Annotated in this window: 57 protein-coding genes and 1 riboswitch (2 of these 58 cut by a window edge); of the genes, 19 read left to right on the forward strand and 38 right to left on the reverse strand. The window is 33.9% G+C overall.

What is annotated here, in order from left to right; all coding sequences use genetic code 11:
* Positions 1–1043, reverse strand: partial view of a translational GTPase TypA gene (gene typA, locus JMUB898_RS09135; protein WP_037541334.1) — the 5' portion only. The gene continues 805 nt to the left of window position 1, outside the view; only the first 1043 of its 1848 coding nucleotides appear in the window; the start codon lies at positions 1041–1043; its stop codon lies beyond the left edge, outside the window.
* A 99-nt stretch (positions 1044–1142) separates the two neighbouring features.
* On the opposite strand from typA, the gene JMUB898_RS09140 reads away from it, so the two are divergent.
* Entirely contained in the window at positions 1143–1334 is a 192-nt protein-coding gene (locus tag JMUB898_RS09140; protein WP_002442175.1) for a DUF5325 family protein, read from the forward strand.
* A 174-nt stretch (positions 1335–1508) separates the two neighbouring features.
* Here the strand turns inward: JMUB898_RS09140 and JMUB898_RS09145 are convergent, their stop codons facing one another.
* Entirely contained in the window at positions 1509–2330 is an 822-nt protein-coding gene (locus JMUB898_RS09145; protein ID WP_002442173.1) for an inositol monophosphatase family protein, read from the reverse strand.
* A 176-nt stretch (positions 2331–2506) separates the two neighbouring features.
* Between JMUB898_RS09145 and JMUB898_RS09150 the strand changes: the two genes are divergently transcribed.
* Together JMUB898_RS09150 and JMUB898_RS09155 are read left to right on the forward strand one after the other, a co-directional pair.
* On the forward strand, positions 2507–3118 hold the full coding sequence (locus JMUB898_RS09150) for a YktB family protein (RefSeq protein ID WP_037541332.1): 612 nt from the start codon (positions 2507–2509) through the stop codon (positions 3116–3118).
* Between the two features lie 100 nt (positions 3119–3218).
* Positions 3219–4604: an Nramp family divalent metal transporter gene (locus tag JMUB898_RS09155; RefSeq protein ID WP_126502034.1), complete on the forward strand. Its 1386-nt coding sequence runs from the start codon at positions 3219–3221 to the stop codon at positions 4602–4604.
* A 40-nt stretch (positions 4605–4644) separates the two neighbouring features.
* Here JMUB898_RS09155 and JMUB898_RS09160 read toward each other — a convergent pair whose 3' ends face one another.
* From JMUB898_RS09160 to JMUB898_RS09220, 13 genes are all read right to left on the reverse strand, one after another.
* On the reverse strand, positions 4645–5190 hold the full coding sequence (locus JMUB898_RS09160) for a DUF4064 domain-containing protein (RefSeq protein ID WP_037541327.1): 546 nt from the start codon (positions 5188–5190) through the stop codon (positions 4645–4647).
* Between the two features lie 127 nt (positions 5191–5317).
* A complete protein-coding gene (gene auxB / locus JMUB898_RS09165) occupies positions 5318–6553 on the reverse strand; it encodes a lipoteichoic acid stability factor AuxB (RefSeq protein ID WP_002442163.1) in 1236 nt (411 codons plus the stop codon).
* Between the two features lie 75 nt (positions 6554–6628).
* Positions 6629–7702 (reverse strand): ABC transporter substrate-binding protein, encoded by a 1074-nt coding sequence (locus JMUB898_RS09170; protein WP_126501984.1) that lies wholly within the window; start codon positions 7700–7702, stop codon positions 6629–6631.
* Positions 7699–8511 (reverse strand): ABC transporter permease, encoded by an 813-nt coding sequence (locus tag JMUB898_RS09175; protein WP_044466307.1) that lies wholly within the window; start codon positions 8509–8511, stop codon positions 7699–7701. The genes JMUB898_RS09170 and JMUB898_RS09175 overlap by 4 nt, the downstream gene beginning before the upstream one ends.
* Before the next feature lie 5 nt (positions 8512–8516).
* Positions 8517–9320, reverse strand: coding sequence for an ABC transporter permease (locus tag JMUB898_RS09180; protein WP_044466308.1), 804 nt, complete (start codon positions 9318–9320; stop codon positions 8517–8519).
* Positions 9313–10407, reverse strand: a complete 1095-nt coding sequence (locus JMUB898_RS09185) for an ABC transporter ATP-binding protein (RefSeq protein ID WP_002442155.1) — start codon at positions 10405–10407, stop codon at positions 9313–9315. Before JMUB898_RS09185 ends, JMUB898_RS09180 begins: the two co-directional genes overlap by 8 nt.
* Before the next feature lie 12 nt (positions 10408–10419).
* Positions 10420–10959, reverse strand: coding sequence for a helix-turn-helix domain-containing protein (locus tag JMUB898_RS09190; RefSeq protein ID WP_002442153.1), 540 nt, complete (start codon positions 10957–10959; stop codon positions 10420–10422).
* Between the two features lie 173 nt (positions 10960–11132).
* Entirely contained in the window at positions 11133–11402 is a 270-nt protein-coding gene (locus JMUB898_RS09195) for a UPF0223 family protein (protein WP_002442151.1), read from the reverse strand.
* Positions 11403–11564: 162 nt separating this feature from the next.
* The gene (gene lpdA, locus JMUB898_RS09200) at positions 11565–12971 is read right to left on the reverse strand and encodes a dihydrolipoyl dehydrogenase (RefSeq protein WP_002442150.1); all 1407 of its coding nucleotides are present in this window, start codon (positions 12969–12971) and stop codon (positions 11565–11567) included.
* 4 nt (positions 12972–12975) lie between these two features.
* On the reverse strand, positions 12976–14307 hold the full coding sequence (locus JMUB898_RS09205) for a dihydrolipoamide acetyltransferase family protein (RefSeq protein WP_002442149.1): 1332 nt from the start codon (positions 14305–14307) through the stop codon (positions 12976–12978).
* 153 nt (positions 14308–14460) lie between these two features.
* Positions 14461–15438 (reverse strand): alpha-ketoacid dehydrogenase subunit beta, encoded by a 978-nt coding sequence (locus JMUB898_RS09210; protein ID WP_126501985.1) that lies wholly within the window; start codon positions 15436–15438, stop codon positions 14461–14463.
* Between the two features lie 3 nt (positions 15439–15441).
* A complete protein-coding gene (gene pdhA / locus JMUB898_RS09215; RefSeq protein ID WP_002442145.1) occupies positions 15442–16554 on the reverse strand; it encodes a pyruvate dehydrogenase (acetyl-transferring) E1 component subunit alpha in 1113 nt (370 codons plus the stop codon).
* A gap of 171 nt (positions 16555–16725) precedes the next feature.
* The gene (locus JMUB898_RS09220; RefSeq protein ID WP_002442144.1) at positions 16726–17352 is read right to left on the reverse strand and encodes a YkyA family protein; all 627 of its coding nucleotides are present in this window, start codon (positions 17350–17352) and stop codon (positions 16726–16728) included.
* A gap of 221 nt (positions 17353–17573) precedes the next feature.
* Between JMUB898_RS09220 and def the strand changes: the two genes are divergently transcribed.
* The 3 genes from def (at position 17574) to rnjA (ending at position 20581) form a co-directional block, all read left to right on the forward strand.
* Positions 17574–18125 carry a peptide deformylase gene (gene def, locus JMUB898_RS09225; RefSeq protein ID WP_002442143.1) on the forward strand — a complete coding sequence of 184 codons (552 nt, stop codon included), beginning with the start codon at positions 17574–17576 and terminating at the stop codon, positions 18123–18125.
* A 504-nt stretch (positions 18126–18629) separates the two neighbouring features.
* Entirely contained in the window at positions 18630–18848 is a 219-nt protein-coding gene (locus tag JMUB898_RS09230; RefSeq protein ID WP_002442142.1) for a DNA-dependent RNA polymerase subunit epsilon, read from the forward strand.
* Complete coding sequence (rnjA, locus tag JMUB898_RS09235; protein WP_002442141.1) at positions 18848–20581, forward strand: ribonuclease J1; 1734 nt, start codon at positions 18848–18850, stop codon at positions 20579–20581. The genes JMUB898_RS09230 and rnjA overlap by 1 nt, the downstream gene beginning before the upstream one ends.
* A 141-nt stretch (positions 20582–20722) precedes the next feature.
* Here rnjA and JMUB898_RS09240 read toward each other — a convergent pair whose 3' ends face one another.
* From JMUB898_RS09240 to JMUB898_RS09255, 4 genes are all read right to left on the reverse strand, one after another.
* A complete protein-coding gene (locus JMUB898_RS09240; RefSeq protein WP_037541322.1) occupies positions 20723–21334 on the reverse strand; it encodes a thioredoxin domain-containing protein in 612 nt (203 codons plus the stop codon).
* Positions 21335–21640: 306 nt separating this feature from the next.
* Positions 21641–22300, reverse strand: coding sequence for a potassium channel family protein (locus JMUB898_RS09245; protein ID WP_002442139.1), 660 nt, complete (start codon positions 22298–22300; stop codon positions 21641–21643).
* An 85-nt stretch (positions 22301–22385) separates the two neighbouring features.
* On the reverse strand, positions 22386–23402 hold the full coding sequence (locus JMUB898_RS09250; RefSeq protein WP_002442138.1) for a cytochrome d ubiquinol oxidase subunit II: 1017 nt from the start codon (positions 23400–23402) through the stop codon (positions 22386–22388).
* Positions 23399–24754, reverse strand: coding sequence for a cytochrome ubiquinol oxidase subunit I (locus JMUB898_RS09255; protein WP_037541318.1), 1356 nt, complete (start codon positions 24752–24754; stop codon positions 23399–23401). Before JMUB898_RS09255 ends, JMUB898_RS09250 begins: the two co-directional genes overlap by 4 nt.
* Positions 24755–24955: 201 nt before the next feature.
* Here JMUB898_RS09255 and JMUB898_RS09260 point away from each other — a divergent pair, with 201 nt between their 5' ends.
* Positions 24956–25192 (forward strand): glutaredoxin family protein, encoded by a 237-nt coding sequence (locus JMUB898_RS09260; protein WP_002442136.1) that lies wholly within the window; start codon positions 24956–24958, stop codon positions 25190–25192.
* Between the two features lie 227 nt (positions 25193–25419).
* Here the strand turns inward: JMUB898_RS09260 and ptsP are convergent, their stop codons facing one another.
* The 5 genes from ptsP to auxA form a co-directional block, all read right to left on the reverse strand.
* Positions 25420–27138: a phosphoenolpyruvate--protein phosphotransferase gene (gene ptsP, locus JMUB898_RS09265; RefSeq protein WP_002442135.1), complete on the reverse strand. Its 1719-nt coding sequence runs from the start codon at positions 27136–27138 to the stop codon at positions 25420–25422.
* Between the two features lie 2 nt (positions 27139–27140).
* Positions 27141–27407: a phosphocarrier protein HPr gene (locus tag JMUB898_RS09270; protein WP_002435387.1), complete on the reverse strand. Its 267-nt coding sequence runs from the start codon at positions 27405–27407 to the stop codon at positions 27141–27143.
* Between the two features lie 157 nt (positions 27408–27564).
* Complete coding sequence (locus JMUB898_RS09275; RefSeq protein ID WP_037541314.1) at positions 27565–28104, reverse strand: hypothetical protein; 540 nt, start codon at positions 28102–28104, stop codon at positions 27565–27567.
* A 58-nt stretch (positions 28105–28162) separates the two neighbouring features.
* The gene (locus JMUB898_RS09280) at positions 28163–29335 is read right to left on the reverse strand and encodes a class I SAM-dependent rRNA methyltransferase (protein ID WP_037541545.1); all 1173 of its coding nucleotides are present in this window, start codon (positions 29333–29335) and stop codon (positions 28163–28165) included.
* Positions 29336–29501: 166 nt separating this feature from the next.
* The gene (gene auxA, locus JMUB898_RS09285) at positions 29502–30797 is read right to left on the reverse strand and encodes a lipoteichoic acid stability factor AuxA (RefSeq protein WP_037541312.1); all 1296 of its coding nucleotides are present in this window, start codon (positions 30795–30797) and stop codon (positions 29502–29504) included.
* 155 nt (positions 30798–30952) lie between these two features.
* Between auxA and graF the strand changes: the two genes are divergently transcribed.
* The 4 genes from graF (at position 30953) to JMUB898_RS09305 (ending at position 34419) form a co-directional block, all read left to right on the forward strand.
* Positions 30953–31087, forward strand: coding sequence for a glycopeptide resistance-associated protein GraF (gene graF / locus JMUB898_RS12725; protein ID WP_095323392.1), 135 nt, complete (start codon positions 30953–30955; stop codon positions 31085–31087).
* Between the two features lie 346 nt (positions 31088–31433).
* Positions 31434–31540, forward strand: a riboswitch (TPP riboswitch).
* Positions 31541–31627: 87 nt separating this feature from the next.
* Complete coding sequence (locus tag JMUB898_RS09295; RefSeq protein WP_002442127.1) at positions 31628–32203, forward strand: ECF transporter S component; 576 nt, start codon at positions 31628–31630, stop codon at positions 32201–32203.
* Between the two features lie 13 nt (positions 32204–32216).
* A complete protein-coding gene (locus JMUB898_RS09300) occupies positions 32217–33620 on the forward strand; it encodes an ABC transporter ATP-binding protein (RefSeq protein ID WP_002442125.1) in 1404 nt (467 codons plus the stop codon).
* Complete coding sequence (locus JMUB898_RS09305; RefSeq protein WP_002442123.1) at positions 33613–34419, forward strand: energy-coupling factor transporter transmembrane component T family protein; 807 nt, start codon at positions 33613–33615, stop codon at positions 34417–34419. The genes JMUB898_RS09300 and JMUB898_RS09305 overlap by 8 nt, the downstream gene beginning before the upstream one ends.
* Before the next feature lie 177 nt (positions 34420–34596).
* Here the strand turns inward: JMUB898_RS09305 and purD are convergent, their stop codons facing one another.
* The 11 genes from purD to purE are packed head-to-tail and all read right to left on the reverse strand — an operon-like array spanning position 34597 to position 45827.
* Entirely contained in the window at positions 34597–35835 is a 1239-nt protein-coding gene (gene purD / locus JMUB898_RS09310; protein ID WP_002442122.1) for a phosphoribosylamine--glycine ligase, read from the reverse strand.
* A gap of 27 nt (positions 35836–35862) precedes the next feature.
* The gene (gene purH, locus JMUB898_RS09315; protein WP_002442120.1) at positions 35863–37341 is read right to left on the reverse strand and encodes a bifunctional phosphoribosylaminoimidazolecarboxamide formyltransferase/IMP cyclohydrolase; all 1479 of its coding nucleotides are present in this window, start codon (positions 37339–37341) and stop codon (positions 35863–35865) included.
* 16 nt (positions 37342–37357) lie between these two features.
* Positions 37358–37924 carry a phosphoribosylglycinamide formyltransferase gene (purN, locus tag JMUB898_RS09320; protein ID WP_002442118.1) on the reverse strand — a complete coding sequence of 189 codons (567 nt, stop codon included), beginning with the start codon at positions 37922–37924 and terminating at the stop codon, positions 37358–37360.
* Positions 37921–38955, reverse strand: coding sequence for a phosphoribosylformylglycinamidine cyclo-ligase (gene purM / locus JMUB898_RS09325; protein WP_002442115.1), 1035 nt, complete (start codon positions 38953–38955; stop codon positions 37921–37923). Before purM ends, purN begins: the two co-directional genes overlap by 4 nt.
* Positions 38948–40432 carry an amidophosphoribosyltransferase gene (gene purF, locus JMUB898_RS09330; RefSeq protein ID WP_002442113.1) on the reverse strand — a complete coding sequence of 495 codons (1485 nt, stop codon included), beginning with the start codon at positions 40430–40432 and terminating at the stop codon, positions 38948–38950. Before purF ends, purM begins: the two co-directional genes overlap by 8 nt.
* A complete protein-coding gene (purL, locus tag JMUB898_RS09335) occupies positions 40411–42600 on the reverse strand; it encodes a phosphoribosylformylglycinamidine synthase subunit PurL (protein ID WP_002442111.1) in 2190 nt (729 codons plus the stop codon). Before purL ends, purF begins: the two co-directional genes overlap by 22 nt.
* Complete coding sequence (purQ, locus tag JMUB898_RS09340) at positions 42593–43264, reverse strand: phosphoribosylformylglycinamidine synthase subunit PurQ (protein ID WP_037541307.1); 672 nt, start codon at positions 43262–43264, stop codon at positions 42593–42595. The genes purL and purQ overlap by 8 nt, the downstream gene beginning before the upstream one ends.
* A 1-nt stretch (position 43265) precedes the next feature.
* Complete coding sequence (gene purS, locus JMUB898_RS09345) at positions 43266–43526, reverse strand: phosphoribosylformylglycinamidine synthase subunit PurS (protein ID WP_002442107.1); 261 nt, start codon at positions 43524–43526, stop codon at positions 43266–43268.
* Complete coding sequence (gene purC, locus JMUB898_RS09350) at positions 43523–44230, reverse strand: phosphoribosylaminoimidazolesuccinocarboxamide synthase (protein ID WP_002442106.1); 708 nt, start codon at positions 44228–44230, stop codon at positions 43523–43525. Before purC ends, purS begins: the two co-directional genes overlap by 4 nt.
* Entirely contained in the window at positions 44231–45358 is a 1128-nt protein-coding gene (gene purK / locus JMUB898_RS09355; RefSeq protein WP_002442104.1) for a 5-(carboxyamino)imidazole ribonucleotide synthase, read from the reverse strand.
* A complete protein-coding gene (gene purE / locus JMUB898_RS09360; RefSeq protein WP_037541305.1) occupies positions 45345–45827 on the reverse strand; it encodes a 5-(carboxyamino)imidazole ribonucleotide mutase in 483 nt (160 codons plus the stop codon). The genes purK and purE overlap by 14 nt, the downstream gene beginning before the upstream one ends.
* 202 nt (positions 45828–46029) lie before the next feature.
* Between purE and folD the strand changes: the two genes are divergently transcribed.
* Positions 46030–46887, forward strand: a complete 858-nt coding sequence (folD, locus tag JMUB898_RS09365) for a bifunctional methylenetetrahydrofolate dehydrogenase/methenyltetrahydrofolate cyclohydrolase FolD (RefSeq protein ID WP_126501986.1) — start codon at positions 46030–46032, stop codon at positions 46885–46887.
* 212 nt (positions 46888–47099) lie between these two features.
* Here folD and JMUB898_RS09370 read toward each other — a convergent pair whose 3' ends face one another.
* Positions 47100–48245 carry a globin domain-containing protein gene (locus JMUB898_RS09370; protein ID WP_037541302.1) on the reverse strand — a complete coding sequence of 382 codons (1146 nt, stop codon included), beginning with the start codon at positions 48243–48245 and terminating at the stop codon, positions 47100–47102.
* A gap of 264 nt (positions 48246–48509) precedes the next feature.
* On the opposite strand from JMUB898_RS09370, the gene JMUB898_RS09375 reads away from it, so the two are divergent.
* The 6 genes from JMUB898_RS09375 (at position 48510) to rihC (ending at position 54181) form a co-directional block, all read left to right on the forward strand.
* Positions 48510–48827, forward strand: coding sequence for a DUF5011 domain-containing protein (locus tag JMUB898_RS09375; RefSeq protein WP_002442094.1), 318 nt, complete (start codon positions 48510–48512; stop codon positions 48825–48827).
* A gap of 302 nt (positions 48828–49129) precedes the next feature.
* Complete coding sequence (gene qoxA / locus JMUB898_RS09380; protein WP_002442093.1) at positions 49130–50254, forward strand: cytochrome aa3 quinol oxidase subunit II; 1125 nt, start codon at positions 49130–49132, stop codon at positions 50252–50254.
* The gene (gene qoxB / locus JMUB898_RS09385; RefSeq protein WP_002442091.1) at positions 50254–52242 is read left to right on the forward strand and encodes a cytochrome aa3 quinol oxidase subunit I; all 1989 of its coding nucleotides are present in this window, start codon (positions 50254–50256) and stop codon (positions 52240–52242) included. Before qoxA ends, qoxB begins: the two co-directional genes overlap by 1 nt.
* The gene (qoxC, locus tag JMUB898_RS09390) at positions 52232–52837 is read left to right on the forward strand and encodes a cytochrome aa3 quinol oxidase subunit III (protein ID WP_002442089.1); all 606 of its coding nucleotides are present in this window, start codon (positions 52232–52234) and stop codon (positions 52835–52837) included. The genes qoxB and qoxC overlap by 11 nt, the downstream gene beginning before the upstream one ends.
* Complete coding sequence (gene qoxD / locus JMUB898_RS09395; protein WP_002442087.1) at positions 52834–53124, forward strand: cytochrome aa3 quinol oxidase subunit IV; 291 nt, start codon at positions 52834–52836, stop codon at positions 53122–53124. Before qoxC ends, qoxD begins: the two co-directional genes overlap by 4 nt.
* Positions 53125–53272: 148 nt before the next feature.
* On the forward strand, positions 53273–54181 hold the full coding sequence (rihC, locus tag JMUB898_RS09400; RefSeq protein WP_037541544.1) for a ribonucleoside hydrolase RihC: 909 nt from the start codon (positions 53273–53275) through the stop codon (positions 54179–54181).
* 97 nt (positions 54182–54278) lie between these two features.
* Here rihC and JMUB898_RS09405 read toward each other — a convergent pair whose 3' ends face one another.
* Both JMUB898_RS09405 and JMUB898_RS09410 read right to left on the reverse strand, forming a co-directional pair.
* Complete coding sequence (locus JMUB898_RS09405) at positions 54279–55481, reverse strand: serine hydrolase domain-containing protein (protein WP_002442083.1); 1203 nt, start codon at positions 55479–55481, stop codon at positions 54279–54281.
* Positions 55482–55512: 31 nt separating this feature from the next.
* Positions 55513–57165: a phospho-sugar mutase gene (locus JMUB898_RS09410; RefSeq protein ID WP_002442081.1), complete on the reverse strand. Its 1653-nt coding sequence runs from the start codon at positions 57163–57165 to the stop codon at positions 55513–55515.
* Positions 57166–57612: 447 nt separating this feature from the next.
* Here JMUB898_RS09410 and JMUB898_RS09415 point away from each other — a divergent pair, with 447 nt between their 5' ends.
* A protein-coding gene (locus JMUB898_RS09415; protein ID WP_002442080.1) for an LCP family protein crosses the window boundary here: on the forward strand, positions 57613–57671 show its beginning. It continues 1150 nt past the right edge of the window; 59 of the gene's 1209 nt are visible here — the first part of the coding sequence; its start codon is at positions 57613–57615; the stop codon falls past the right edge of the window.

Raw genomic sequence — 57671 nt, forward strand, 5'->3', positions numbered from 1 at the left:
AATGAAACGTCTGTTTCAAGTTGTTGTTCTAATCTTTCTTGAATTTGGCGTGCAGTTACGTAGTCACCTTCACGACCAGCGAATGGTGAATTATTAACACGGAAAGTCATCTCAAGTGTTGGTTCATCAATACGTAATACAGGTAACGCTTCTTGATGATCATGTGGAGTAACTGTTTCACCAACGTTAATGTCTTCCATTCCTGATACAGCAATCAAGTCGCCTGCTTGTGCTTCTTCAATTTCTTCACGTTTTAATCCGAAATAACCAAAGATTTTAGTTACACGGAAGTTCTTAATAGACCCATCTAATTTAATTAATGAGACATTATCACCAACACGCATCTTACCTCTGAATACACGTCCAATACCAATACGGCCAACGTAGTCATTATAGTCTAATAATGCAACTTGGAATTGTAATGGCTCATCATGATTGTCAACAGGTGCAGGTACGTAATCAATAATTGTTTCATAAAGAGATTGCATATTTTCATCTTGTTTATCTGACTCAAGACTTGCTGTACCATTTACTGCTGATGCATAAACAACTGGGAAGTCTAATTGTTCATCATTTGCTTCTAATTCGATAAATAAGTCTAATACTTCATCTACTACACCTTCTGGTCGTGCAGCAGGTTTATCGATTTTATTTACAACTACTACAGGTTTTAAGTTTTGCTCTAATGCTTTTTTAAGCACAAAGCGTGTTTGAGGCATTGTACCTTCATAAGCATCGACAACAAGCACAACACCGTCTACCATTTTCATGATACGTTCAACTTCCCCACCGAAATCGGCGTGTCCAGGTGTATCTAATATATTAATACGTGTGCCCTTATAATCAATCGCCGTATTTTTAGCAAGAATCGTAATACCACGTTCTCTTTCTAAATCGTTTGAATCCATTGCACGTTCGTCGACATGTTCATTCTCTCTGAAAATACCAGACTGTTTAAGCAACTCATCTACTAAAGTTGTTTTACCATGGTCAACGTGCGCAATAATCGCTATATTACGAACATCTTCTCTTAAATTAGTCATTTTATAAATTTCCTTTCTTGAGTAAACTCCCACTTTTAATTACAACTGTTTTATTATATCATATATTAGTGAAAAGATAAGTAAAAGGTGGGGTATGGGATGCAACAAAAAAAATCAAAAGGCATCTTCTGGGTGTTCTCTATTTTAGCAGTCGTTTTCTTAACTTTATTTAGCTTTGCAGTAGGCGCTGCAAATGTTCCAATGATGATTTTAACATTTATACTACTCATTGCAACATTTGGCGTTGGCTTCACAGTTAAAAAGAAATACCGTGAAAATAATTGGCTATAAAGAAATCATCTGATTAATTTATTTTGAATCATGTTACAAACTGGCTAGACCATTAATATAAACATAATAGCTCCTAAAATGAAGGATATTCACTTTCATTTTAGGAGCTCATTTTATTTCAAGATTTCATTTATCATTTTCAGAACAAAACATTGTGTCTTGTCGGCTTTCCCATTATTTTCTACCAAATCGCTTTTCATGATGCGACGCGATGGTCTCTTTAAACTCACTTAAATATTGATTTAATATTTGGTCATGTAATTGTTTATTTGCCATTACTATAGAATTAGGTCGATTCATTTCCAATGGATCACCTAATAAGTTTGTACCTATTCCTCCAACTTCATTCAAAATCATCAAACCACCGGCATAGTCCCAAGGTTGCAATCTTGGAGTGAGATATGCAGCGAGTTGTCCTTTAGCCACACTTATAATTTCGAGTGCAGCACTTCCATAAGCACGTGCACTTCTTGCATCATTTACAATTGGCATAAATATCTTGCCCATAATCGGTTTGGTTAACCAATTAGGATTGATTCCAATGATACTTGTTTTAAGTTCAGTATCTTCTAGAGGCTTAAGTAGATGAGTATTTTCATAGGCACCTTCTCCAACCTTTGTATGATATAGAACATCCTTCATGACATCGTAAACAAAACCAGCATAAGGTTCCCCATTATAATAAATCCCAATTGAAATAGCGAAATTTTCTTGTTGATGTACAAAGTTAAGCGTTCCATCAATTGGATCAATGACCCAAATGACACCATTCGTATCCGTTAATTCATGTCCATGCCCTTCTTCCCCTATCACACGGTGGTCTGGATAATTATGGTGTATTGTTTCATAAAGGAAATTTTCAGTAGCTTTATCTACATTTGTAACTAAATCATTAGGATTAGACTTCGTTTCAATATCCAAGTCTTCTTTCATCCAATGTCTTACTTTATTCCCAGCCTCTAATATTATACCTTTAGCAAAATCGTATAGTGCCATCGTATCATCTCCTATTACTTAACATTATACATGATGTTTTCTCGAAAATTATATTAATACATATTGATATACCTTAATTGTAAAATTTGAAACCCTCATAAGTAAGGTTCTAACTTTAGATAATAGATAAATACTTGTGCTACAATAACGGTAATCAATACATGAGGAGGCATAAAATGACTAAATATACATTTGCGCCAAAAGATTTTAAAGCATTTGATGTTGATGGTTTAGAGAATAGAATGGAAGCACTGAATGAGCATGTTAGACCACAGTTAAATCAATTAGGAGACTATTTCGCTGATTATTTCAGTTCACAAACAGGTGAAGAATTCTATCCTCACGTAGCGAAACATGCACGTCGAAGCGTGAACCCACCTGTAGATACTTGGGTTGCATTCGCACCTAATAAACGTGGTTATAAGATGTTACCTCATTTCCAAATTGGATTATTTAGAGATCAACTATTTATTATGTTCGGTGTCATGCATGAGGCTAAAAATAAAGCCGAACAAATGAAAATCTTTAAAAAGCATTTTGATAAAATCAAAGCATTACCTAACGACTATAGCTTATGTTTAGATCACATGAAACCTGAAAAAACACTTATTAAAGATATGAGTGAAGATGATCTTAAAAAAGCAATTGATCGCGCAATTAACGTGAAAAAAGGTGAGTTTTTCGTAGCACGAGCAATTGAACCTTCTGATAAAAGATTGAAAAGCGACAAAGCTTTCTTACAATTCGTAGAAGAAACATTTGATCAGTTCTTAAAATTTTATCAATAAAATAATTTTGATTTATAAAGTTTGAGTAGTATTTAATACAATGCTATTCAAGCTTTTTTAATGTGATGCAATATTTTTAGGTTGACCTAACTTTTTGTTTATGTTAATATATTTTCATAAGATTTTAGAGGTGAGTTTATTGAGTATAAAAGACAACAATTATGAACAACATCAAAGCTTAGATGAAATCAATAATACTATTCATTTTGATCATAAAGGTAGTGCAAGTCAGAAATTTCTAGCATTTCTCGGGCCTGGATTATTAGTAGCTGTGGGTTACATGGATCCAGGAAACTGGATTACATCTATGCAAGGTGGCGCGCAATACGGTTATACCTTGCTATTCGTGATTTTAATCTCAAGTTTGGCAGCGATGTTATTACAAAGTATGACGGTAAGATTAGGAATAGCAACTGGTAAAGATCTTGCACAAATGACACGTCATTTTTTAAGTAAACCCATTGCGATAGTTTTCTGGATTATTGCAGAGTTAGCAATCATTGCCACTGATATCGCCGAAGTGATTGGGAGTGCGATTGCTTTAGATTTAATTTTCGGCATTCCACTAATCGTTGGTGCATTAATCACAGTATTCGATGTATTCCTATTACTATTTATTATGCGTTTCGGTTTCAGAAAGATTGAAGCCATTGTAGGTACTTTAATATTTACAGTTCTAGCAATATTCGTGTTTGAAGTGTTTATTTCTTCACCACAATTAACTGATATTCTAAATGGGTTTGTTCCACATAAAGAAATTGTGACAAACCAAGGCATACTATATATCGCTTTAGGTATTATTGGGGCTACAATCATGCCACATAATTTATATCTACATTCATCTATCGTGCAATCACGTAAGTATAACCGTCATGATAATCAAGAAAAAGCACAAGCTATTAAATACGCAACGATTGATTCAAATCTTCAATTATCTATTGCATTTGTAGTCAATTGTTTATTACTAACACTAGGTGCTGCCCTCTTTTTCGGAACTAAAACTAACGATTTAGGTGGTTTCTATGATTTATATCATGCGTTGAAAACTGAACCGGCATTAGGTGCAGCAATGGGCGGTGTGATGAGTACACTATTTGCAGTTGCCCTATTAGCATCAGGACAGAACTCAACGATTACTGGAACGTTAGCAGGACAAATCGTTATGGAAGGATTCTTAAGATTATCCATTCCTAACTGGATGCGTCGTCTAATCACACGTTCGCTTGCAGTCATACCAGTTATTATTTGTTTAATCATTTTCAGAGGTAATGCTGAAAAAATAGAACAATTACTAGTATTTTCACAAGTATTCTTAAGTATAGCGTTACCTTTTTCATTAATACCGCTTCAATTGGCTACAAGTAATAAGAAATTAATGGGACCATTTATTAATAAAATGTGGGTTAACATCATTTCATGGACGCTGATTGTAATACTAAGTGGATTAAATATTTATTTAATTATTCAAACGTTTCAAGAGTTATAAAAAAAGATGGCATACGCCATCTTTTTTTATGTCCAATCAACTAATATATATAAGGGTCATCTTTTTTACGATCCTTAAGTTCTTTTTCTGGGTCCCACTCATCTTGGCGAGTATGATTCTGGTTTAAATTATCATTGTTTGCTAGATTACGACGCTCATTTGAATTCTGCGTACCATTCGTATTATTAAAGTAACTTTGATGACGACTATCTTTTTTAGAAAATAGCAATACAGCTACAATAATCCATAAAATCATAGCAATAAGATTCATAGTAACAATTCCTGTAATCGCTGCTGCTATAAATAAACAACCTGCTAAATTTTTACGTCCTTTGATAATTAACGCCCCTACAACACCAAGCAAAGTAGAAAAGGCTAAAAAGCCAATTGAAATAATCATAGATGCAAATAAAATATCAGGAGTAACATTTTGTTCGCTTCCATAGAATTGTTTGAGTATATCGTTATATTGTTGTTGATTCTCACTACTTTTCATAACAATGAGTGACATCCCTGTTAATAGTAAGTACATGATACTTAGCCCATTCGCTATCCATGCTAAAATGATTTCTGTTTTTCTGTTCATAATTCTATGCACCACCTCAAATAATCTTCTTATCTTAATCATACTAAAATTTAAGTTGTATCGCGAATGCATACAAAAAAGGCTGGGGTAATAAATTGATTATGCCCCAGCCTATCAATGATTAGTATTATTTATTTTCACTATTGTCTTCTTGTTCAGTTGTGTTCTCTTTTGTACCTTCATCATCATCATGATTACCGTGGAACATTTGACGTCGCTCTTCATAATTCATTCGACGTTGATTAACAGCACTTGGTTGATTTTTTCTTTTTTCTTTCATGCGTTTATTATAAGCTTTTTTCTTTTCTTTTTTCTTCGCACGAATTTCAGCTTTTTCTCTCTTCCGCTGTGCCTTAAGTTCTTTAGGATCAACTTGAGGTTCTATTGGTTCCTGATAATTATTGTAACCATCGTCATAACCATAACTATAATCATCATTATCCTGATAGTCATTCTCTTGCATTTGATCTTCGCGATTCGCTTTTTTAGATTTCTTGTTATATTTAGCCTGTCTAGACATCACTTCAGGTTCTTCCTCAGTATTCTGACTAGAAGCATATTCACTTTCTACAGCACGTTTAGGAAATTGTGAATATTTATCATCTGTTTCCTCATACTGTTCTCTATTAGCGTAGTCATGATCAAAATGATTATCATATGGCTGTTCATATTGTTGCGCTTCAAATGCTTCTTTTTGTCGACGTTCTTTTCTAAGTTGTCTTCTTGTATTTCTATTTTCCTTTTCGTCTCGTGGTTGTTCATATTCATCGTAATAACCTTGATGATAGTCCTCTTCATAATAATCATCTCGAGGTCTAGAATGAGGTTCGTGATGATCATAATATTCACGTTCATCATAGTATGGTTGACCATAATCATCGTTATAATATGCGGGCACTGTCTCAACTTTATTCCTTCTAGCAAACATCATAATTGCGATGATAAAGAATAAAATTGGAATAATTAAAGTGACCACTAAAAATACTAAAGGAATCGTAACTACTGCTGCCAATAGAAATAAGAAACCTGAAAGAATTCTAATATTCATTGATATTAATGCTAAAAAAGAAATTAATAGACAAACGATAAAGTAAACAATAATCGCCCATACGCCATTTTGTAACCAAATGACAAATTGAGTTGTACTTAAATCATTGTTTCCTAAAATTTGTTGTATCAGTTCATTGTTATTTAATGAACTTTCTAAATTAGCTATTGACGTATCATTACTAAATGATACAAGTGCAATAAACATAGTTATAATCGTCAATATGAGTAAGAATACCCAACTAAACCAACCTAAAACTTTTTCAGTTAGCCGACTGACTGGACGCTTAATTTGTGTGTATTGCTCTCCTGACATCCGCTACAACTCCTTACTTTACTATCAAATCATTATATAGGATAAACGAATAAATAACTACCATTTATCTCTACATTATTTCAGAGACATTTTGAAATTTAAAAAACTTTCATTATAATCTCCAAGCGTTTTTTGTCCTAAATCTTTATATACCTCTAAGCGATTCTGTTCTTTCTTTGTAGGATAAAATCTATCATCATCTCTAACATCTTTAGGCAATTGATTTCTTGCTGCTTTGTTAGGTGTTGCATAGCCTACCCATTCCGTATTCTGTTTATTATTTTTCGCATCTAATAAGAAGTTCATAAATTTATATGCACCTTCTTTATTTTGTGCTGTTTTAGGAATAACCATGTTATCAAACCAAAGATTAGAACCTTCTTTAGGTATCACGTAATCAAATTTGTCATTATCTTGTACTAAAGGTGCGGCTACGCCACTCCAAACAACAGCAATATTACCTTCGTTTTGTTGAAGCATCATCGTAATTTCATCACCTACGACACCTCGCACTTGTGGCGCTAATTTTTTTAAATCTTTTTCCGCTTCTTTAATATGGGAAGGGTTTTTATCATTTAAACTATATCCGAGTTTATTCAGACCCATGCCCATGATTTCCCTAGCACCGTCCACTAATAAAATATCATTTTTATATTTAGATTGATATAAATCACTCCAACTATTAAAGTTTGCGTGAGGATATTTTTCCTTATTATATAGGATACCCACTGTACCAAAGAAATATGATAAAGAATATTTATTATGTGGATCATATGACATATTCGTATAATCTGAATCAAGATTTTTCATATTAGGAATTTTTTTATGATCCAAGGGTACTAACAAATTTGAACGTTTTAATTTTTGGACCGTATACTCACTTGGGAATGCTACGTCATAATGAGTACCACCATTACGAATCTTAGCCTCCATTGCTTCATTGGAATCAAATGTTTCATAAACCACTTGTATACCAGTCTCTTTTTCAAACTTTTTAATTAAACTAGGATCGATATATTCACCCCAATTATAAACATAAATCTTTTCATGTGTTGGGGTGTTCTCCTTTGATTTAAACCAATGACTTACAACTAAACATAATACGCCAATGACTATTGCAGAAATGATGAGTTGTAAAAATCGTTTCATTCATTCACACCTCGCTTCACCATCTTTTGTCGTTTAACGAAGTGTTGAATAGCATAATATCCTATTATGCCTATTAATATAGCTACAAATAAAATTGTAGAAATAGCGTTTATCTCCATACTTATACCTTTTCTAGCCATCGCGTAAACTTCTACAGATAAAACACTAAAGCCATTTCCTGTTACGAAAAAGCTTACTGTAAAGTCATCTAATGAATAAGTCAATGCCATGAAAAATCCACCAATAATGGAAGGCATAATATTAGGGATAATAACACTACTTAACAATTGCGATTCATTAGCACCTAAATCTCTAGCAGCATTCAGCATATTATCGTTCATCTCATATAGTTGCGGTAGCACGATAATCACCACGATCGGGATACAAAATGCTATATGTGAAGCTAAAACTGTAGAAAATCCTAAACCTAAGCCTGTAAAATGTCCAATTGCTGTAAACATAATTAAAAATGAAGCACCAATAACAACATCTGATGACACCATCAGTACATTATTCAAAGTCAGTAAAGTAACTTTAAATTTCTTGTTACGTAAATAGTATAAAGCAATCGCACCAAAGGTACCGATGACTGTTGAGATTGAGGCAGCTAACAATGCAATGGCAATCGTATTAAATATCACAGACATTAATCGATCATCTTGGAAAAGCGTTTGATAATGTTCTAACGTGAAATGCTCAAAATGAATCATATTTCCAGCTGAATTAAAAGAATATACCATTAAAAATAGAATAGGTATATATAAGATTGCGATAAGTATTCCTATGTACAACTTTCCATACCACTTCACGTCATTCACCCCTTCCCATTCGATGATTTAGATTTCGTTACAATTAATATGAACGCCATAAATATAATTAAGAACAACGCAATGGTTGAACCCATGCCATAATTTTGAATCGTTAAGAATTGTTCTTCAATTGAAGTTCCTATATTAATGACTTTATTACCAGCAATCAGTCGAGTAATCATAAACAGCGACAATGCAGGGATAAATGTAACTTGAATACCTGTCATGACACCTTCTTTTGTTAAAGGCATAATGACCTTTCTAAAGGTTGTCATTGGGCTAGCACCTAAATCACTCGACGCTTGCAATAAATGATTAGGGATTGCTTTCATACTATTAAAAATAGGTAGTATCATAAATGGAATATAAATATAACTTGCAACAAGTAGAAACGCACCACTTGTAAACAGCATGTTGAATACTGGCAAGTGAAAGATGTGAAGTGTTTGATTTATAATACCATCATGACTTAATAATCCTATAAATGCATAGGTCTTCAGCAGTAAATTAATCCATGTCGGAATAATCATTATCATCAATAAAATATTTTGATACTTAGAATGCGTGATAAAATATGCCGCTGGATAACTAATGACTAAAGTAATCAATGTAATGAGAATCGCATACCATATTGAATCTATGAACATTTTAAAATATCGCATCGTGAAAATTTGTTCATAGTTGGTAAAGCTAAAATGGCCATGCACATCCATAAATGAAAAATATACAAGTAAAATGACTGGAATGATGATAAATATTACCATCCACAATAAATAAGGAATAATTAATAATTTATTGATATTACGCATTATCTACATCCTCATAACTCTCAATTCGTTTATCAAACTCTTCCTCAGTCTCACCTGGCACCATAATGTGAATCGCTTCAGGTTCAAAGAATAGGCCTACTTCACTGCCAACTTCAGCTTTCTTAGTCGATTGAATCACCCACTCGTAACCTTTTCTATCGATACAACAAATTTCGTAATGGACACCTCTAAATAACATAGAATCCACTCTTGCTTTGAAAAGCCCTTGCTCCTTATCAATGAGTGAAATGTCTTCAGGACGTATAACCACTTCGACTTTTTTATTTTCTGGGATACCCATATCTACACATTCAAAATCTTGACCATAAATATTTACAACGAAGTCTTCAACCATGCGCCCTTCAACAATATTAGATTCACCAATAAAATCAGCAACAAAACGATTGACTGGCTCATCATAAATATCAATAGGTGTCCCGAATTGTTGAATTTTACCGTCTTTCATCACAAATATATAATCACTTAGTGCTAATGCTTCTTCTTGATCGTGTGTAACAAATATAAAGGTAATACCTAAACGAGATTGAAGTTCTCTCAATTCATATTGCATTTCTGTACGTAATTTCAAATCCAATGCAGATAAAGATTCGTCAAGTAACAAAATTTCAGGTTCATTGACAATGGCACGCGCAATCGCTACACGTTGTTTTTGACCACCACTCATACCCTCTATTTGCCTTTGTTCATAACCAGATAACTTAACTAATTTTAGTGCTTCAGTCACCTTTTTATCTATTTCCGATTTGCTTTGTTTTTTTAATTTTAAACCATAAGCAATGTTGTCATAAACGTTAAGATGTGGAAATAGCGCATAATCCTGGAACACTGTATTCACTTTACGTTTGTTCGGCGGTAATTTCCCTATAGGTTTATTCTGATAAATAACTTCACCACTATCAGGATATTCGAATCCAGCAATCAACTTTAATATCGTTGTCTTACCACAGCCTGAAGGCCCTAATAATGTATAAAAATGCCCTGACTCAATATCTATATCTATTTCGTCTAAAATTTGTACACCGTCATAACCTTTACTCACAGATTTAAATGAAAGTAATGGATTCATGAACATTCCTCCCTATAAATATGAAGCTGTGGCAACTATTAAAATCTTCACTTCTTCATTTGTGTCATTAAATAAGCGATGTTTATCTTTAGCTTTAAAATAAAGAACATCCCGAGTGGTAGCTTGATATGTTTGATTACCTAATAATAAAGACACTTCACCTTCTAAACAATAAATAAATGTGTCTGAATCAGATGGTTTGAAATTCTTATAGGATGCACCTGGTCGTAAAGTAAGAATGAGTGGCTCCATTTCAAATTCATTAGAATCCGTAACAAGCCAGTTCAGTATGTATCCGCGATCATATTCATCATATGTGACTTGATCTGCTTTTTTATATAAAACTTTCTCGTTAGTACTTTCTTTAAAAAAGTCACTTGCCGAAGTACCTAATACTTCCAATATACTTAAAAAGGTTTCCATACTTGGAGACGCATGTTGACTTTCAATCTGTGAAATATACCCTTTCGATAAATCGGTACGTTCTGCAAGTTCTTCCTGAGTTAAGTTTTTAATACGTCTTAAGTTGCGCAATTTACTTCCTATATCCATTATTTAACCACCTAAAAAAAGCTATATTAAGTTTACTAATATCAAACATTTTGTTTAATGTTTTATAAAAGTAACAGAATATAGCTTTGTAAGCAATAGTTTTATGAGATAGTTTCAAATAAATGAATATGTTATTATTTTATGTTTTAAATCAATAAGGACGTATTTCAAACTTATTTACCAAATATTTGCTGTTCAGGATGTTTATTAACCTCTTGAACAACTTTATAACTATTGTATCCACTTTTATTTTCAAATTCTTTAAAGATTTGTTTTTCTTCAGCTTTACCTGGCACAATTTCTTTAAATTGTTTATAAGCATGCTTAACCTCTTCACCTTTGACAGAGGATTCATAATAATTTTCAATTTTATTAAAAAAATGAATGACTTTCATCATTTCTTCATTTGTCCAATCTAAATCTAGAGGATATTGATATTCCATTTAATTCTAGCCTCCTAATGTTAATGCTGTATTTTTAGTGTATCGGAGCTTTTTTCATAAAACAACTAGTTTGAATAGGTGCATAAAAAAACTGAGACCCGTGAATAACGAGTCTCAGCTATATATAATGATTAATCCTTAACTATTTTAATTAAGGTTTAATTACATAGTATGGATTGGATATCCAATTGCTTTTTCAGCAGCTTCCATTGACATTTCACCTAAAGTTGGGTGAGCATGAACAGTTAATGCGATATCTTCAGCATTCATACCTGATTCAATTGCTAAACCTAATTCAGAGATAATATCAGAAGCACCAGTACCAACAACTTGCGCACCGATAATTGTATCGTCTTCTTTAAGTGTGATGAGTTTAACGAAACCGTTAGTATCATCTAATGATAACGCACGTCCGTTAGCTGCGTATGGGAATTTAGAAGCTTTGATTGATAAACCTTCTTCTTTAGCTTGTGCTTCAGTGTATCCTACTTGAGCTAATTCTGGCTCAGTGAAGCATACTGCAGGCATACCGATATAATCAACTTCAGCTGCTTGACCATCAATGGCTTCTGCAGCAACTTTAGCTTCATAACTTGCTTTATGTGCAAGTGGTAAACCAGGTACGATATCACCAATTGCAAAGATATTTTCAATAGAAGTACGGCTTTGTTTATCTACTTCTAATAAGCCACGATCAGCGAATTTAAGACCTAATTCTTCTAAACCTAATTCATCAGTGTTTGGACGACGTCCAACTGTTACTAATACGTAATCAGCTTCGATTGTTTGTTCTTCGCCCTTAGCTTCATAAGTAACTTTAACACCGTTTTCAGTTTCTTCAGCAGATTTAGCCATCGCTTCAGTGACAATTTCGATACCTTTTTCTTTCATGCCTTTTTTAACTGGTTGTGTCATTTGTTTTTCAAATCCGCCTAAGATGTCTTTCGCACCTTCAAGGATTGTTACTTCTGAACCGAAGTTTGCAAATGCTGTACCCAATTCAGAACCGATATATCCGCCACCGACAACAACAAGTTTACCAGGAACTTCTTGCAAGTTTAATGCGCCAGTTGAGTCAATAACGCGTTCACCGAATTCAAAGTTAGGAATTTCAATTGGTCTAGAACCAGTTGCAATAATTGCATGTTTGAAATTGTAAGTTTGAGCACTCTTTTCGTCCATTACACGAAGACTATTATTGTCTACAAAGTAAGCTTCACCTTTAACGATTTCAACTTTGTTACCTTTTAATAATCCTTCAACACCGCCAGTTAATTTATTAACTACTGATGATTTGAATTCTTGGACTTTTTCATAGTTTAAAGAAACGCTTTCAGCAATAACCCCTAAGTTTTCTGAATGTTGCGCTTCAACAAAACGATGAGAAGCATGTAGTAATGCTTTAGAAGGAATACAACCAACGTTTAAGCACACGCCACCTAAATTACCTTTCTCAACGATTGTTACTTTTTGTCCTAATTGTGCTGCGCGGATTGCTGCAACATATCCACCAGGACCTGCTCCGATTACAATAGTATCTGTTTCAATTGGGAAATCTCCAACTACCATGTTTTTACCCCTCCATTAATAATAGTTCTGGATTATTTAATAAACGTTTAATGTGATTCATAGCATTTTGTCCAGTCGCACCATCAATTTGTCTATGGTCAAAGCTTAATGATAATGCAAGTACTGGAGCTGCTATAATTTCTCCATCCTTAACAATAGGTTTTTGAGCAATTCGGCCGATTCCTAAGATGGCTACTTCTGGGTGATTGATAACTGGAGTGAACCATTGTCCACCAGCTGAACCGATATTACTAATTGTACAAGTTGCACCTTTCATTTCTTCTGAAGTCAATTTACCATCACGTGCTTTAACAGCAAGTTCATTGATTTCATCTGAAATTTCAAAGATTGATTTACGGTCAGCATGTTTCACTACAGGTACTAGTAAGCCTCTGTCAGTGTCAGCTGCGATACCGATATTCCAATAATGTTTGTGTACAACTTCACCAGCTTCTTCATTAAATGAAGTGTTAAGTGCTGGATATTTTTTAAGTGCTGAAACTAATGCTTTTACAACATATGGTAAGAACGTTAGTTTCGTACCTTGTTCAGCTGCAATTTCTTTAAATTTCTTACGGTGATCCCATAACGCTTGCACATCAATTTCATCCATTAAAGTAACATGAGGTGCTGTATGTTTAGAGTTAACCATTGCTTTAGCGATTGCTTTACGCATAGCAGGAATCTTCTCAGTAGTTTCTGGGAAGTCACCTTCAGGTAATGATTGACTAGTTGAAGCACTCGTTTCTTCGCTACCTGTTGATGCAGCTGATGAAGCAGCACTTTCGTTAGAAGCTGAATCTGCGCTTCCTCCGTTTAAGTATGCATCTACGTCTTCTTTAGTAATACGTCCGTTTTTACCTGAGCCCGTAACAGCTTTGATATTTACACCGTTTTCACGTGCGTATTTACGTACAGAAGGCATAGCTTTAACAGTTTTGTTCTCATCAACTTCTGCTTCTTGACTTGAAGATGTTGAAGTTTCTTGAGATTGTGATGAAGTTGTTTCTTCTTTAGCAGGTGCTTCTTCTTGTTGTTCTTCTTGTTTAGAAGAAGAATCATCACTATGACTACCTTTAAATTGCATTTCTTCAGCATCAGGAGCATCAATTTTTACAATAACGTCACCAACTACTGCAACAGTTCCTTCATCTACTAAAACTTCTTCTACAGTTCCGCTAACTGGTGAAGGTATTTCTACTACGGATTTATCGTTTTGTACTTCTGCTAAGACATCATCTTCTTCGATGGTATCTCCAGCTTTAACAAACCATTTAACAATTTCACCTTCGTGGATACCTTCCCCAATATCGGGTAATCTAAATTCAAATGCCACGTTCTTGTCCTCCTAAGATTTTTACTTGATCAAAATCATTTCAAAAATTTATATACTAAAGTTGCAAGTTAAGGAAGCCCTTACAACTTAGTTTACACTTATTCATTACTCAATGCTATAGATAGCTAAATAATTCGTAGAAACTAAATCGAATTAGAATTCTAATGTCGCTTTAGCTTGCTCAACAATGTCATTTTTATTAGGTAACCATACATTTTCAGCTTGAGTAAATGGATACACTGTATCAGCTGCAGCAACACGAGCAATAGGTGCTTCTAATGAAAGGATTGCACGTTCTGCTAATTCAGCAGCTACTTGAGCACCAACACCAGCTTGACGTTGTGCTTCTTGAACGACAACCGCACGACCTGTTTTCTCTACTGAAGCTACTAAAGTCTCAATATCAATAGGTTGAACTGTGCGTAAGTCAATCACTTCAACAGAATGTCCGTCTTTTTCAAGTTCTTCTGCTGCTTTTAATGATTCTTGTACCATAGCGCCATATGCGATAAGTGAGATATCGTTACCTTCTTTTTTGACATTAGCTTTACCAATATCAATTGTATATTCTTCTTCAGGTACTTCTTCACGGAATGAACGATATAATTTCATGTGTTCTAAGTATACGACAGGGTCATTACTTTGAATCGCTGAAATTAATAAGCCTTTCGCATCATATGGACCTGATGGAATAACAACTTTTAACCCAGGAGATTGAGCTAAAATACCTTCTAAGTTATCTGCGTGTAATTCTGGAGTATGTACTCCCCCACCAAATGGTGCGCGAACAGTTACAGGTGCAGGTTTAGAACCACCTGAACGGAAACGTGTACGAGCGATTTGACCAGCAACTTCGTCAAATACTTCAAATACGAATCCTAAGAATTGGATTTCCATAACTGGTCGATATCCTGTTACAGCTAAACCTAAAGCTAAACCACCAATACCTGATTCAGCTAAAGGCGTATCGAATACTCGATCTTCACCAAATTCTTTTTGTAATCCTTCAGTAACACGGAATACACCGCCGTTAACACCAACGTCTTCACCAAAGACTAATACGTCTTCGTCTCTTTTAAGTTCACTTTTAAGCGCGTCGTTAATCGCTTGAACCATTGTTATTTGTGCCATGGCTTACTTCGACTCCTTCTCTTTGTAAATTTCATATTGTTCTGATAAATTTTGAGGCATATCTTCATACATAATATCCATTAGAGAAGTAACAGTTTGTTTATCTGTATTGTCGGCCTCTTTAATAGCTGCTTTAATTTCAGATTTAGCACGCTCAATGACTTCATTTTCTTTATCTTCGTTCCATAAACCTTTAGCTTCTAAATATTTTCTGAAACGAACTAATGGGTCTTTTTTCTCCCATTCTGCATCTTCATCTGAAGTTCTATAACGAGTAGGATCGTCACCAGCCATTGTATGTGGTCCATAACGATAAGTTAAAGTTTCAATGACAGTAGGTCCTTCACCTGCGACAGCACGTTCACGCGCTTCTAAAGTCGCTTGATATACTGCTAAAGCATCCATACCATCTACTTGAATACCAGGTATACCTACTGAAACTGCTTTTTGAGCTAATGTAGTAGCAGCAGTTTGTTTACTACGAGGTGTAGAAATAGCATAATTATTATTTTGTATTACAAAAATTGCAGGTGCTTTATATGCTGAAGCGAAGTTGATTCCTTCATAGAAGTCACCTTGTGATGAACCACCATCACCTGTGTAAGTAATAGCTACAGCGTTTTTACCGCGTTTCTTAAGACCAAATGCTACACCAGCAGTTTGTACGTATTGAGCACCGATAATAATTTGCGGGCTTAACGCATTAACGCCTTCAGGGAATTGGTTACCTTTGAAGTGTCCTCTTGAGAATAAGAAAGCTTCTGTAAGTGGTAAACCATGCCAGATAATTTGTGGAACATCACGGTAACCAGGTAGGATGAAATCTTCTTTTTCTAACGCATACTGTGAAGCAAGTTGAGATGCTTCTTGACCAGCTGTAGGCGCGTAGAAACCTAAACGTCCTTGTCTATTTAATGAGATTGAACGTTGATCAAGGATACGTGTCCATACCATTCTTTCCATTAATTCTACTAATTGTTCATCTGTTAAATCAGGTACTAAGTCTTCATTTACGACATTACCATCCTCATCCAAAATTTGAACCATTTCAAATTTCGATTGAGTTTCATTTAATACTTTAACTGCATCGAATTGGGCTTGTAACTTAGGAGCCATTCAATTCACCATACCTTTCCCATGTAAATAGAAATTCATTTTATCCTCCCTAATTGTATCACAAATGAATTTACCTGTTAAACGATTTCATAAAGTTCTGTTTCAATACAAAAAGATACAGTTACACGGTCTGTTATAGTACTTTCCGCATAACTGTATCAATATTTTTCATTACTTCAATTGATCAACATCTTGTTTCTCTTGAGTTACCTTTCTCATCGCTTTTGAGTAGGCATTGAACTTTTTATTCATATCTTTATAAGCACGGGATAAATCTTTAGATTTACTATCTACTTCAGATTGTGTTGCACCATCTTGATTTAAGTAAGTAAACAGTTCTTTTTCTTTATTAAGTGCCTTTTTGTAAGCCTTTGCATATGCATCATGTGCTTTGTATTTTTCTTTAATAGCATCATTAAGTTGTGTAACTTCTTTTTTCTTAGTTGAATTATCAATATGATTCATATATTGATTCGCTTTTTTAAATTCTTTTTCTGATTTGCTTAAAGCTTCCTCTTCATTTTTAAATTCATTCTGACGTTTCTTAACATTGTCTACAATATCTTCAGCTGCTTGCTTTCTTGTATTTTGATCTTTGTCATTAACTTTTTTGAATAATTTTTGTTTATCTTCTTCTAATTTATTAATTTTCTTACTAGTAGAATTGACTGTTTTTTCTTGGTCAAAAGCTTTTTGAACCTGATCATCATATTTTTTTATTTCTTTTTTGTCAGTTGTACATCCAGCTAATAACACTGTTGACGTTAGGACAATTGCGACAGTTTTACCAAACTTCATTAACTGTTACCTCCTCATAGTTGTTCGCTTGTAATATTAAATAATAATTGATTATAAATCAATACAGAGGAATAAAGCTATTGATTAGTGTCTGTGATGTCTTGTATGAGTTTGATTTATTTTTCACTAATAAAATTAAATCAATACGTCATATTGAGTATCTAATAATGTACTTATAACTGTAGTATCTGATATATTATTTAATAAGGAAGGTGTATGACATGTTAACAATGAAAGATATTATAAAAGATGGTCATCCAACACTTCGTGAAAAGGCTAAAGAATTAAGTTTCCCAATTTCAGAAGAAGATAAAGAAACATTACGCTCAATGCGAGAGTTTCTAATTAATAGCCAAGATGAGGAAATCGCTAAACGTTATGGTTTACGTTCAGGTGTAGGCTTAGCTGCACCACAAATAAATGTTGCTAAACGTATGATTGCAGTTTATTTACCGGATGATGGTAATGGTAAATCATATGATTATATGCTCGTAAACCCTAAAGTAATGAGCCATAGTGTTCAGGAAGCTTACCTACCTACTGGCGAAGGTTGTCTAAGTGTTGATGAAAACATTCCAGGTTTAGTACACCGTCACAATAGAGTAACAATCAAAGCTCAAGATATTGACGGAAATGAAGTTAAACTAAGACTTAAAGGGTACCCTGCGATTGTATTCCAACATGAAATTGACCATTTAAATGGCGTCATGTTTTATGACCATATTGACGCTAACAATCCACTTAAACCTCACGAAGATGCAGTAGAGGTTTAATCCAATTTTTTAAAATAACGGCACTTCACTATGTAATGATTTAATTACATTTGGCGAAGTGTCTTTTTATGTATTTTTAAAATTCAATACATGAGACAATATACACCATTTATCACGAACGAATATTAACGATGTCTAAATTAGATTGTTTGAAAATTAAAAGATTATCCTTGAAAAGTTTGTCGACTGGATAAGATAAAACTGCTTTATTTATTCAAATACATCATGTAAAATATAACTTAACTGAAATCTTAGTAATTCAATACTAATTTCAAATAATGAACGACACTATTACCCTAGAAAGCATACTGGGCAGTGAAATTAAACGAGCGTTGAAGAAACCAAAGTTTAGATTGAGCTGGTATGTTTCTAAATTAAAAATTAGAACACTAAATTATTGAAGAAACAAATTTTAATATGGATCAAACTCTTTAATAACCCGAGTATTTCACACTAGGGTCGTAAATAAATTGTAGAATTTTAATCTAGGAGGAAATATATAAAATGGCAGTATTTAAAGTATTTTATCAACATAATAAAGACGAAGTTATCGTCCGTGAGAACACACAAACAATTTATGTTGAAGGACAAACAGAAGAACAAGTGAGACGTTATTTAAAAGACCGTAATTTCAATATTGAGTTTATTACAAAATTAGAGGGCGCACATTTAGACTATGAAAAAGAACATTCAACTCATTTTAATGTGGAGAATGCTGAATAATGAAGCAATTACATTCTAATGAAGTAGGTGTATACGCACTTGGTGGTCTAGGTGAAGTCGGAAAGAATACCTATGCAATCGAGTACAAGAATGAAATCGTTATCATCGATGCAGGTATTAAATTCCCTGACGATAACCTTTTAGGTATAGACTATGTTATTCCAGATTACACTTACTTAGAACAGAATCAAGATAAAATTGTTGGCCTGTTTATTACACATGGCCACGAAGACCATATAGGCGGTGTGCCCTTCCTATTAAAGCAAATTAATGTACCTATTTACGGTGGTCCATTAGCGTTAGGTCTCATACGTAACAAGTTAGAAGAACATCATTTACTTAGAACTACCGAACTTCATGAAATAGATGAAAATAGTGTGATTAAATCTAAACACTTTGAAATTTCATTCTATCTCACTACACACAGTATTCCAGAGGCATATGGTGTCATCGTTGATACCCCTGAAGGTAAAATCGTCCACACTGGTGACTTTAAATTCGATTTTACTCCTGTGGGTGAACCTGCGAATATCGCTAAAATGGCAAAAATTGGTGAAGAAGGCGTTCTATGTTTACTTTCTGATTCTACAAATGCACTTGTACCTGACTTTACACTTAGTGAACGTGAAGTTGGACAAAACGTCGATAAGATTTTCAGAAATTGTAAAGGACGTATCATCTTTGCAACATTTGCTTCTAATATTTACCGTGTACAACAAGCTGTAGAAGCTGCGATTAAATATAATCGTAAAATTGTTACCTTTGGTCGTTCAATGGAAAATAATATCAAAATTGGTATGGAACTCGGTTATATTAAAGCACCACCTGAAACATTTATAGAACCAAATAAGATTAATAACATCCCTAAACATGAATTATTAATTCTTTGTACAGGTTCTCAAGGTGAACCGATGGCAGCTTTATCAAGAATTGCCAACGGTACGCATAAACAAATTAAAATTATTCCTGAAGATACAGTCGTATTTAGTTCATCTCCTATTCCAGGTAATACGAAAAGTATTAACCGCACTATCAATGCTTTATATAAAGCAGGTGCTGATGTCATTCATAGTAAAATTTCTAACATTCATACATCAGGTCACGGTTCTCAAGGTGATCAACAGTTGATGTTACGTTTAATTCAACCTAAATACTTCTTACCTATCCATGGTGAGTATCGTATGTTGAAAGCGCATGGTGAAACGGGTGTTGAATGTGGTGTTGATGAAGATAATGTATTTATTTTCGATATCGGAGATGTATTAGCATTAACACATGATTCTGCACGAAAAGCTGGAAGAATCCCTTCAGGAAATGTTCTTGTAGATGGTAGCGGCATTGGCGACATAGGTAATGTTGTTATTCGAGATCGTAAATTACTTTCTGAAGAAGGCTTAGTAATTGTTGTCGTAAGTATTGACTTCAATACCAATAAATTATTGTCTGGTCCAGATATCATTTCACGCGGATTTGTCTACATGCGTGAGTCAGGGCAATTAATTTATGATGCGCAACGAAAAATTAAAACAGATGTTATTTCTAAGCTGAATGGTAATAAAGATATTCAATGGCACCAAATTAAGTCGTCTATTATTGAAACACTTCAACCTTATCTATTTGAAAAGACTGCTCGTAGACCAATGATTTTACCAGTCATTATGAAAGTTAATGAAGATAAAGGTAATCATAAGCAATCAAATAGTAAAAATAATAATAAACAAGAAACTAAGTAATTGTAGAAGTTAATAAATCGGGATATATACCCAAAATAATAAGCTCTAAGTCGCTTTCTTTGATGAAAGTGTCTTAGAGCTTTTTTATATCAATTGTGGTTCCAATCTCGTCTTTTCTTTAATTTACCCTAGTTGGAACGCTTATGTTTGCTTGTTATCTAATAGTTTTTTGTACTCTTTATACTTATAGGGGTTTTTAACTTTTTCTCCATTTATATATACTAAAGGTACTTTTTTAACATCTTTCTTTTTAGCAGCTTTTTTATCATCGTTAGCCATTTTCCATGCTTTACTATCTTTATCTTTGTACATCTTCTTAATTTTATTTTTTTCATACTTATTTAAATCAAGTTTATCTATTTGTTTATCCACTGTACGTTTAGTAATCCACGTTTGATGGCTATTCTTCGGCTGCGCTTTGAAAATAAGTCGATTTAATTTTAAATATTCATCATCAGATATGAGTTTAACTGCATGTGTAGCCCTTCCAGCATTCATTGAATCCTTTCCTAGAAATCCAAGATTGACGAACTTCACTTCAGCCTTACCCTTGTTGATGTAATCTTTTTTGAGCTTAGGAACAATAGACGCTTCAATTTGTTTACAATATGCGCATTTGTAATCACCATAGATTGTCACGCATTTGGTATGATCTTGAGGCTTCTTAGTATTCCCATATTTAAAAGTGGAACAACCACATAAAAGTAAAATAATCGCTAACATTGATGTGCATTTTAAAATAAACTGATACATACCTACTCTCCTTATATACTATTTGTCATAAATAATGCTAACATCAATGTTTATATATTTTTGTTATCTTCCCTAAATGATATATTCTTTTTCTTAAGTGTTTACAAAACATTATATAATATTAAACGTTTATTAATTAGAATACTATTCAATCAAGTTTATTTATAATGAAATATAAAAATGTGGTAAACAAATTACACCAAGTTTCAACACTTTCTCTAAATAAAAAAACGCTCCCCAATATTTCTATTATTGGAGAACGTTGTCTAACTATCTATTTAATTTGTAGACTAACTCAAATTGCGTTTATTTACTAATGTTTTTCTCAAAACGACCTAAGTCGTTATCGTGACCAATCATAATTAATATGTCACCAATCTCAATATTAATATTAGGATCTGGAGAAACAATAAATTCTTTTGCTCGTTTAATAGCTATAATGTTAATCCCATATTGTGCTCGAATATCTAAATCAATGATGCTTTGACCGGCCATTTTTTCAGTAGCTTTAAGTTCTACAATAGAATGCTCATCAGCTAATTCTAAATAGTCAAGCACGCTTGCACTCGCAACATTATGTGCAATACGTCTACCCATGTCTCGTTCTGGATGTACGACTGTATCTGCACCTATTTTATTTAAAATTTTAGCATGATAATCGTTCTGTGCTTTAGCGGTTACCTTTTTTACGCCCAATTCTTTTAAAATAAGCGTAGTTAAAGTACTTGATTGAATATTTTCACCAATAGCTACAATAACGTGATCAAAATTTCGTATTCCTAAACTTTTCATCACTGCTTCATCTGTGGTATCAGCAACGACAGCATGTGTAGCAATATCACTATATTCATTAACACGATTCTCATCGCTATCAATCGCCATGACGTCCATATCTAAAGCATTAAGTTCTCTAACAATACTGCCACCGAAACGGCCTAGTCCTATTACGACATACTCTTTTTCCATATACGTCCTCCACTAAATAAAAGAGGAAAAGAGATGATGTATGATAATAAGACCTCCATACTCTCCCTTATCCTCATAGATTATATTATTTCTTTCCTTCTACATAATCTTTGTCGAAAACAAATAATCTTAATAATAATATTAACGATGGAATTAATAAAAGTAAACCTAAAATAAAGGCAACGACTAAAGCTAATCCCATTTCAGGGTTAACATGAGTACCTGTAATTTTAACAAATGGATGCAATAGATAAGGTAATTTACTCATTCCATATCCAAAGAATGCAAAGAACATTTGTAAGATAACCATAATAAACGCTAAGCCATGGTTTTTCTTGAATATCGTTAAAGCACCTGCAATTAGGAAAAAGACAAAGCTCAATGCAAACATCCACCAATAATTGAATACAGCATTATTAAAATGATCAGCATTTTGAATTCTTAATGATAAGAAGACAAATAATGAAATAATAATCATTGGTGGGCCCCAGAATATGTGCCACTGTCTCGTTAAATCGTAGGCTGGCTTATCTTGTGCTTTACTTGCGTAAAATGTTAAGAAACCTGATGAAATATAAAGTACTGAGATGATTGCTAAGAACACAACCGACCACGCAAATGGGCTAAGTAGTAACTGTACCCAGTTTAAATCTATATGAGACCCATGTTCTCGAATATAACCACCTTCTGAAATTGTTAAAGCGGTAGCTAATGATGCCGGTATGAGTAATCCTGTTAAACCATATAAACAAATCCATGGCAATTTCGTATCTTGTCCATAATTTTCAAAGGCATAAAAACTACTTCGAATTGAAATAAGGATTAAAGCAATTGAACCCGGGACAAGTAATACCGTACCTAAATATTTGGCAGAATCTGGGAAGAATCCAACGAATCCTACAAAGAAGAATACGAAGAAAACATTCGTAACTTCCCATACTGGGTTAAGGTAACGATGAATTAAATGATTAATTTTCTTTTCTTCACCAGTAATTTTAGAATGTAATGCGAAAAATCCTGCACCAAAATCTATTGAAGCGACGATGATGTAACAAAATAAAAATATCCATAATACTGTTATTCCGATATGGGCGTATATCATTTTGTTCCACCTCTCTTTTCAATCACTTTATCTACATCTTGATATGCAGGTTTGTTTCTATACATGCGAATTAACACATACGCTGCTGTAACCATGAGGACGAAATATAATATACCGAACAGGATTGTGACTAATGTAATACCGCCTGCTTGGGTAGCAGCTTGAGACACACGCATGTATCCTCTAATAATCCATGGTTGGCGCCCCATTTCTGTTAAGAACCACCCAAATTCTATAGCAAGTAATGACGCTGGACCAGTCAACAAGATAGCATATAATACAGCTTTGTTTGTTATAAATTTACGTAATTTCTTGAAGAATAGAATTAACATGTAAATTCCTGAAATGACAAAACAGAAGACCCCCATTGAAACCATTAAATCAAAGAAGTAATGGACAATCATAGGTGGCAAATCATGTTTAGGAAAATCATTTAAACCTTTAACTTTTGTTTTAAAACTATCATCCGCTAAGAAACTAAGTAATCCTGGAATTTCAATTGCGCCAGAAACTTCATGCGTCTTTTCGTTTAGTACACCAAAGAATACTAAATTAGCGTGTGATTGCGTATCATAATGCCATTCATAAGCAGCTAATTTTTCAGGTTGAACTTTGTGTAAGAACTTCGCTGAAAGGTCCCCAGCCACCATAGATAATATCGTTGATAAGAAACCTACGATCATCGTCATTTTCAATGCTTTCTTATGATACTGTCTATCTTCTGAGTATCTATTTCGTAATAATTTAAATGCTGCAATAGCTGCCAATATAAATGCCATTGTCATACCAGCTGTAGCAACAACATGAAATGCTCTTACAAGGAAGGATGAGTTAAACATCGCTTCTAATGGTTGAACATTAACCATACGTCCATGTTTCATTTCGAAACCAGCTGGTGTATTCATAAATGAGTTTACAGACGTTATAAAGAACGCTGAAAATGAACCACCGATAATAACTGGTAATGAAATAATAAAATGTGTCCATTTATTTTTAAATCTATCCCAAGTATAAAGATATATACTTAAGAAGATTGCTTCAAAGAAGAATGCAAAAGTTTCCATGAATAATGGTAAAGCGATGACATGTCCGCCCATTTTCATGAATGTCGGCCAAACGAGCGAAAGTTGTAACCCAATAATAGTACCTGTTACGACCCCAACGGCTACAGTGATTGTGTACCCTTTTGACCATCTTTTAGCTAATGCAATATAGTTTGCATCATTTTTTCTAATGCCAATAAATTCTGCAATCGCAAACATTAATGGCATACCCACGCCGATTGTAGCAAATATGATATGCACTGCTAGTGTCATACCAGTGAGAAATCGGCTAATTTCAACTGAATCCATATTTATCACCTTTTTTTCTAATATATTGAAAATTGGAGTCACAATGTTTAAAATTATAAATCTCTGAGAGCTTGAACTAAATTAAGTTGCTCTAAATTTGTATGTCCATTTTTTGACAGGACACATAATGTTCACATAGTTGAAATCATATATACTTTTCTGTATAGTATTTTCAGAAATAAAGACGAAAGGACGTTAAATATGGCTTCTAACATTATCATTTATACTCAAGATGAATGCCCACCATGTACGTTTGTAAAAAATTACCTCTCAGAACATGATATTGAATATACTGAAAAGAATATTAAAAATGCTCAATATCGAAATGAAATGATCAATTATGACGCATTTGCAACGCCATTTATTCTATTAAAAGGTGAACCCATGTATAGCGTAGATATGGATAAAATTAACTCCACTTTAAATATCGAAAATTAATTAAACACATAAAAATCACTCAACATATTCAATTCTTTGATGTTGAGTGATTTATTTTGAGTACGGTTAGACATGAATGTCCATATGAGCGTAATCTAACATTGAAAGAAGAACGCCCTATAGCTTCATTCACTTAGTCTTAGCCCTTCTCTAATACGCTTGCTCTACCCTTTTAAGAGAGAGAAAGAGAGTAAATACACTGGTGTACTTACTCTCTTGTAGTCAAATTATTTAGCTTTGTTATTAACTAATTCCATAACTTCTTCTTGTGTTGCACATTCAATCGCGCGGTTAGCTAATTCAGCCATTTCATTCTTACTTAGACCATTAATTTGTCTTCTCGCTTTAAGAATAGACGTAGCACTCATTGAGAACTCATCTAAACCTAAACCTAATAATAATGGAATCGCTGTTTCGTCTCCGGCCATTTCACCACACATGCCAGTCCATTTACCTTCTTTATGAGAAGCTTCAATCACTTGTTTCACTAAACGTAAAATAGATGGGTTGTATGGTTGATATAAATAAGATACACGTTCTGACATACGGTCAGCAGCTAATGTATATTGTATTAAATCATTTGTACCGATACTGAAGAAGTCCACTTCTTTCGCAAATACATCTGCTAACGCTGCAGTTGCTGGAATTTCCACCATGATACCTAATTCAATATCATCAGAAATGTCATAACCTTCATTTTCAAGGTTTTTCTTTTCCTCTAAAAGAATAGCTTTAGCATCACGGAATTCTTTAATTGTAGCAACCATTGGGAACATGATATTCAACTTACCGTAAGCAGATGCACGTAATAATGCACGCAATTGCGGTCTGAAAATATCTTGTTGCGCTAAGCATAGACGGATTGCTCTATAACCTAAGAAAGGATTCATTTCTTCAGGTAAGTTTAAGTATGGAAGTTCCTTATCTCCACCGATATCTAAAGTACGAACAACAACACGTTTACCGTCCATTGTTTCTAATACTTTTTTATAAGCTTCAAATTGCTCTTCTTCTGTTGGCATTTGGTCTCTTCCCATATAAAGGAATTCTGTACGGTATAAACCGATACCTTGTGCGCCATTTTCAATGACACCTGGTAAATCGTTAGGTGTACCAATATTCGCTGCAAGCTCTGCATGTACGCCATCAACAGTTACTGTATCAGCATCACGTAGTTTTTGTAATTCCTTTTTATCTTCAAAGAAACGTTCGCGTTTATTTTGATAGGCAATTAACTCATCTTCAGTCGGATCAATAATTACGTCACCTGTAATACCATCGACAATAATCATATCACCCTGTTTAACTTGTTGCGTGATAGACTGTGTACCCACGACTGCTGCAATTTCAAGTGAACGACTCATAATTGCAGAGTGACTTGTTCTACCACCAATATTAGTTACAAAACCTTGCACAAATTCTTTATTCAATTGTGCAGTATCTGAAGGTGTTAAGTCGTTACCAATAATAACGACACTTTCATCAATCATGCTTGGATTTGGTAAATCTACGCCTAGAATATGCGCTAATACACGTTTAGAAACGTCTCTAATATCAGCAGCACGTTCTTTCATGTATTCATTATCCATAGATTCGAAAATGGTAACAAATTGAGTTGTTACATCATTTAACGCAGTAGCTGCGTTGACTTTGTCATTTTTAATTTTATCTTGGATAGGTTGAATTAACTCTGGATCATCTAAAACTAATAAATGAGCATCAAAAATAGCTGCTTTATCAGCGCCTAATTGAACTTCTGCATTGTTTCTAATCTTAGTTAATTCAACTTTAGATGCTTCGATAGCTTTATTGAATTTATTAACTTCGCCTTCTACATCAGTGACCTTTTCATTACTGTCAAAAGATAAATCAGGTTCTACTAATAAGTAAGCTTTTGCGATTGCTACGCCGTCTGACGCAGCAATCCCTTTAATTAAGTTAGACATAATTATTTAGTTAATCCTTCTTTTGATAAGACATCACTGATTGATTCAATAGCATCAGTTTCATCGCTACCGTCAGCATAAATAGTGATTTCAGCATCTTTACCTACACCTAAACTCATAACACCCATGATTGATTTTAAGTTTACTTTCTTCCCGTTATATTCTAATTGAATATCTGAATCAAATTTTGATGCAGTTTGAACTAACATTGTAGCAGGGCGAGCGTGAATCCCTGTCTCATCGATAATTACATATGATTTTTGTTCCATAATTATATTCTCCTTCGTATAGTTAGAATCTTCAATATTATTACAATCTAACATAGATTTTATACAATAACTTTACCAAAACCGGTTGCTAAATTCAATTCGTTTAAAACCGGTTTCAGTGTCATTATTTACATTTCAGTGAAAATTATATCATTTACTACAAGTTATTGATAACTTTTTCACATTTTTCTACGTGATCTTTACCAAGCTTACTCATAAAGTAGTAACTGATTGAAGCTGATACAGCTTGACCAATCACTGGGAACCATCTTGTTTGCTTGGCAGCCGCACGTTTAGCAACATCTTTGATTACAACTTTCAATAATGCTTCTGATACTTTTCTTCCTACAAATTGACTTCCTTGAATCGCAGCTGCAGACATAATTCTTTCTTTAACGTCATCTCCAAGAGAATTCACTTGTTTATGGTCTAGTCCATAGATTTTATTAACATCTTCTATAATATCTCTCATTAATTTAATATCTACACCAAAGTCTAAACCTGGAATTGGTACAACGCTCGCACCAGAAGAAAGTAAAGATTTCTTCTTAACAAGTGTTAAAGCCTTCTCGCGACGTTGTTTTAACTCCTCTTGTGTCGTGGGTAAGTTACTTTTTTCTTTAATTTCTTCAATATTTAAAAGTGAATTACCTACTTTATTTGTAATATCATTAGTAAATTTACTTCTAATACCCATATTCTTACACCCTTTCATAGTTTCATCTCAATAAATCGTTATACCCATTTTAGACAAATTAATGCTTAATATTAATAAATACTGCTTTTAAATATTTTGAAGGTTTATAGTGTGGATGTGTTTTGAAATCTTTTGGCAAGCCCATCACTTCGCTTATTTCAAATTCTACACCTGCATCAGCCAATGTCTTTTTAATCACATTTTTAAAGGATTTCAATGGAAAAGCACTTGAATTTGTACATAATAATAATGATCCTTCTGGTGCTAAAATGTTTAATGCACCTTCAATTAGTGCATTATAATCTTTTTGCACTGAAAATGTCTTTTTCTTATTTCGAGCAAAACTAGGAGGATCAATAACGATTGTTTCATACTGATGACCATGACGTGCTGCATAATTATAGAAATCAAATGTATCCATGACATAAATATATTCGGATTTAGGATCAATACCATTGAGTCCAAAATTCTCTTCAGTTAATCCTCTTGAACGATTTGCTAAGTCAACGCTAGTAGTTGATCGTGCATTTTGAGCTGCTATCACTGAAAAGGCACCCGTATAACTAAATAGGTTCAATACATCTCTATCTTCAGAGAATTGATCACGTAATTTCTTTCGTACTTCCTTTTGATCTAGGAAGATACCTGTCATCAATCCATCTTCTAAATCTACATTATAAAACGTAAAGTTTTCTTCTATAATTATAGGGAAATCAGGCGCCTCACCTTCTACAAATCCACCTGTATATTCCGTATCTTTAAATCTCATTTTTTCATAAATAGATGTAAAACCAAAGACTGCCTTCACCGCTTCTATGACATTGTATCTGAATTTATAAATGCCTTTAGAGTACCATTGTATTAATAAATGCCCATCGTAATTGTCGATAGTGAGTCCCCCTACACCATCTCCTTCAGCATTAAAAAGTCTAAATGCATTGGTACCTTCGATATTAAAATAATATTCTCTTTCCTCTAATGCCTTTTCGAATAACTTAATGAAAAAGTTAGTGTCGATAACTTCGTTCTCATCGTAACTTAATACCCAACCTAACCCTTTGTGTTGGCGTCCTACATAACCCGTAGCAATATATTGCTGTTGCGCAGTTACAATTTTGACTAAATCTCCTTCTTTTAAATGGTCGTGCGCATAAATATCATCTTCATCTATTAGCGGATAATGATTGAGATACTTTGTCTCTTTACCTTTATTTAAAGTAGCAATCTTCATCATCATTAAACCTCTCTTTCTATTTATTTCAGTTTCTATCTTTTATTTTCAAAAAATCGTAAGTTCAATTTCAAAAATCATTTTAACAAATAATAGAATCTAATAATACGTAAAAAAGCCACTGTCATTGAAATATCAATAACAATGGCTTTAATCAATCATTCACTTACGGCTTCTCACGTAATTGTAATGAATAAGCGACAATAATCGCAATTAACATGAGTAATAAAATAGGCGTAATAAAGATTGATAGTAATAAACCGTGAATCATGATGTTGATAAATTCAGTTAAGAATTTAAAGAACAATATACTACCCATAAAGAGTTGTAAATAATAAAATTTACCTCTTAGATAGTAAGTTAAAGTCGTAGCAATATAGATGATGACTATGAAGAGTAATAAAATAAGCGTTACCCATTCTACAACGTATTGTGTTTGTGATAACTCCCACTCTCCTGATAAGAACAGTGAGTTGCGGTTATTAAATTCTAAGAAAGTAAAGAATAAAATAACTACGCCACATAACAACTGAACATACATAGGTTTAATCCATTTTGGCTTTCTCATCCAATTAGGAATATCATCCTCTTGAATATCGACAATATTTTTAACTTTTTCTTTGAATTTATCTCTTTTAGCTCTAATTTTATCTAAATCTACACTTCTTCTCGTCTTGCGTGCATATTCTGTTGTCTTATCTTGTAGTTGTTTAAAATGAACTTTAGTTTGATTAGATACATTTCCTTTATTCGTTCTAGAAAGTTCTGGTTCTTCCTCACCGAGTTCTTCTTTCGTTAATGGTAATGAACGTCTTAAGAATAAGAAATTCCAAATAGACATTTGTCCTAACAACCACATAATAATGAAGAAGGCATTCACACTTAAAATATCGATGGATTCAATTTCGTTAGAATCAATACGTCCATATAAAGCTATTTGCGTAATTAAATAACTGATACCATACGTTACAATAATCCACATAAAATGATTTTTATGATTATGTTTGTTTAATTCGTCTTTATAAACAATGTAACCAATATGTACGATGAACGGTATGATAAATACAATTGCGAAGAAACCATATACTTGAGTCATTAATAATAATGTAATGATGAAATACAAAATACCAACAACTAAAAAGAAAATAGAAATGTCATAGTCATATTTAATTGTTCTAAATAAAGTATGACCTAATAACATGACTAAGATACCAAATAAAATAATGATAATGGCACTTATAATTGGGAAACTACCTATAAACCTACTCATCACTTTAATAATTTCACTGAAGAATGCATTAAGAAATTCCCATACATTATGTACATGTGTATTAACTTTTTTATCACCATTAAACTGCTTAATTAATGGTAGATTTATGAGAATGATGAGACCTGTGAAAAGTGAAACGATACCGATAATATAGCTAAATATGATCTCGGTGTGTTTCTTAAGAAAAGACATACTGTTCACCTCAAACGTTATTATATATGAAGATTTTCTAATTGTCTTTAAATTAACCATAAATACGTCTAGAGACCTACAAAGGTTTATTAATAGGATAACGGGGTAAATGTAATGTGTAAACAATAATTCCTATATAAGGGGTGGAAATTATTATGGGAAAAGAAGAATTTGAAAAGAAATCAGCTGAAAAAGCAAAAGAAGCAGAAGAAAAGCTAAAAGAACAAAACGAAGAAAAATCTAATGATACAGAACAAACCAAAAAAGATGTTCAAGATACGTTAGACTAATAACAATATATCATTACGAGGCTGGGATATCATTTCATATCTCAGCCTCTTTCATGTAAACGTACAGGCTTGAGTCGGAATGCGCTTATAGTAAGTTCCTTCTATCATAGCCCTCCTTGCCCGTGGGCCTCAACATGGAGAATTTCTTTTTCAAGAATATTTTGCAAACAACGCAAGTTGGGTATGGAAGAACGCAATTCATTTTGCTAAATGATATTTCTATACCTATACGCTTTTATTGATTCAATTCATTTTATTCTAAAAAATATTTAAACTATATTTTAAATGACAAAACTATCTTGACAATACTTTAGAAAAATCATACATTAAAGTTAAATTAAATATACGAACGCACTAGGGGTGTATGTATTTATACTGAGATGAGGTTTATCCTCAAACCCTTTGAACCTGATCTAGCTAGATACTAGCGTAGGAAAGTGTTGTTAACTATAGAATCTAATGAACTTGAAACATTTAGATATATTTTCTGACGCACAACTTTCCTAGGGAGGGTTGTGCGTTTTTTTAGGAGGAAAAGTAATGTCAAAAGGTTTAAAACTATCAGAAATACTTGTAACAGTATTGATTTCTGTAGTCTTTGCTATCATTTATAACTTATGGTGGTTCTTCTACAACATTGTTCAAGTTGCAGGTATTCATCTAGAACAGCTTACATACGGCGTATGGTTTATGGCAGCTGTTGTGTGTTACCTCATTATTCCTAAACCAGGGATAGCTATATTAGCAGAGTTAGCAGCTGGCGCTGGGGAAACAATCGTTATGGGTAAATTTGATATACCAACGATTATTTACGCTTTACTTCAAGGTTTAGCGTGTGAAATCGTATTTGCAATCTTTAAATATCAGTCACGCTCAGCAGCAGTAGCAATGCTTGCAGGTTTTGTGACTGCCATCGCAACTTTCCCTGTCGATTACTTCTACGGTTATTTAAATGAAGTTGCTGGATGGAACTTATTCCTATTTATTCTGTTCCGAGCAATTAGTGGTATTGTGATTACAGGATTAATTTCTTATTGGATTGTTAAAGCACTCGATAAGACGGGAGTAACCAAACTCTTTAGACCAGCTTCTCAAAATGACTACGACAACCTATAAGGGGATTTTTTAATTGTTAAAAGTAAAAAACTTACGTTTGAAATATCCAAACGGGGATAGAAAAATATTTGATAACTTAAATATTAAAATTAATGATAAAGAAAAAGTGCTTTTACTCGGTCCATCTGGATCGGGTAAAAGCACGTTGCTTAATGTACTTAGCGGCATTGTTCCTAATTTGATTGAGCTTCCTATGAAATATGATGAATTAGAAATTGACCGCCAAAGTGGTGTTATTTTTCAAGATCCTGATACACAATTCTGTATGCCAAAAGTGTATGAAGAACTGGCTTTCGTTCTTGAAAACAGACAAGTCCCTCGCAGTGAGATGGACAAGGAAATTAAACACGCGCTTGAATCAGTTGATTTAAAAGTGACCGATCAAACTTATATTAATCATTTAAGTGGTGGTATGAAGCAAAAATTAGCCATTGTAGAAACGATATTGCAAAAAGCTGAAACATTATTTCTAGACGAACCCACTGCTATGTTAGATGTCAAAGCGACTGAAGATTTATGGAAGAAATTAATTGAGTTATGGGACAATCAAACGGTATTAATTGTTGAACATAAAGTTAAACATATCTGGCAACATGTGGATCGCGTTCTTCTAATGAATTATGAAGGACAAATTATTGCAGATGATACCCCTGACCATATTCTTAATCACTATGAACATTTATTAACTGAATATGGCGTTTGGCACCCAAAAGCTTGGGATAATGCCCCTCGCCCTGTGCCACTTGCTCCTATGTCTAATAAAGCGTTATTTAAATTTGAACATGGCGCAATCATTCGTGGTAAGAAAACATTATTTTCCGTTGATGAATTTAAATTTGGCGCCGGAGAATGGTTAACTATTACCGGCAAAAATGGTGCAGGTAAAACTTCATTATTAGAATCCATGCTACAATTAATCAAATATAAAGGTCTAATGACTTACGACAATAAAGAATTGAAGAAGATTAAACACGCAGCACAACATATGTATCTTGTATATCAGAACCCAGAGTTACAATTTATTACTAATTCTGTATATGATGAGGTTCATATCCATTACAACCATTTAGATTCTGAAAATGCTAAACAAGAAACGATGCAATTACTCGAGTTACTTCATTTGGATAAGGTTCAAAACCAACATCCTTTTGAAATATCAACTGGACAAAAACGACGTCTAAGTGTTGCTACCGCCCTAAGTTCTAAAGCAGATATCGTATTATTAGATGAGCCTACATTTGGACTGGATAGTCATAATACATTTCAGCTTATCAAACTTTTCCAAGAACGGGTGAAACAAGGTCAAACAATTATAATGGTGACACATGATCCAGAGATCATACATCGTTACCCAACGCGTCGATTACATGTAGAAGATGGTAAACTTATAGAGATTGAAGGTGAACGCAATGTTTGAAAGATGGAAAAAACACCACACCTTCGTAGATGATGTAAATATAATTACTAAATTAATATTAGGAGTTGCACTTTTTTTCTTTATTATATTTATTCATAATTTTGATTTTATGATTTATATCGTTATACTGATGTTTATTTTCTTACTTCTATTTAACGGCACTGAATTTAAAATTACAGGTATCTTTATATTAGTAACCGCCTTATTCGCCCTTCTTTCTTCATTATTTATGATTTTATATGGTGATGGTGAACATATGTTAGTGAAATTCGGCATCATTCAAATCAGTGAAGAAAGTATTGTAAGAGGTTTACATTTATCTCTAAGAACGATTACTGTTTCAATGTTTGGTATTCTCATAGCATTAACCTCTCAAATCGTCATGATTTTCTACAGTTTAATGCAACATTTGAAAGTAAAACCAAAAATCGCATATGCCTTTATGGCAGCAATTAGAATGGTTCCATTAATCATTAGTTCACTGATTCAATTGCGTCGTTCATTAAAAATGCGATATCAAATGATTGATGCTTCAAATTATAAAGGCATCAAACGTTTAAATCATTTAGTTATCCCATTATTAAGTCAAAATATTAGACGTGCACATCAACTTTCAGTCGCAATGGAATCTAAAGGATTCAAAGATGGACCAAGAACGTATTATTATCAGACACCTTTTTCATATAAAGATTTAGTATTTATACTCTGTCTATTAGTCATTATTGGATTATCATTCTTATTATCTAGTTATGTACCATTAACTGGTATTCATGATGTTCGTTTTGGAAAATTAGGATAAACAAACGTATCCTTCAAATAGAATATTCCTTTTGAAGTGAGATAATCTGCTTTTATCAATAAACGAAGCTCGTTGCTTCATACTCATACAAGTAGTAAATGATATAACAATAGCTCTAAGATGTTTCTTCAACGAAATGCATCTTAGAGCTATTATTTTTGAGTCAATCTTCATTCTTTATTTAATCGCTTTATCTCCAATATCACTACGATAGAAAAGATTGTCGCTTTTTATTTTTTTGGCATTGTCATAAGCAGCGGTTTGCGCATCCTTAACTGTTATACCTTCACCGATAGCTAAAATCACACGTCCACCAGAGTTGACGTAATGATCACCGTCTTTCTTTAAACCACTCACAAAATAACGTGAGTCTAAGTCGAATCCACTTACTTCATGACCTTTGTCATAGGCACCTGGATAACCTTTAGACGCTAACATTACACCTACTACCGCTTCATCTTTCCACTTAAAGTCAATAGGCTGACGTTCGTCTAAATCTACAATATGTTGCATTAAATCACTTTCCATACGCGTTAATAACACTTGTGCTTCTGGATCACCAAATCGAGCATTAAACTCTATCACTTTAGGTCCTTCTTTAGTTAAAATGGCTCCGATATAGAGTAGACCAAAAAAGTGATAACCTTCTTGTGACATCGCACGTGCGATAGGCTGAGCGATACGCGCATTCGTTTGTTGAAGTACTTCATCATTAATGTGCGGAACTGGGCAATACGCACCCATACCACCAGTGTTAGGACCTTCGTCATTGTCATACGCACGCTTGTGGTCTTGTGCAATACAATCAAATGGCACTGCATAATCTCCATTCACGAAAGTCATGAGAGAGAATTCCTCACCCTCTAAGAAGCTTTCAAACACAACTTGGCCTTGTTCTTCAGGATAAACCGCTTTAACCCCATCAATTGCTTCATCTTTAGTATGAGCAATGATTACACCCTTACCAGCTGCTAAGCCGTCTTTTTTGATGACAACGGGTAACTCACACGTTTCTACATAAGCTAGTGCATCTTTACGATTCGATACTTCTTTATAGTCTGCAGTAGGAATATCATACTTTTCCATTAACTGTTTGGCAAAGAGTTTAGAACCTTCTATTTGTGCAGCCGCTTGACCTGGACCGAAAACTTTAATTCCTTCATTTCTAAGTAAATCTGCTAAACCATCGATTAAAGGTTGTTCAGGACCGATAACGACCCAATCAATATGAGTTTGTTTAGCGAAATGAACTATAGCTTGTTGATCAGATTCTGCAATCTCGTTATGAATTTCCGCAACGTTCACCATTGCTTCATTTCCAGGAATGGCATAGACCTTATCTACAATAGCAGATTGATGAATCTTTGAAGCGAGTGCATGTTCACGACCGCCAGCTCCTATAATTAATACTTTCATCAGTTGACCCCTTTCTATAAGTGAAACTTAGTGTTTAAAGTGACGCATACCAGTCATTACCATCGTGATACCGTACTTATTAGCCATATCAATTGAATCTTGATCTTTAATAGAACCACCAGGTTGAATAATTGCTTTAATACCATGTTCAGCAGCATATTCTACCGTGTCTCCCATTGGGAAGAATCCGTCAGAAACAAGTGCTACATTATCATTAATTTCAATGGCTCTTTCAATAGCAATTTTAGCTGAACCGACGCGATTCATTTGTCCAGCACCGATACCCACCGTTTGTTTATGATTACTTAAAATAACTGCATTACTCTTCACAGAGCTTACAACTTTCCAACCTAATAGCATCGCATCCCATTGTGCTTCAGTCGGTTGTACATCAGTTGCAACAGTCATTTCTTCACGAGAAATATCTTTATTATCTTTATCTTGTACTAAATAACCACCAGATACTGAAACAAATTCTTGTTCAGCATTATCAATTGTCATATCAATTTCTAATAAGCGAATATTTTTCTTTTGAGTTAAAATTTCAAGTGCTTCTTCAGTAAATTTAGGCGCGATAACCACTTCTAAAAAGATTGAATGAAGCGTCTCTGCGAGTTTAGTATCAACTGTACGATTCAACGCAATAATTCCACCAAATATTGACTGATTATCCGCATCATATGCGTGTTTAAATGCTTCTTCAATTGTTTGACCAACACCTACACCACAAGGGTTCATATGTTTGACAGCCACTGCAGTAGGTTCATCAAATTTCTTCACTAAACTAAGCGCCGCATCCGCATCTTTAATGTTATTGAAGCTTAGTTGTTTACCATGTAATTGCTTCGCTCCAGCAATGGTATGTTTACTATCTGAAGTTCTTACAAAATATGCTGATTGTTGTGGATTCTCTCCATATCTTAGTGTTTCTTTATCCCCTTTAAAGAAACTCACAATCGCTTGATCATATTGATTTGTATGTTCAAATACTTTAACCATTAAATTTTTTCTAAATGTTTCATCTAATTGATCATTCTTAATTCTATCAATTACTTCGTTGTAATCAGATGGATGTACAATTGTCGTCACATGTTTGAAGTTTTTCGCAGCTGCACGCAACATTGTTGGTCCACCGATATCAATGTTTTCTATTGCATCTTCTTCAGTAACATCAGGGTTTTCCACAGTCTTTTGAAAAGGATAGAGATTAACAACAACCATATCAATGAGATCAATATGTTGTTCTCTTAATTGATTAAGGTGTGCTTCTTTGTCACGATCAGCTAAAATGCCACCATGTACCGCTGGATGCAATGTTTTAACTCGTCCATCCATAATTTCAGGAAATTGTGTTAGCTCAGATACTGATTTAACAGTAACACCTGCTTCTTCTAAAGCTCGTTTTGTACCCCCAGTAGAATATAATTCATAATCTAATTGAGTTAATGATTTGGCGAATTCTACAATTCCACTTTTATTAGAAACACTTAAAATAGCTTTTTTCATTGTTTAAGATACTCCTCTATTTAATGATTTTAGCGATAACTCTTGGATAAAGTTCATATTCTAAATTTTTGACTCTCTCTTCTAAATCTTCTTTTGTGTCGTCCGGTTTAATATCACATTGTTGTTGTTCAATAATTTCTCCCGTATCCATGCCACTATCAACAAAGTGTACAGTTGAACCTGTCACTTTATCTCCACTTTCATATGCTTGTCCTATTGCATCTAACCCCTTATATTTAGGCAATAGTGAAGGATGTATATTTAACATACGGCCTTCATATGCATGAAGTAAATCTTCACTGACCAATCTCATATATCCTGCTAAAACAATCCATTGAACCCCTTCGTTGGATAACAGTTTTAGTAAGTGTTGTTCATATGATGATTTAGATATAAAATCTTTCGGTTGATTGATGTGGACTGGAATATTTAATTTTTCAGCACGTTCAATGCACTTTACACCCGCTTTGTCCGTATATAGCGCCGTGACTTCAATACCAGGTAAATCCCCTTTTTGCACACGATTTACAATATTTTCAAAGTTACTACCAGAACCAGAAGCAAAAATCGCTATCTTAATCACGATTCTACCCCCAGTAAATGTATAGGTGTTTCCGCATCTTCAATAATTTCACCAATTTCATATGCTTGTGTATCAAGTGCACGTAAAGTTGTTAAGGCGGTTTGAACATCCTTTTTATCTACGATAATTGTGTATCCAATCCCCATATTGAAAATATGATACATTTCATCAGTACTAATCTTTGCTTGTTGTTGTAACCAATCAAAGACTTTTAATGTTGGGAAAGATTGTGTATCGATTTGTGCTGATAAGCCTTTAGGCAACGCTCTTGGTATATTTTCATAAAAACCGCCACCAGTAATATGATTCATCGCTTTAATATTAATATGCTTTTTCAGTTCAAGTATCGGTTTCACATACAATTCCGTAGGTGTTAAGAATGTATCTAAATATGATTGACCATGAAAATCATCGTTCAAATTGATGCCTGATTGAGCGATTAATTTACGAACTAAACTATAACCATTAGAATGTACACCGTTAGATGCTAAGCCTATAACAACTTGACCTGCTTCAACTTTAGAACCATCAATGTAGTCTTCTTTCTCGACAGCCCCTACAGCAAAACCAGCAATGTCGTATTCACCTTCATGATACATTTCACCCATTTCGGCAGTTTCGCCACCGATTAATGCTGTGTTCGTTTGTTCGCAACCATCACTTACACCTTTAACAATCTGCTCAATGATTTCTGGTACCACTTTATTCGTCGCTATATAATCTAAGAAATATAATGGTTCAGCACCTGTAGTTAAAATGTCATTCACACACATTGCTACTGCATCGATGCCGATGGTGTCGTGTTTATTGTAATCAATAGCTAGTTTTAATTTCGTACCAACACCGTCTGTACCTGAAACTAGTACAGGTGCTTTCATATTGAGTTGAGACAAATCGAAAGTAGCACCAAAGCCACCTAATCCACCTAAGACTTCTTTACGCATTGTTCGTTCAACATGACTTGAAATTCTTTCTACCGCTTCGTAGCCTGCATGAATATTTACACCTGATTGTTCATAAGCTTTAGACATGTAAATTTCCCTCACTATCAAAATAATGTTTATTATTTGCTATATATGCTTTTTGACGATCACTTAAATGCGCTTTGTAATTCTTTTCATAGTCATAAAGTCCAGCAGGATAATCTCCTGTAAAGCTCTCCACGCATAATCCGTTATACGGTGCGTCGTAATTTAATCCTATTGAATCGATAAGTCCATCAACACTTAAATACGCTAGTGAATCAGCACCAATATAGTCTCTAATCTCTTCAGGTGACTTACTCGCTGAAATCAATTCAGCAGTTGTGGAAACATCGATACCATAAAAACTTGGGAACATAAATTCTGGCGAAGCAATTCTTACATGCACTTGGTTGGCCCCTGAGTCTTTCAACATCTTCACGATTCGTTTTGATGTTGTGCCTCTCACAATAGAATCATCAACCAGAATGATATCCTTTCCATCAACAATATCTTTAACTGCTGACAGTTTGACACGTACGCCTTGTTCACGTAATTCTTGAGTCGGTTGGATAAACGTACGGGCTACATATTGGTTCTTCACAAGTCCCATTTCATATGGCAGACCGATTTGTTCAGCGTAACCACTGGCAGCTGATAATGAAGAGTTTGGAACGCCAATAACCATGTCCGCTTCTGCAGGACTTTCTTCTGCAAGTCGCTTACCTGATGCTTTTCTTACAGCATGCACGTTTTTACCTGCGATGGTTGAGTCAGGTCTTGCAAAATAAATATATTCCATTGCAGAAATAGCAGTATTCGTATGACGTGTATATGATTTCACTTCGATGCCTTCATCGTTAATAATGACGTATTCGCCAGCATGTATATCTTGGACATACTCCGCACCTAATACATCAATAGCACATGTTTCACTTGCTAAAATGTATGCACCATTTTCAGTTTTACCGACTACAAGTGGACGAATCGCATTAGGATCAACCGCACCATATAATGCATCTTTTGTTAGTATTGCAAAGGTGAAACCACCTTTAATTTGACGTAAGCTTTCTTTTAGTGCCTCTTCGAATGAAGGCGCCTTACTACGTCGAATTAAGTGCATAATCACTTCTGTATCTGAAGACGAATGGAAAATGGCGCCATGCTTTTCCAAGTTTTGTCGTAAAGATTGTGCATTGATTAAATTACCGTTATGGCAAATCCCTACGCTCATGTCATAGAAGTGATATAAGAAAGGTTGAATATTTTCAATCCCTTTATTTCCTGAAGTGGCATAACGGACATGTCCAATCGCATGAGGATGACCTTTTAATTGTTCTAATTGCGTATCTTTAATCGCTTCTGTGAGTAATCCTAATCCTCTTTCTCCTTTAAGATGTTCATCATTAGAAACCACGATACCTGCACCTTCTTGACCACGATGCTGTAAACTATGAAGTCCCATATACGTTAATTGTGCTGCTTCAGGATGATTCCAAATACCAAATACGCCACATTCCTCATTTAGTCCTGAGTAGTTAAACATTGAGCAATTGCTCCTTCCCATGTTTGTTTAATGTCTGAGACCTTTTCCGAAATAGAAATTTCTGAATTAGATACTTTGAATAATCCATCTTGAGTAAATCGTCCAATTTCTTTAGCATGGTCGATATCTAGGGTTTGCCCTTCTTTAACCGATACAATATAGCGTCCTTGCGTTTCACTAAATAATTGTGCATTAGTGACATCAAGTTGAACCTCAAGTCCCATGTTATAATAAGCGCTAATTTTAGCTAATGTAAGGAGTAATCCGCCTTTACCTACTGTCTGAACATGTGACGCTATACCATGACGAATGGCATTCTTAATTTGTTCACCCTTTTCAACTTCATCACTTAAATCAATCGCTTCAAATTCATGATTTACTGAACCGTATAATAATTTCTCAATTTGGCTTCCACCGAAATCATCACGTGTATCCCCAACTAAATAAAGTGTCTCCCCAGCTTTAGGATGGAAATCATTTAAATAGTTAATATCTTCAATCAGTCCTACCATGCCTACAACTGGTGTTGGGAAAATAGATGTACCACGCGTTTCGTTATATAAAGAAACATTACCTGACACTACAGGTGTCTTTAGTACTTCACATGCTTCAGACATGCCTTTCGTCGAATCAATTAATTGTTGATAAATTTCTTTCTTTTCAGGAGAACCGTAATTCAAGCAATCTGTCATCGCAAGTGGTGTAGCACCTACAGCAATTAAGTTACGATAGGCTTCTGCAACGACCATCTTTCCACCTTCATAAGGTTGATTAAATACGTAACGTGCTTCTCCATCGATCGTTGAAGCAATCGCTTTATTTGTACCTTCAACACGTACGACTGAAGATTGTAATCCAGGTTTAATAATAGTATTTGCGCCTACTTGCTGATCATACTGCTCATATAAATAATGTTTCGATGCAATGGTTGGATGTTTTAATAATTTTGAAAAGACATCTTGCACATCAACATGGCTGTAATCATTTTTAGAAGTGTTATATTCCTTTTCTTCTCCTTCAAGAATATATACAGGTGCTTCATCAGATAGAGGTTGTACAGGAATATCAGCAAATACTTCGTCTTCATATGTTAAAACGAATCTGTCAGTATCCGTCACTTCACCAATAACTGCACTATCAAGTTCATGTTTATCAAATAAGTCTAGGAACTTTTGTTCAGTGCCTTTTTCAACAACGAGTAGCATTCGTTCTTGTGTTTCAGAAAGCATCATTTCATAAGGTGAAATACCAGGTTCTCTAGTTGGAACTTGATCGAGTCTTAAATGAAGACCACTTCCACCTTTTGCAGCCATTTCTGAGGAAGAAGAGGTTAAACCAGCAGCACCCATATCTTGAATACCAACAAGCTCGTCATAAGTAATTGCTTCGAGTGTAGCTTCCATGAGTTTCTTACCTACAAATGGATCACCAATTTGTACTGAAGGACGTTTACTTTCACTTTCTTCTGTTAGTTCTTCAGAGGCAAATGTTGCACCATGAATGCCATCACGACCTGTTTTCAAACCGACGTAAATCACTGAATTACCGACACCTTTTGCAGTCCCTTTTTGAACCATGTCGTGATCAATGACACCCACACACATCGCATTGACAAGAGGATTGCCATCATAACGATCGTCGAATTCAATTTCTCCTGCTGTTGTAGGAATACCAATACAGTTGCCATAACCGCCAATCCCACTCACTACACCTTTAAGTAAACGTTGATTTTGTTTGACTGATAATTCACCAAATCGCAAACTATTAAGTAAGTTAATTGGACGTGCACCTATTGAGACGATATCTCTTATGATGCCGCCTACACCAGTTGCTGCACCTTGATAAGGTTCAATTGCTGATGGATGGTTATGTGATTCCACTTTGAATACAACGGCTTGATTATCTCCAATATCCACGACACCAGCACCTTCACCTGGACCCATCAACACATGTTCACCTGTTGTTGGGAATTGCTTTAAGAAAGGTTTAGAATGCTTGTATGAACAATGTTCACTCCACATGACTGAGAATATGCCTACTTCTGTAAAGTTGGGTTCTCTGCCAAGAATTTCTACTACTTTATCGTATTCTTTATCACTGAGCCCCATATCTTGATAAAGTTTTTCAAGTTTAATTTCTTCAATACTTGGTTCGATAAATTTAGACATGTTGTTCCCTCCAACTTTTGACCATTGATTCAAACAATTTCACACCACTATCTGTGCCTAACAATGTTTCAAGCGCACGTTCAGGATGTGGCATCATCCCACATACATTTCCTTCTTTATTGACGATTCCAGCAATATCTTCGTATGAGCCATTTGGATTATCCGTATATTTAAGTATAATTTGGTTGTTTCGTTCAAGTTCAGTAAACATGTCATCGGTACAGTAATAATGACCTTCGCCATGAGCAACTGGATAAACAACCTCTTGATTTGCTTCATACAAATGTGTGAATGGTGTTTGGTTATTAGTAATCGTTAATGTTTCGTTTCTACTTATGAAGAGGTGTGAATCATTATGTAGTAATGCACCTGGAAGTAAACCAATTTCTGTTAAAATTTGGAATCCATTACACACGCCAAGGACTGGCTTACCTTCTTGTGCTAAACGTTTCACTTCATTAATAATAGGAGCAACACTTGCCATTGCACCTGATCTTAAATAATCACCGAATGAAAAGCCTCCAGGAATCAGTACTCCGTCAAACCCCTCTAGACTTGTTTCGCGATAATCGACATATGCTGCATCTACACCAGATTTAATCGCTGCATTATACATATCTCTATCGCAGTTTGAACCTGGAAATACAAGAACTGCAAATTTCATCTTATGCATTCTCCTTTTCATCAATCACTTTATAGCTATATTCTTCAATGACTGTGTTCGCAAATAACTTTTCACTTAATGTTGTAATAATGTTATCCACGGCTTCATCTGTAGCTTCATCAACTGTCATGTATAAAACTTTACCTACTCGAATGTCATTCACTTGCGTATAACCTAAATCGTGAACGGCTCTGTTTAAAGCTTGTCCTTGTGTATCTAGCACCTGGGGTTGTAAAGTGATGTGTAATTCGATTGTTTTCATGATTTAAGATCCTCCAATTTATCTAAAAATGTTTGGTATGTTTCAATGAGTGAGCCAGTGTCATTTCTGTAAACGTCTTTATCGAAGTTAGTATCTGAATGCTTATCCCATATACGACATGTGTCAGGTGAAATTTCATCTGCTAATAGAATAGTGCCATCGTGTGTTTTACCGAATTCGACTTTGAAATCGACAAGTCTTAATGACATTTCGTCCATGAGCTGTACTAACACTTGATTAATTTCTTTTGCCATTTGTTTTAATTGGGCGATTTCTTCATCGTTTGCAATGTGGAGCAATTTCACGTGATCGTCTGTAATAAGCGGGTCGTTAAGGTCGTCATTCTTATAGAAAAATTCGACTAATGGTTCTTCAAATTTATGTCCTTTTTCAAAGCCTAATCGTTTGGTAATAGAACCAGTGGCGATATTTCTCACTACTACTTCCAATGGGATAATGTCTACTTGTTCGACTAATTGTTCTGTTTCAGAGAGTTGCTTAATGAAATGGTTATTGATGTCGTGGTGAGTTAAATAATCAAATATAATGGATGTGATTTGATTATTTAACTTTCCTTTGCCAGGCATTGTGTCTTTTTTGACCCCGTTGCCTGCGGTTACTTCATCTTTGTATTCTACTCGCAGTTGATGTTCTGTATCTGTTGTGTATACTCGTTTTGCTTTTCCTTCATATAATAATGACACTTATTTGTCTCTCCCTTCGAACTTCATTAACATATATTGTTCCGTTTGATTCACATCATCAGTTAGTAATGTCATGTGTCCCATTTTTCTGTCGGGCTTTCTTTGTGATTTACCATAAATATGAACATGCCATTCCGGATGATTTCCGAATTCATTTTCAAGTAAATCTAAATCACGACCGAGTAAATTCATCATTACAGCAGGTTTAAGCACTTCTATCTGTTGAGGTAATTTCTGACCAGTGACGGCTAATATGTGTGTATCAAATTGTGAGAAATCACATGCCTCTATAGAGTAATGTCCTGAGTTATGTGGACGTGGCGCAATTTCATTTACATAAAGTTTATTATTCCTATCTATGAAAAATTCAACTGTAAAAGTACCTACAAAATGGATGACGTTCGTAATCTTATCTATCTCTTTACGTGCCTCTTTTTCTTTATCTGTTCTAGCAGGCACGATTGTTTTAAATAAAATTTGATTTCTATGTTCGTTTTCTTGTAATGGGAAATACGTGGTTTGCTGCTCGTTACCAATTGTGACAGTAAGAGACACTTCTTTATCGATATCAAGATATTGTTCAGCTACGCATTCTTGATTTTCAATTAATGACATTGCTTCTTGAATATCTGATTCCTGTTTAACTAATATTTGGCCTTTGCCATCATAGCCACCGAAACGAGTTTTAACGATGAATGGATAACCTAATGTTTCAATCGCTTGTGTTAAATCTTGTGAATTTTTAATTTGTAGAAAAGGAACAATTTGCGCTCCTGCTTCTTGTAATGTTTGCTTTTCCGTTAATCGATCCTGAAGTAATTGGATCGCTTGGAAACCTTGAGGTACATTATAATGTTCTGTCAGTTGTTTAAGCTGCTTTGAGGAAATATTTTCAAATTCATAAGTAATGACGTCAGTTTTCTCACCTAGTTCATTTAAAGCTTGTTCATCATCATATTCAGCGTGGATAAATTGATGTGCAACGTATCGACATGGACTATCTTCGTTAGGATCTAACACAATCACTTTGTAGCCCATTTTCTGCGCAGATTGTGCCATCATCTTCCCTAATTGACCTCCGCCAATAATTCCGATTGTTGAACCGAATTTTAATTTATTGAAGCTCATTTTGCATTGCCTCCACTTTATTAACTAGAGATTTTTCATAATTTTCCAAATTCTTTTGAACTGTTGAATTGTTTATTCCTAGCATTCTTGCCGCTAGAATTCCAGCATTTTTCGCTCCGGATTTACCTATAGCTGTTGTAGCCACTGGTATACCTCCAGGCATTTGTACAATTGAAAGCAATGAATCTAAACCTTTTAAACTTTTCGACTCAATGGGAACACCTATTACAGGTAAAGTTGTCATTGATGCTACCATTCCAGGTAAATGTGCTGCGCCCCCTGCACCTGCGATAATAATGTCATAACCATTTTGACGTGCTTCACTAGCGAATTCGAACATTAACTGAGGCGTACGATGTGCAGAAACGACCTTTTTATCGTACGGTATTTCAAATTCTTCTAACATTTTGCAACTTTCTTTCATAATTTCCCAGTCTGAAGAACTGCCCATAATGACTGCTACTCTCACTTTGCACACCCTTTCAAAAGTTTGTATTGTGATAAGAAATAGTTGTATATTACAGATATAGCATAACAATCATGTCATACTTTTTCAATCAAAAATCGAACTTTAATATTAAATTTAAATTTAATTTACGTCTTTTGACTATTAATTAGATTAATATTAGTGTTAAAGTTAAGATATTAATTAAAATAAGGAGGCGTTTTAAGTGGTTGCTAAAATTTTAGATGGTAAGCAAATCGCAAAAGAATATAGACAAGGTCTACAACAACAAGTCGAAGAATTAAATAAGCAAGGTTATACTCCGAAATTGTCAGTCATACTAGTCGGAAATGATGGTGCAAGTCAAAGTTATGTCAAAGCGAAGAAAAAAGCTGCTGAAAAAATAGGAATGATTTCTGAAATTGTCCATTTAGATGAAACAACTTCCGAAGAAAACGTATTAAAAGAATTAGAAAGACTTAACAATGATGATTCAGTTAGCGGAATACTTGTCCAAGTTCCCCTACCTAAACAAGTAAGCGAACAAAAAGTTTTAGAATCTATTAATCCTGATAAAGATGTCGATGGCTTTCACCCTTCTAACATAGGTAAGCTTTATATCGATGAGCAAACTTTCGTTCCATGTACACCATTAGGTATTATGGAAATTCTAAAACATGCAGATATTGATTTAGAAGGTAAACATGCGGTAGTGATTGGCCGAAGTCATATTGTAGGTCAACCAGTTTCCAAATTATTATTACAAGCTAATGCAACTGTTACTGTGTTACATTCTCGTACAAAAGACATGAGTAAACATTTAAAAGATGCTGACGTTATTGTGAGCGCTGTAGGTAAACACGGATTAGTTAGTAAAGATGTGGTTAAAGAGGGTGCCGTTATCATAGACGTCGGAAATACGCCAGATGAAAATGGTAAATTAAAAGGCGATGTTGACTATGAAGAAGTAAAAGAAATCGCTGGCGCTATTACGCCTGTACCTGGAGGCGTAGGACCATTAACAATTACGATGGTACTTAATAACACATTACTTGCAGAAAAAATGCGTCGCGGCATTAAGTAGAATGCCTCTCAATATTAAATTGATACTGACGTAAAAGTTTAATTCTTAATAAATATATATATGACTAATACAAAATAAGCTCTAAGACCATTTCTTCAATGTAATACTCACCGTAAAGTTAGCTTTTTGGTCCGGCTTTTCGAGGTGCAAATTACAATTAGAAATCATCTTAGAGCTTTTATTTTAAAATTTATATTCTATTCTATACAGTTTTATACATTAACACTTAGTTTAGGAATAAATGTTTCATAATGAATCTTGCTAGAATCTACATTTAATTCTTTCAATGCTTCAATAATTGATTTTAAGAAATGTGTTCCTCCACAAATATAAATTTCAGTTTCTTCATTTATATATGCTTTTAATTTTTCTTTATCTAAATAGCCTTGTTCATTTTTATCATAAAGTTGATAATCAGCATTTTCACTTTTATCAGCTATTTCAGTAATTAAAGATTCAAAAGGTATATCATTCACATCATTAATAACTTGTATAAATTTAGCTTTTGAACCATTTTCAACAACTTCATTAAACATAGGAACTAATGGAGTAATTCCAATTCCTGAGCCTAAGAATAACTGTTCATTAGATAAGTTACTCACTTTGAATGGACCAACTGGAGCAGAAAGGTTAATTGAATCTCCTTCTGATAACTCATCGTGTAATATAGTAGAAACTTCACCTTCGTGATCAGTAGTTACATCACGTTTAACTGCGAATGTTAAATGTTGTTTATCTCCTTCAACGATAGAATAGTGACGTTTAGCACGATATGGCATTTTCTCACTACTTACATCGACCGTAATATATTGACCTGGTACAAATTGGCTTAAATCATATTCATCAGATACTACAGTAAATGATTTGATATCAGAAGAAATTTGATTAATTTTTTCAATTTTAAATGGTTGGAAACCATCCCAAGCCATTTGGCTATAGATATCTTTTTCTACTGATATAAATACATCAGCTATTTCCTGATATGCTTTTTTCCAAGTTTTTATAATATCATGACTATCGTCTAGCCCAACAACTTCTTTAATGGCTGCAATAAGATTTTCTCCAACAATATCATAACCTGCTGGCGGAACTTGAAGTGCACAATGTTTATACGCAACTTCTTTTACAACTGGCATGATGTTTTCTAAATGATCTATATTTACAGCCGCTGCTAAAACACTTTGCGCTAGAGCTGTAGATTGAAGACCTTTTTGTTGATTGGTTTGGTTGAACATATTTTTCAACTCAGGGTGTTGCTTAAACATTCTTTTATAAAAATGTGAAGTAATTTCCACACCTTTATCTTGAAGTACAGGCACTGTTTCTTTAACGATACTTTTTTCTTTTTCTGTTAACATTATTTCCACTCCCACATTAAGGTCTTTTTAAAGGCCTATTAATTTGACGCAATTACAGTTTATTCCTATTTATTTAAAAATTAAACGAAATGCTAAATATTTCACAAAACTTTCAATTTACATAAACTTAAACGAAATTTACCAAAAATATATTTAATTTAGATTAATACTAGGTTATATTAAGACCATAGTATGATGTATAAATATCGAATATAAAGTATATTAGACTTAAATCATAAATGACTATCAGACGGAGGTTACGTTATGAACAAATTAATTCAGTCATTATCGGCACTTGGCGTTTCAGCTACCCTAGTGACACCTAATTTAAATGCCCAAGCTACTTCAAATACCGAACCTCAATTACGAGGCGTTAACGACATTGTTATTGAAAAAGGTGAAGACTACAATTTATTAAATGGTGTAAGTGCTTATGATAAAGAAGATGGAGACTTAACACATAAAATTAAAGTCGACGGTCTAGTAGATACATCAAAAGTAGGTAAATATGAAGTTAAATATAAAGTGACTGATTCTGACGGAGCCGAACAAACTTCCACAAGATATATTGAAGTAAAATAAATAATTATTTACAAAGTTGAGAAATTTTCTCAACTTTTTTTGTTTATAAACCCTCTCAAACCCTCTAATTGATAACGTTTCTCAATTTTATATTGCATTACATGTAATTTTGTTAAATTTGTCGATTTTCACAAAATGTACACATAATTTTAACAAATCTTACAATCCCCGTCATACCTTATATCAATGCATATTCTTTACATATAACAATATTTTTTTTAATACAGGTACTTGTAAATATTGTGTAATAAACTAAAATTAATGGTAAGCTCTACATTTGTAGTATTAGGAGGTCAAAAAAAGTGTCAAAATTTAAGTCTTTGCTTCTATTATTTGGCACACTAATTTTACTTAGTGGCTGCTCAAATATAGAAGTTTTTAATGCAAAAGGGCCAGTAGCAAGTAGTCAGAAGTTCTTGATCATCTACTCAATCATCTTCATGCTTGTTATTGTTGTCGTTGTGCTTGCCATGTTTGCATTCTTTATTTATAAGTACAGCTATAATAAAAATGCAGAATCAGGCAAGATGCACCACAATTCTTTAATTGAAACAATTTGGTTTGTGGTACCTATCTTAATCGTTATTGCATTAGCTGTCCCAACAGTTAAAACATTATACGATTACGAGAAACCACCTCAAAAAGACAAGGACCCACTTGTGGTTTACGCAGTAAGCGCTGGTTACAAATGGTTCTTTGCCTACCCAGATCAACACATCGAAACTGTTAATACATTAACAATTCCTAAAGATCGTCCAGTCGTATTCAAGCTTCAAGCGATGGATACTATGACAAGTTTCTGGATTCCACAATTAGGTGGTCAGAAATATGCTATGACTGGTATGACAATGAATTGGACTTTAACAGCCGATCAATTAGGTACCTTCAGAGGTCGTAACTCTAACTTCAATGGTGACGGATTTGCACGTCAAACATTTAAAGTTCACTCTGTAAGCCAAAGTGATTTCGATAAATGGGTTAAAGAAGCTAAAGGTAAGAAAACATTAAGTCAAGATACTTTTGACAAACAAATCTTACCAAGTACACCTAACAAAGAATTAACATTTAATGGTACTCATATGGCGTTTGTTGACCCAGCGGCTGATCCTGAATATATCTTTTACGCATATAAACGATATAACTTCGTTCAGAAAGATCCTAACTTCACATCAGAAGAAGATCTTTATAAAGATGTTAAGGACAAACCAATTAAACCTGCTCGTAAGGTTAAAGTTACAAACGCAAACTATGAACGTCATGGTATGAAACCAATAATTCTCGGCAACAATGAAAAATATGACAATGAGTTCAAAAAAGAAGAGGACCATAACTCTAAAGAAATGGAAAAAATTTCTAAAGGAGCAAAAGACGAAAATGCGTCTAAACTTCAAAAAAAAGAACATGATGATCATGGAGGTGGACATTAATGAATTTTCCATGGGATGAATTACTCGTTAAAGGTAACTGGATGATTATCATGGCACAAATTGGTGCCCCGTTCTTAGTTATCGGACTTATCGCAGTAATTACGTATTTTAAATTGTGGAAATATCTATATAGAGAATGGTTCACATCCGTAGACCATAAAAAAATCGGTGTAATGTATTTAATCTGTGCCGTATTAATGTTCGTTCGTGGTGGTATTGACGCGTTATTAATTCGTACTCAATTAACTATTCCAGATAATAAGTTCTTGGAAGCAAACCACTATGATGAAATCTTCAGTACGCACGGTGTAATCATGATTATCTTCATGGCGATGCCTTTCATCTTTGGTTTATGGAATATCGTAGTTCCATTACAAATTGGTGCACGTGATGTTGCCTTCCCTGTAATGAACAACGTTAGTTTCTGGCTATTCTTCGCTGGTATGATTTTATTCAACCTTTCATTTATCGTAGGTGGATCTCCAGCTGCAGGTTGGACTAACTACGCACCACTTGCTGGTGAATTTAGTCCTGGACCAGGTGTCAACTATTATTTAGTTGCAATACAGATTTCCGGTTTAGGTACATTGATGACCGGTATTAACTTCTTTGTAACAATACTTAGATGTAAAACTCCTACAATGAAGTTTATGCAAATGCCAATGTTCACTGTAACAACATTTATTACTACATTAATTGTTATTTTAGCTTTCCCTGTTTTAACAGTAGCGTTAGCTTTAATGACAACAGATAGAATATTTGGTACACACTTCTTTACAGTAGCAGATGGCGGTATGCCAATGTTATGGGCAAACTTCTTCTGGGTTTGGGGGCACCCTGAGGTATATATCGTTATCTTGCCTGCATTTGGTATTTACTCTGAAATTATTCCAACTTTCGCACGTAAACGCCTATTCGGTCACCAAAGCATGGTTTGGGCGACTGCAGGTATTGCGTTCTTAAGTTTCTTAGTTTGGGTTCACCATTTCTTCACAATGGGTAATGGTGCGTTAATCAACTCATTCTTCTCAATTTCAACAATGTTAATCGGTGTTCCTACCGGTGTTAAACTATTCAACTGGTTATTAACACTATATAAAGGTAGAATCACATTTGAGTCACCTATGCTATTCTCATTAGCATTCATCCCTAACTTCCTATTAGGTGGGGTTACTGGTGTAATGTTAGCGATGGCATCTGCGGACTATCAATATCACAACACTTATTTCTTAGTAGCCCACTTCCACTATACATTGGTTACTGGTGTAGTATTTGCCTGCTTAGCTGGTTTAATCTTCTGGTATCCAAAAATGATGGGTTACAAATTAAACGAAACGTTAAACAAATGGTGCTTCTGGTTATTCATGATTGGATTCAACGTTTGTTTCTTACCACAATTCATCCTAGGATTAGATGGTATGCCACGTCGTTTATACACTTACATGCCTTCTGATGGTTGGTGGTTATTAAACTTCATCTCAACTATCGGTGCATTACTAATGGGAATCGGCTTCCTATTCTTAGTAGCAAGTATCGTTTACAGTCACATCAAAGCACCACGTGAAGCTACTGGTGATAACTGGGATGGACTTGGTCGTACTTTAGAATGGACAACAGCATCAGCAATTCCACCTAAATACAACTTTGCAATCACTCCAGACTGGAATGACTACGATACATTTGTTGATATGAAAGAACATGGTCGTCATTACTTAGACAACCATAATTACAAAGATATTCATATGCCAAACGATACTCCAGTAGGTTTCTGGATGGGTATCTTCTTTACAATCGGCGGTTTCTTCTTAATCTTTGAAACTTTAGTTCCTGCAATTATTTGCTTAGCAGGTATTTTCATTACTATGATTTGGAGAAGTTTCCAAATTGATCATGGTTACCATATCCCTGCTTCTGAAGTTGCTGAAACTGAAAAACGCTTAAGAGAAGCTCGTATTAAAGAAAGGGAGGCTGTAAGTCATGAGTCATGATACAAAAACAATCGATTCACGTAGTCATGAAGGCGAATTAAATAAACTTGGCTTCTGGATATTCCTTACAGCTGAATTCGCGTTATTCGGTACCCTATTCGCAACGTTATTAACTTTGCAACACGGTGGCGATTACGCACACAAAATGACTACTGAGTTATTTGAATTGCCTCTTGTACTAATAATGACATTTTCATTATTATTAAGTTCTTACACTTGTGGTATTGCAATTTACTACATGCGTAAAGAGAAACAAAACTTAATGATGATTTGGATGATCATCACTGTACTATTAGGGCTTGTATTCGTAGGTTTTGAAATTTACGAATTCGCACACTATGCACAAGAAGGAGTTAACCCAACTATCGGTTCCTTCTGGTCTAGTTTCTTCATCCTATTAGGTACGCACGGATGTCACGTATCTGTAGGTATTGTTTGGATCATTTGCTTATTAATCCAAATCGGCACACGCGGTTTAGATTCTTACAATGCTCCTAAGTTATTTATAGTAAGTTTATACTGGCACTTCTTAGATGTTGTTTGGATCTTCATCTTCACTGCCGTATATATGATAGGGATGGTGTATAGCGGATGAATACAATCGTAAAACATACAGTCGGATTTATTGCTTCTATCGTATTAACGCTTTTAGCAGTTTTCGTAACACTATACACATCAATGACATTCCATGCTAAGGTAACAATTATCTTCGGTTTCGCATTTATCCAAGCTGCAGTTCAATTATTAATGTTCATGCACTTAACTGAAGGTAGAGATGGACGTCTTCAATCATTCAAAGTTATCTTCGCAATTATCATTACTCTAGCTATCGTTATCGGAACATACTGGGTAATGCAAGGTGGTCACTCTCACCACTTATAAAAATGAGTCAGATTATCAAGCTCATGGCTTTGTTAATCACAAGCAAGCTAGCATTTTATATGTTAGCTTGCTTTTTTTATTGTCGAAATTACATTACTATAGTGTTACGCTTAATGGGAATTTATTTTCAAGAAGGAGAAGAGAAATGATGGTTACACCAATTATTATTGACACAGATCCAGGTATAGATGATGCGGCAGCGATAAGTCTTGCCCTATGTCATCCTGAATTTGATTTGAAGATGATTACTACAGTTAATGGAAATGTTGGAATTGAAAAGACAACCGCCAATGCTTTGAAATTGAAACGATTCTTTAATAGCGATGTCCCTGTCCACAGAGGTGCTTCGAGACCATTATTAAATGAAATTGTCGATGCGATTCCTGTTCATGGTGAATCGGGTATGGATGGCTACGAATTCCCACCTATTTCTGAAAAGGATTTAGCATCTACTCATGCTGTGGAGGCTATGAAAACGGCATTATTAAATTCCGAAGAGCCTGTTACTATCATAGCCATAGGTCCATTAACGAATATAGCCATACTCCTTTCAACTTATCCAGAAGTAACAAAACATATTAAAGAAATTGTTCTTATGGGAGGAAGTACCGGTCGAGGTAATGTCACACCACTAGCTGAGTTCAATATTTATTGCGATCCTGAAGCCGCTCAAGTTGTATTCAATTCTGGATTACCTATAACAATGATTGGTCTTGATTTAGCGAGAGAAGCTATGTTTACACATGACTTTGTGAAAAAATTCAAAAACACAAATGAAACTGGATTAATGCTTCATGATATATTTCAACATTATAGAAGCGAAGATTTTGAGTATGGTGTTAAAATTTATGATGTATTCACTATCCTCTATTTACTAAGTCCACAAGCATTTAATGTGATTGAAGCAGATGTACAAATTGAGTTAGATGGTCGTTATACTAAAGGAGCAACTGTAGTAGATTTCAAATCACAATATCCGAATTGTACAGTCGTATTATCTCCTATAAATAACATGTATGAAGAGGTTTTCTTAGAAGCACTCAATTATTGTAAATAAAATGATTAACAAATAGCCATTAATCTCGAAAAAAAGCACACCCAAAAAATGAAATTTTGGATGCACTTTATAATAGATTAATGGCTTATTATCTTTTTTATTGAACTTTTACGCCTGGTGTATTATATGGTTTCTTTTGATTAAGAATATTATAGAAAATGTGTTTCATTTTATCTTCGTTTGGAACGAAACCATTGGTATTTTTAACGTTAGTACCTAAAATGACAATGTATCGATCGTTAAAATAAACTGTAAATATTTGTCCGAAGAATACGCCATTTATTCTATTTAAATATGGTGTTACATAGAAACCATAACGATATTCTTCTGGATACTCTTCTGTTCCTAACTCATGAAGCATTGGTTTTGTTACTTTAGAATTAAATAATTTATCTTGTTGTAACGCATATATCAATTTACCCATATCATATGGAGCCATGTATAAGTTCCCTGCTCCATAATATTGATCTAATACATTTGGACGTAAGAATGAGAAGCTATTATTTTTGAATTTATATCCCTTTGCCATCTCACTTTGTAACGGTTTTTCATCATAAAATGATGTATGTTTTAAATGGTATTTATTTCCTAGGCGTTGATAATAGTTTTTAACGTATGGTTTTCCAGTTACTTTTTCGATGACTTTAGCTAATACTAAATAGTTTGCATCGTTGTAACTATGTTTATGATAAATAGAATCATCTATGCCACGTTTTTGAATTGATAATACTGCTTGATCTAAATTTTTAATATTAGTAGAAGCTTCATATTTATATAATCCGCTTTTATGTAACATTAAATCTTTAATTGTAATTTCTTTATCTGTTTTAAACCATGGTAAATACTTGGTTACAGGATCATGTAAGTTAACCTTATGTTCTAATTCTAATTGCTTTAACATTAATCCAGTAGTAAATTTTTGAGAAGAACCTATTAAATACATTGTATTAGCAGTGTTTTTCTTCCCTTTTTCTATATCTTGATAACCATAGCCTTTATTCATTTTTATTTTACCATTATCAAAAACTGCCACTGTCCCGTTAAAATTCGTTGATTTTAAATATTTATTAATTTGTTCATACATTGGTTCTTTTTTATCAAGAACTGTTTTTAACTTCTTAGGAGCTTTAACTGTTTTATCTCTTTTTTCAATATAGTGGGTATTATCATTTTCGTTTTTCAAAACTTGATTTTCGATATGTTGATGCTTACTCCATCTAAATCCTATTAATCCCACTAATACGATTAATACAACTAATACGACAATAAAAAATATTATTTTAAATTTATTAAGTTTCATCTTCTTTTGTTGGCCTCACACATTCAAGTCTTTAATATTCAATATAAGTTTTTTGAAAATCTTTAATTACACTTTCAATATCTTCTACATTAAGTGAAAAATATATTTTTATTTTAGGTTCAGTTCCAGATGGCCTAATCGCTATAAATCCTTCATCAAATATTAGACGTATTAAGTTCGAATTAGGTAAATATGTTGGCTCTTTTTCGCCACTATCCATATATTCAATGGTACCTAACTGATAATCTTCTATCGCTTTAACATCTAACCCACATATTTGGTGTATAGATTCTTTTCTAAAGGAATCAATAATATCTTCTATTTTTAGCTGTCCTTCTCTTCCTTCAAAAACTGGACTTAAATTAACATTTCTATAATGACCAATTGCACGATATATGTCATTCAGCGTATCTGTTAAAGTAATATTGTTCTCATAAAGTAAATTCTTGTACTTAATGATCAACGGTACAATTTGAATCGCATCTTTGTCTCTAACAAATGGTTCAACCATATACCCATTACTTTCTTCAAAAGCGAGTAACAACTTCTCAGCACTGTTATCTTTTGAATTTAAAATTTCCGATATATATTTAAATCCTGTAAGCACGTTATAAACTTTAACATTGAGTGCTTCAGCAAGTTTATCACTCAGTTCACTTGTCACAATCGACTTAACGATATATAAGTTCTCATATGAAGCGTCAATTAAATCTTGATATCGTAATTTCATCAAAATAAGTCCTAGTTCATTGCCACTAATAAATCTACATTCTCCATTGTCTAAACGTTCTACTACACCTAGTCTATCCGCATCAGGATCTGTAGCTATAATCAATTGTGCGTCATTTTCTTCTGCGAGAATCTTACTAGCATTAAAAGCAGACTCATCTTCAGGATTAGGACTATCAACAGTTGGAAATGTCCCATCTGGCTTTGATTGTTCCTTTTCGATAATATAATTATCATAATTCAACTCATCCAATATTTCAGAAACGATAGGTAAGCTTGTTCCATGAAGACTTGTTAATATTGTTTTGGCATTTGTCTTTTCAATTTTTCCTGTCGCTTGGATGACTTTATTTTTATAACTATTTCTAACATCGTCTTTGGCATAAACAATTTTGTTAGCGTTAACTAGTGCTTCGAACTCCCCACCTATAACATCCAGTGGATTTTCAACTTCTTCAATATAATTACTTAATATTTCAGAATCTTTTGGTAGCAGTTGTCCTCCATATTCGTTATAAACCTTAATGCCATTATAATTTTTAGGATTATGACTCGCAGTAATCATAATACCGCCATCTGCACCATAATATCTTACTGCATACGAAAGTTCCGGCGTGGATTTATAAATATCGGATGTGATAACTTTTACATTATTTTGTGCAAGTGTAGTTGAAATCTCTTTTGAAAATGAATCAGAAAGTAGTCTAGAATCATAAAAAACAACAATACTCGCTTCTTTATTCCTCGATTTAAAAAATTGAGCTATACCTAAAGCTACTTTTCTTACCGTGAAAGCATTCATTCTTCCAGGACCTATACCGAATATACCTCTAATACCTGCAGTCCCAAAAGACAATTGAGTTGTTAATCCTTCTTCTATCTCTATATCATTTTGTTGCTCATAAAACGGTCGAATCAAACTTTCATCCAATCGTTTTATCCATTCTTGTTTCATGAGTAATCTCCTTTCTAAAAACAATCATTGTAAAGGAAAGTAGCATGTTAAATCTATGATGAAAAATTTGGTTATCTGTAACTGTCACTAAAATCTAATTTAACAAGTTATGTATTTGTTTAGCTAAGCATTATTATAACTTAACACTTTAGATAAATCACTTTAATTAGATAATACGCTTATTTAAAAATAATTCTATAGTACTTTAGTACCATAAAGATTTCTAATCGATATAAATTCAATCACATTGTAGATTTAAATGTAAATTTTGTTTGAAGAATGTAAAATTAATATGAATCTAAGAGTTGTAATTTTGCTAATAAAGTAATACAATTTAAGGCTATAGTGCATAAGTACGAAATGTAATAGTACTTCTATTAATAATGCTTACATAACAACATAGAATTAGATAATGATAAATTTTAAAATAAATTAGGAGCACTCCCGATGAACAAATTTTTAAAGTATTTTTTAATATTATTAACATTAGTTCTTGTCGTTGGTCC

It is taken from the genome of Staphylococcus caprae (assembly GCF_003966625.1).
Classification (GTDB): domain Bacteria; phylum Bacillota; class Bacilli; order Staphylococcales; family Staphylococcaceae; genus Staphylococcus; species Staphylococcus caprae.

What these genes read in the sequence shown, in the direction of transcription:
- JMUB898_RS09255 (WP_037541318.1), bottom strand. Translation starts at nt 24,754, where the DNA reads ATGGATTCAGTTGAAATTAGCCGATTTCTCACTGGTATGACACTAGCA.
- JMUB898_RS09185 (WP_002442155.1), bottom strand. Translation starts at nt 10,407, where the DNA reads ATGAATCCATTACTTTCATTTAAATCTGTGAGTAAAGGTTATGACGGT.
- purF (WP_002442113.1), bottom strand. Translation starts at nt 40,432, where the DNA reads ATGTTTAACTACTCAGGACTAAATGAGGAATGTGGCGTATTTGGTATT.
- JMUB898_RS09270 (WP_002435387.1), bottom strand. Translation starts at nt 27,407, where the DNA reads ATGGAACAAAAATCATATGTAATTATCGATGAGACAGGGATTCACGCT.
- purH (WP_002442120.1), bottom strand. Translation starts at nt 37,341, where the DNA reads ATGAAAAAAGCTATTTTAAGTGTTTCTAATAAAAGTGGAATTGTAGAA.
- JMUB898_RS09230 (WP_002442142.1), top strand. Translation starts at nt 18,630, where the DNA reads ATGGCAGTATTTAAAGTATTTTATCAACATAATAAAGACGAAGTTATC.
- graF (WP_095323392.1), top strand. Translation starts at nt 30,953, where the DNA reads ATGGGAAAAGAAGAATTTGAAAAGAAATCAGCTGAAAAAGCAAAAGAA.
- JMUB898_RS09170 (WP_126501984.1), bottom strand. Translation starts at nt 7,702, where the DNA reads ATGAAACGATTTTTACAACTCATCATTTCTGCAATAGTCATTGGCGTA.
- JMUB898_RS09155 (WP_126502034.1), top strand. Translation starts at nt 3,219, where the DNA reads ATGTTAATATATTTTCATAAGATTTTAGAGGTGAGTTTATTGAGTATA.
- JMUB898_RS09250 (WP_002442138.1), bottom strand. Translation starts at nt 23,402, where the DNA reads ATGATATACGCCCATATCGGAATAACAGTATTATGGATATTTTTATTT.
- JMUB898_RS09405 (WP_002442083.1), bottom strand. Translation starts at nt 55,481, where the DNA reads ATGAAACTTAATAAATTTAAAATAATATTTTTTATTGTCGTATTAGTT.
- purQ (WP_037541307.1), bottom strand. Translation starts at nt 43,264, where the DNA reads ATGAAATTTGCAGTTCTTGTATTTCCAGGTTCAAACTGCGATAGAGAT.
- JMUB898_RS09260 (WP_002442136.1), top strand. Translation starts at nt 24,956, where the DNA reads ATGGCTTCTAACATTATCATTTATACTCAAGATGAATGCCCACCATGT.
- lpdA (WP_002442150.1), bottom strand. Translation starts at nt 12,971, where the DNA reads ATGGTAGTTGGAGATTTCCCAATTGAAACAGATACTATTGTAATCGGA.
- qoxD (WP_002442087.1), top strand. Translation starts at nt 52,834, where the DNA reads ATGAATACAATCGTAAAACATACAGTCGGATTTATTGCTTCTATCGTA.
- purK (WP_002442104.1), bottom strand. Translation starts at nt 45,358, where the DNA reads ATGAGCTTCAATAAATTAAAATTCGGTTCAACAATCGGAATTATTGGC.
- qoxB (WP_002442091.1), top strand. Translation starts at nt 50,254, where the DNA reads ATGAATTTTCCATGGGATGAATTACTCGTTAAAGGTAACTGGATGATT.
- JMUB898_RS09275 (WP_037541314.1), bottom strand. Translation starts at nt 28,104, where the DNA reads ATGGGTATTAGAAGTAAATTTACTAATGATATTACAAATAAAGTAGGT.
- JMUB898_RS09410 (WP_002442081.1), bottom strand. Translation starts at nt 57,165, where the DNA reads ATGAAACAAGAATGGATAAAACGATTGGATGAAAGTTTGATTCGACCG.
- purS (WP_002442107.1), bottom strand. Translation starts at nt 43,526, where the DNA reads ATGAAAACAATCGAATTACACATCACTTTACAACCCCAGGTGCTAGAT.
- ptsP (WP_002442135.1), bottom strand. Translation starts at nt 27,138, where the DNA reads ATGTCTAACTTAATTAAAGGGATTGCTGCGTCAGACGGCGTAGCAATC.
- JMUB898_RS09180 (WP_044466308.1), bottom strand. Translation starts at nt 9,320, where the DNA reads ATGCGTAATATCAATAAATTATTAATTATTCCTTATTTATTGTGGATG.
- JMUB898_RS09375 (WP_002442094.1), top strand. Translation starts at nt 48,510, where the DNA reads ATGAACAAATTAATTCAGTCATTATCGGCACTTGGCGTTTCAGCTACC.
- rnjA (WP_002442141.1), top strand. Translation starts at nt 18,848, where the DNA reads ATGAAGCAATTACATTCTAATGAAGTAGGTGTATACGCACTTGGTGGT.
- auxB (WP_002442163.1), bottom strand. Translation starts at nt 6,553, where the DNA reads ATGTCAGGAGAGCAATACACACAAATTAAGCGTCCAGTCAGTCGGCTA.
- rihC (WP_037541544.1), top strand. Translation starts at nt 53,273, where the DNA reads ATGGTTACACCAATTATTATTGACACAGATCCAGGTATAGATGATGCG.
- JMUB898_RS09280 (WP_037541545.1), bottom strand. Translation starts at nt 29,335, where the DNA reads ATGAAGATTGCTACTTTAAATAAAGGTAAAGAGACAAAGTATCTCAAT.
- pdhA (WP_002442145.1), bottom strand. Translation starts at nt 16,554, where the DNA reads ATGGCTCCTAAGTTACAAGCCCAATTCGATGCAGTTAAAGTATTAAAT.
- def (WP_002442143.1), top strand. Translation starts at nt 17,574, where the DNA reads ATGTTAACAATGAAAGATATTATAAAAGATGGTCATCCAACACTTCGT.
- JMUB898_RS09145 (WP_002442173.1), bottom strand. Translation starts at nt 2,330, where the DNA reads ATGGCACTATACGATTTTGCTAAAGGTATAATATTAGAGGCTGGGAAT.
- auxA (WP_037541312.1), bottom strand. Translation starts at nt 30,797, where the DNA reads ATGTCTTTTCTTAAGAAACACACCGAGATCATATTTAGCTATATTATC.
- JMUB898_RS09295 (WP_002442127.1), top strand. Translation starts at nt 31,628, where the DNA reads ATGTCAAAAGGTTTAAAACTATCAGAAATACTTGTAACAGTATTGATT.
- JMUB898_RS09150 (WP_037541332.1), top strand. Translation starts at nt 2,507, where the DNA reads ATGACTAAATATACATTTGCGCCAAAAGATTTTAAAGCATTTGATGTT.
- JMUB898_RS09160 (WP_037541327.1), bottom strand. Translation starts at nt 5,190, where the DNA reads ATGAACAGAAAAACAGAAATCATTTTAGCATGGATAGCGAATGGGCTA.
- JMUB898_RS09195 (WP_002442151.1), bottom strand. Translation starts at nt 11,402, where the DNA reads ATGGAATATCAATATCCTCTAGATTTAGATTGGACAAATGAAGAAATG.
- JMUB898_RS09245 (WP_002442139.1), bottom strand. Translation starts at nt 22,300, where the DNA reads ATGGAAAAAGAGTATGTCGTAATAGGACTAGGCCGTTTCGGTGGCAGT.
- JMUB898_RS09220 (WP_002442144.1), bottom strand. Translation starts at nt 17,352, where the DNA reads ATGAAGTTTGGTAAAACTGTCGCAATTGTCCTAACGTCAACAGTGTTA.
- purL (WP_002442111.1), bottom strand. Translation starts at nt 42,600, where the DNA reads ATGTCTAAATTTATCGAACCAAGTATTGAAGAAATTAAACTTGAAAAA.
- JMUB898_RS09190 (WP_002442153.1), bottom strand. Translation starts at nt 10,959, where the DNA reads ATGGATATAGGAAGTAAATTGCGCAACTTAAGACGTATTAAAAACTTA.
- purM (WP_002442115.1), bottom strand. Translation starts at nt 38,955, where the DNA reads ATGTCTAAAGCTTATGAACAATCAGGTGTAAATATTCATGCAGGCTAC.
- qoxC (WP_002442089.1), top strand. Translation starts at nt 52,232, where the DNA reads ATGAGTCATGATACAAAAACAATCGATTCACGTAGTCATGAAGGCGAA.
- JMUB898_RS09305 (WP_002442123.1), top strand. Translation starts at nt 33,613, where the DNA reads ATGTTTGAAAGATGGAAAAAACACCACACCTTCGTAGATGATGTAAAT.
- JMUB898_RS09240 (WP_037541322.1), bottom strand. Translation starts at nt 21,334, where the DNA reads ATGTATCAGTTTATTTTAAAATGCACATCAATGTTAGCGATTATTTTA.
- JMUB898_RS09210 (WP_126501985.1), bottom strand. Translation starts at nt 15,438, where the DNA reads ATGGCACAAATAACAATGGTTCAAGCGATTAACGACGCGCTTAAAAGT.
- purD (WP_002442122.1), bottom strand. Translation starts at nt 35,835, where the DNA reads ATGAAAGTATTAATTATAGGAGCTGGCGGTCGTGAACATGCACTCGCT.
- JMUB898_RS09370 (WP_037541302.1), bottom strand. Translation starts at nt 48,245, where the DNA reads ATGTTAACAGAAAAAGAAAAAAGTATCGTTAAAGAAACAGTGCCTGTA.
- JMUB898_RS09140 (WP_002442175.1), top strand. Translation starts at nt 1,143, where the DNA reads ATGCAACAAAAAAAATCAAAAGGCATCTTCTGGGTGTTCTCTATTTTA.